This window comes from Pseudomonas sp. 203-8, assembly GCF_020708595.1.
GTDB lineage: Bacteria > Pseudomonadota > Gammaproteobacteria > Pseudomonadales > Pseudomonadaceae > Pseudomonas > Pseudomonas aeruginosa.
The window spans coordinates 163,789-221,459 of record NZ_JAJFDF010000011.1 but is presented as its reverse complement, the minus strand read 5'-3'; the positions used below and the strand labels follow the sequence as shown (position 1 = coordinate 221,459).

Here is a 57,671-nt window from a genome sequence, read left to right as displayed (position 1 = left end):
CCCTGGCCCCGAGTGAGATCAGCGAGCAGAAGGCCGAGCGCCTGAACGACCTGATGTCGAAGCTGGAAATGCTCTGATCGGATCCGGCCGCCGAGCCCTTCGCGGGGGGCGATGAAAATGGCCGGAAGGGAATGTTCCATACTCCCTTCCGGCCATTCTTCATATATGTGCGTATATATAAACGCCGATATACGGGTCGGCTTGATTCATTACAACGCGATATTCCCGACTTTCGCCGAAGCTGCGTTGTAACGCTGGTGCTGTTTACGCTTGACCGAAGAACTGCGCTTGAAACGCCGGGTCGCCGTAAAGATGTTCTTCAAGGTGATCGGGAATACCGTGATCAATCCGTTGCCCTTGTGATATTCCGGGTTCCGATCGAGGAAGAAACGCACATTCGGATTGCTGTGCGTAGCCCAGCGTGCCCGTTCGTGATCGGCCTCGGTGGTGGTCCAGCCGGTGTCGACCACCAGCGGATCGTTGCTGCTGCGCTTGAAGCTGAACTGGGCGATCAGGTGTTCGAGGAACTTCACGTGGTGGCTTTCCAGGTCGCAGTGGCAGGGCCAGACGTCATCCACGTACTTGGTCACCAGGGCGTAGCTGGAGGGATGGATCAGGGTGTCGAGGAACAGCAGGCGCTTGCCGGGGTTGAGCAACTTGTAGCGCAGCACCTGGCGGGTAAGGAAGGGAATGCTCTGGTTGCTCCCGCGGTACTCCGGGAGGATCCCCGACTCGGCGCGGATCACGCAGGCCTTGCTGTACTGGAAGACTTCCGAGTCGTGGAAATGCACGGCGCAGTAGCCGACGATCTCGTGCTGGCGGTTGCGGTAGATGGCGATGCGGGTGAGGCGGGCGGTGGAGTGGATGACCTCGCGAGCGAAGGATTCATACTGGACGCCATGAAAGATCCTGGCGTGAATCGCGTAGAGTTCGCTTGCGAGGTTTCCCCTCTGTGTTTCGTCGAGTTTTCCCGGGTTGACGACTTCCCGGTAGATCCTGGCAGTCATAATCTTCTCCGAAGGAATCATCCAATATTAATTTTCGAATTTTTTTCATGCCGATGACTTCTTGTTGTTGTGCGTGGAGGTGAGGCTAGGGAAAGTCTATTTCCATATTGTTAACTGGCGCCCCCATACGCCTTAAGCTGCCAGATCTGACAGGGTATTAACTTATATTCGGAACTCGTTTCGGCCCGCGGTGGTCGCTGGCCCGCCGGCCTTTATTCTTTCGCTGCTTTTCCGGGGATAGGCACATGATGCAGAACATCCACGGTCGCGACGACTTCTTCGCCGCCTGCCGGTCAACCTGCACGCCGTACCGCTGTCCGGCTGGCGGCTGGACAGGGAGGGATGGCGCACCTGCCGGACCGCTACTCGAACGAAGGGCCGCGTACCACCGACTGGCTGGCCAGCGGCGTGGTCAAGCGTCACCGCACGCTGGGCAGCCTGCTCAACCTGTTGATCGGGTTCGGGCTTTCGTCTCGAACGGGTGGAGGAGTGGAGCCCCGGCGACGAGCAAGTGGCCGCTCGCCTAGAGCGGCCGCAACTTGCGCAACCAGCGTCGCCAACCCAGTTGCACCATGGGCTCGCCCTGGCGTTCGAGGAGGTCGGGCATCTCGCTGAAATTCACCCAGAGCTTGCCCTGCCAGTCGAGCATGTGCACCACTTGGCGCTCCCAGCGCAACTTGACGTAGCGCGGCATGCCGCTGTCGTCGGTGGCGCTGCGCAACTCCGGCACCACCTCGCCACTGAGCCAGCGGCGCAATTCGCCGCCATCGCCGCGCTGCTGGTAGATCAGCGCGGCATACGCGCCGGACTCGCTGATCAGCCACTGCGCCTGGTCTTCGCCACGTTCGGAACGCAACGACTCGCGGCGCGCCTGGTCGTCGTCCAGGCGGGCGAGCATCTGTTCGGGCTGGCTGTGTTCGATGAGCCGGGCGAAGTCGTCGAGGACGAACCAGGCCTGGTCGTCGATCAGCAGCGCGCGCAGCAATCGCTGCTGTCGGAAGAAGTAGTGCGGGGCAAGCTGGGTATGGCCGTGCATAGGAGAAATCCTTCTCTGAGCTGTCCGCTGCCTGGCTTCTGCCGGCGCGGCAGGGAGACAGGCCGCTCGTGGGTGTTGGGCCAGCAGGCTGTGGCCTGCCGGGAACCGAAGTCGCCGGCGAAAAAAGCCTACTGACAGCGCCTGTAGGACGGCAATGGCTAAGCCTTGTACGAAGTCTCCGATGGCACAAGCCCGCTGAACAGCTAGGCCTATGAGGGGTAGGCTCTTGTCCACTGTCTATATGGCGGTGAACTGCTCGCAGCCGAACCCGTTCCCTGAGCATTTCCTGGTTATCTGCGTGGCACTGGGCTGGCCCGGAAAACCTATAGCCATTTGGCGGAAAACAGGAGCGGCGGGTTTTTCCCTGCCAGAAAACCTCTTTTTTCGAGGTCTCGTAACTTGCTGATTTATAAGGGCGTAAGAAATCGTCCGAAAAAAGGGTCGGAAGCTTCGGGCAATTGGCGGCCGTTTCGCGAGGACCGGGACGGCGATCAAGCGTGCCGTTCGGGCGCGAAAGGTCCTGTGATGGGCGATGCCACAAAGCCCCCGGCCAGGCCGGGGGCGTCGCGCCGGGGAGCGGCGCTACAGGCTCGGGTGGCCCGCCTCGATTTCGGACAAGGCATCGCTGAGCAGCGACAGCAACGCACCGTTGATGTAGGCCAGGGTGCCGCCGGGCTCTTCTTTCTCATCGAGCAAACGGGTCATGGCCAGGATGTTGATCGCCGACCTCAAGCGCACTTTCGCGTTGTCGAACAAGTGCGTGGGGAGTGCATGGGTGTCCACGTACAAGGTGGCGCTACGCGGACACATGTCGGCCTGGGAGGTGGGTAGCAGCGGGACGAAGCGGGGGGACGATTCTGTTACCTCGGGGTTGGACGTATCATTCGGCTTAGCCATGGGTCAGCTCCTATAAGCTGGTTTGTGGTTAGCGGGTCGTAGGTGTTCCCGCACCTGCGGCCCGCGTCTTTTTTGCCCTCAGAAAATAGAGGGCAGTGCCGTTCGGTCCTGTCCCTGCGGGATGGATTTGCCGGCCCCTCCATCATCCTCCTACTGGGTTTTTATCCAATTCCCGGGCTTCTGAGAGAGCCTGCGGAAATGTCCGGGGGAGCTGTCCGGCGTTTCCAGGGCCTGTAGGGCGAATACCGCCACAGGCGTTATCCGCCGATGTCGCGGCTAAGCGGCGGATAACCGCGAGCGGTTATTCGCCCTACGGAGTTGGGACGCTGTCCGGCGTTTCCGGGGTGCGTAGGGCGAATAACGCCATGGGCGTCATCCGCCGATATCGCGGATAAGCGGCGGATAACCGCGAGCGGTTATCCGCCCTACGGAGTTGGGACGCTGTCCGGCGTTTCCGGGGTGCGTAGGGCGAATAACGCCATGGGCGTTATCCGCCGATGTCGCGGATAAGCGGCGGATAACCGCGAGCGGTTATTCGCCCTACGGAGTTGGGACGCTGTCCGGCGTTTCCGGGGTGCGTAGGGCAAATAACGCCATGGGCGTTATCCGCCGATGTCGCGGATAAGCGGCGGATAACCGCGAGCGGTTATTCGCCCTACGGACCTGGACGCTTTCCGGTGTTTTCGGGGTGTGTAGGGCGAATAACGCCATGGGCGTTATCCGCCGATGTCGCGGATAAGCGGCGGATAACCGCGAGCGGTTATTCGCCCTACGGAGCTGGGGAGGTGTCGGCGTTTCCAGGGCGTTATCCGCCGATTCAGAACGCCAGCAGGTAGCGCAGGGTCAGTTGGTTGCCTTCGCTGCGGTTGCGCGCGCCGCTTTCGGCGTAGAGGTTGGCGAACAGCGTTTGCCTGCCCTGGCTGTACATCACCCCCGGGCCTATGCCGAAGACCTGCTCGCGCGAGTCGGCCTGCCGGTGGCCGTCGATGCGGTCGGCGCTGATCTGTTTCAACTGGTAGCCGGCCAGGCCGATCCGCCAGTGCGGGTCCAGCGCGTAGGAGATCGAGAAGTTCGCGTGCAGCGCTTGGCCCGGCTGTACGTCGTTTGCGCCCAGGCGCGGCGAGGGGTCGTCGTTGCGGCTGATCCAGGCGTAGTGCAGGCGGCCGCTGAGTTCCAGGCGCTCGCCCAGTTCCCAGGTGAAGGCGTAGTGCGGGTTGAAGATCCAGGTGTTGCTGCCGGTGTTGATCGCGGCGTCCTTGTCGTAGTCGCCGGTGGGCAGGGAGAAGACGAAGTTCAGGCGCTGCCAGTAGGGGCGGCCGAACAGCGTAGCGGGCCCCCATTGCAGCATCAGCGGGCTGACGATCAGGTCGCCCTGGCGGGTGCGCCGGCCGTCCGGGCCGCCGTCGATATCGAGGTCCAGGCGTACCAGCGGCAGCAGCACTTCGGCTCCGTAGTGGGCGCCGAGCAGGGTGTTCTGGCTGAGGTAGGCGAAGTGCGGCAACAGTGTGGTGCCACGAACCCGTTGCCGACCGGGAACCGAATGCCCGCCGGCGTCGCTGGCGTTGTTCGCCCGAACGTATTGCAGGGGCAGTTCGAAGAGCATGCCGGGACGGCTGACGCCGTCCATGAAGCTGGCGTTGCCGAGCGCCAGCGGCGGCAGCGCGACGGCGTCGGCGCGGGCCTCCAGGCAGAGTGCGGCGGAGAGGGCGCCGAAGGTGGGTAGCAGGGCTGCACGCATGAGGGAGTTTCTCTTTTTTCTGGTTCCGTGGGTTCAGAGCAACCTGATCGGGTAGTCGACCACCACCCGGTATTCGTCGGAGCTGGAGTTGCCGCGGGTGTTGCCGGGGGCGGTGTAGCCTTCGCCGGGGCGGTGGGTGGCCCAGCGCAGGGTCACGCTGAGGCCCTTGGCCGGGCCGGCGGGGAAGGCGTAGCGCAGCGACAGGTCGCGTTCCCAGTGCTGGGCGTTCTTGCCATTGGGATTGTAGAGGTAGCCGTAGCCCGCGCTGTCCGGGTCGACCCGGGTCAGGTCGGCCTGGCCACGGCCGTAGGCGGCGCCGAACTGCCAGTCCGGGGCGGCGAGGAAGGCCAGGCTGGCCTGGTACTGGATCTTCCACGAGCGCTCGCCGGGGCCGTTGAAGTCGGCGTACTGCATGGCGTTGCTTTCGTAGAGGAAGGTCCGGTCGTTCTGCGCGATGAAGTCGAATGGTGTGTCGCCATCGACCTTTTGCAGGCTGAGGCTCAGCGACTGGCCGCCGCCGGCCAGGGTCAGGCCGGCGTTGTAGAGGTCGTTGTCGATCCGGCCGAGCTGGCTGCGGCCCTGGTCGCGGGTCTTGTAGTAATGCAGCCAGGGCGTCAGGGTCAATTGGCTGGAAAGCCGCCACGGCTGGCTGAGGCCGAGGTAGTGCTGGTTCCAGATATCCGCCAGGCGCCCGCTGTAGAGCGTCGCCTGGCTGCCGCCGGGGGCGCTGTAGCTGGCGCCCAGCCAGGCGATGTGCGGGCTTTCGCGATCGGCGGCGATACCGCCCTTGGTGCCGTTGCCGTAGCCGCTGGTGAGATGACTGTGGCCGCTCTGGTTGCGCAGGCGGGTGGCTTCGACGAAGCCGGCGTCCAGTTCGAGCGCGCGGAAATGGTAGTTCTTCAGGGTCACGCCACGGTAGCTCTGCGGCACCATGCGACTGACGCCGCTGGCGATCACCGGGTTCTCCAGCAACTGGTCGCCGATCTTCAGCAGGCTGTCCAGGCCGCGCAGCTTGAGGGCCGCGCCGGCGGCGGAGAAGCTGTCGGCGGGGCGACCGGCGGAGTCCAGCGGCAACACGCCGGCGCCGCCGCTGCCGCCACCGCCGTCCAGGCGCAGGCCGTAGAAGGCGTGCGCATCCAGGCCGACCCCTATCGGCGTGTCGGTATAGCCGGAGCGGAACGACAGCATCAGGCCCTGGGCCCATTCGCGCTGGTCGCGGCGGGACGGGGTGTCGTGGTTGTCGCGGGCGAAATAGTAGTTGCGGAGGAAACCGTTCAGCGTCGAGCCTTCGACGAAGCCCGGCGGCACCTTCATTTCGGCTTTCTGCCGCTGGTTCAGGCCGGTGCTGATGTTGTCGCGATGGCCCAGGGAGTCGTCGGCCAGGCAGGCCTCGCCGCCGACCAGCAGGCCGAGCGACAGGACGGTGGGCCACGGCCGGGGAATGGCGCGTCGCATGCGGACCTCCGCTGTCGGGGGATCGGAAGCGGCCATCCGGCGCGGGCGCCTGGATGGCCGGGGCAGGGCGGGATTACTTGGCTGCGGTGAGCAGGCTGAAGCTGGTCATCAGGTTGCGATAGTCGGGAATGTGGTTGGAGAACAGCGCCCCCAGCCCTTCGATATCGTTGCGCCAGTCGCGGTGCAGTTCGCAGGCTACGCCAAACCAGTTCATCAATTGCGCGCCACCGGCGACCATGCGTGTCCAGGCGGCGTCGCGGGTGACTTCGTTGAAGGTACCGGAGGCATCGGTAACGACGAACACCTCGAAACCTTCCTCCAGCGCCGAGAGCGCGGGGAAGGCGACGCAGACCTCGGTGACCACGCCAGCGATGATCAGTTGCTTCTTGCCGGTGGCCTTGACCGCCTTGACGAAGTCTTCGTTGTCCCAGGCGTTGATGTTACCCGGACGAGCGATGTAGGGCGCCTGCGGGAACAATTCCTTCAACTCCGGTACCAGCGGCCCGTTCGGCCCGTTCTCGAAACTGGTGGTGAGGATGGTCGGCAGCTTGAAGTACTTGGCCAGGTCTGCCAGGGCCAGCACGTTGTTCTTGAACTTGTCCGGGTCCTGGTCGCGGACCAGCGAGAGCAGGCCGGTCTGGTGGTCGACCAGGAGGACGGCGGCATCGTTCTTGTCGAGACGCTTGTATTGGAAGGACATGGTTTTCTCCTTGCTATCGGGGGAAGGGTGCGCGGGTTGCTCCACGCGCGATGATCACTTGCGCTGCGAATCCAGTTGCTCGTGGTTGTTGACCACGGCCTGGGCCTTGGCGTAGCTCTCGATCAGCAGTTGGTAGTGCGGGAATACCGCGCTGTAGGCTTCGGCGAACTGCACGGCGTCGTCGCGGTTCCAGGTGCGCTGGATTTCCGAGCAGACCGCGGCGGTGTCCATCGGCACCACGCCGGCCTGGACCACCCGTGCCAGGGTGATTTCCTGGGCCATCTTGGAGTAGGTGCCGGAGGCGTCGATCACCGCGAACACCTGATAGCCGTCGTGTACCGCGGCGATGCTGGGGAAGGCCATGCACACGCTGGTGATGGTGCCGGCGATGATCAGTTGCTTCTTGCCGGTGGCCTTCACCGCGGCGACGAATTCCGGGTTGTCCCAGGCATTGATCTCACCCTTGCGTGCGACGTACTGGGCGTGCGGCGCGGCCTCGTGGATCTCCGGGATCAGCGGGCCGTTGGGGCCCTGCGGTACCGAGGCGGTGGTGATCACCGGGATCTTCGCCAGGGTGGCGACCTTGGCCAGGGTGGTGGCGTTGGCGCGCAGTTCGGTCATCGGCATGTCCTTGACCGTCTGGAACAGGCCGCTCTGGTGGTCGATCAGCAACATGGCGGCGTTGGCCGGATCGATCTTCGGGGTCTGGCCGTTGAAGTTGGCGGGAGCGCTCATTTCCATTTCCTCTTGCAGGGTGGTCGTCCGTGAATTTCGGGCAAAGCCCGGCCGGGTCCGCGCTTCCTGCGCGGGCCATGTCGTAGGGGGGCGGACTTCAGTGGGCGCGGATGAAGCGCCCGTTCTCGAAGTCCTCGATGGCCTGGTCGATTTCCTCGCGGCTGCTCATCACGAAGGGGCCATAGCCGATGATCGGCTCGTCCAGCGGCTCGCCGCTGAGGACCAGCAACTGCACGTCGTTGTTGGCTTCCAGTTCCAGCCGCGGGTCGTCGCGGTCGAGCAGGGCGACCTGGGCTTCGCGAACGATCTCGTCGCCGACCGCGAGGGTGCCGCGCAGGACCACCACGGCGCAGGTATGTCCCTTGGGCAGGTCGAGGGCGAGGTGCTTGCCGGCCTTCAGCTGCACGTCCCAGACCGCCAGCGGCGAGTGGGTCAGCGCCGGCCCCTGGTGGCGGCCGTAGCGTCCGGCGATCACCCGCAGTTCGCCGGCCCTGTCGGGCAGGCCGACGCGGGGAATGTCGGCATCCAGCAGGGTCTGGTAGCGCGGCGGGTTCATCTTGTCGCTGGAGGGCAGGTTGACCCATAGCTGGACCATTTCCAGCGTTCCACCTGTGCTACGGAAGCGTTCCGAGTGGTACTCCTCGTGGAGGATCCCGGAGGCCGCCGTCATCCACTGCACATCCCCCGGCCCGATGCGTCCGCCGGCGCCGGTGGAGTCGTGGTGCTCGACCTCGCCCTGGTAGACGATGGTCACCGTCTCGAAGCCGCGATGAGGATGCTGGCCTACGCCGCGGCGCTGCTGTGCGGGGGGGAAATCAGCAGGCCCGGCGTAGTCCAGCAAGAGGAACGGGCTGATATGCTGGCCCAGTGTGTTGTAGGAAAAGAGCGAACGAACGGGGAATCCGTCGCCCACCCAGTGGCGGTTGGCGTTGCCGTAGATTCCCAGGACCTTTTTCACGTCGGTGCTCCTCGATTGAGTCGATGGAGCGATACGCTAGTTCCCGGGAGTGGGAACCGGTAGTCCGCAAATCAAGTCTCAGAGTCTCGCAGGTGGAACGATGAGTGGTGAGCTGGTGTTCGATCTGAACGCGCTTTTCATCTATGCCAAGGTGGTCGAGCACGGTGGCTTCGCCCCCGCCGGGCGGGTGCTGGGGATTCCCAAGTCGACCATCAGCCGCAAGGTCGCGCAGCTCGAGGCGCGCCTGGGCGTACGCCTGGTGCAGCGCTCGACGCGGCAATTCCAGGTGACCGAGATCGGCCAGGCCTACTACCGTCATTGCGTGGCGATGACGGTGGAAGCGGAGGCTGCCGAGGACGTCATCGAACAGAACCGCTCGGAGCCGTGCGGAATGGTCCGCCTGACCTGCTCGACGCCGCTGCTGCACTTCGAACTGGCGCCGATGCTGGCGCGCTTCATGGCGCAGTATCCGAACGTCGAGCTGTACGTGAAGACCTTCAATCGCCGGGTCGACGTGATCGCCGAAGGCTACGACATCTCGCTGTCGCTGCGTTTCCCGCCGCTGGAGGACAGCGACCTGGTGATGAAGGTGCTGGCACGCAGTCCGCAGGTGCTGGTGGCCAGCCCGGAGCTGCTGGCCCGCTACCGCCCGCCGGAGCTGCCGGCCGACCTGTCGGCGATGCCCTACGTCGGCTGGGAGCGTTCGCGCCTGGACGGCAGCCTGCGGCTGGTCGGCGCGGATGGCAGCAGCGCGGCCCTCAACCTGCGCCCGCAACTGCTCAGCGACGACCTCGGCACCTTGCGCCAGGCGGTGCTGGAGGGCGTCGGGATCGGCGGCCTGCCGCTCTGCGTGGTCAGTCGCGACCTGGCCGAGCGCCGGCTGGTGCGGGTGCTGCCGGAGTGGACGCCGGTGGAAGGCATGGTGGTGGCAATGTTCCCCTCGCGGCGCGGGCTGTTGCCTTCGGTCCGCGCGCTGATCGACTTTCTCGCCGCAGGCTTCGCCGACGCCGCGCAGCGCCAGTACCCGGCGCCGGGCTGAGGCTCAGCGACCGGCGCCCGGGCCGTAGAGTCGGAGCAGTTGCAGGGTCACGCCGTTGGACCAGCCGAAGCCGTCCTGCAGCGGGTACTCGCCACCGCCGCCGCCGCCCTGGTTGCCGCTGATGTCGTATTTCTCCACCAGTTTTCCTTCGCGGTCGTAGACCTGCTGCACCTGGGCGAGGAATCGCCGGCCGATGTCTTCCGCCAGGGCGTCCCGGCCGTAGGCGCGCAGGCCCTGTACGGCGACCCACTGCAAGGGTGCCCAGCCGTTCGGCTCGTCCCATTGCTGGCCGCTGGCACGGGTGGTGGTGGCCAGTCCGCCCGGGCGCAGCAGTTGGGCGGCGACGCTGTCGGCGGTACGACCGGCGCGTTCGGTGGAGGCCAGCCCGGTGAATAGCGGGAAGAGGCTGGCGGCGTTGATCCGCTCGATGGGCCGCCGGCGTTGCCAGTCGTAGTCGGCGTAGTAGCCCGCCGGGTGCCAGAGGTGGTCTTCGATGGCCTGTCGTCGCTTCTCCGCGCGGGCTCCGTAGCCTTGCTCGCAGGCCTTCAGCGCGCTGCTGGCGCAGGCCTTGGCGATGGTTCGTTCGAGATGGTAGAGCAGGGCGTTGAGGTCCACCGGGACGATGGCGGTGGTGCGGATGCTGGCCAGTTCGCGGCCGTCGTCCAGCCAGCGGGAGGAGAAGTCCCAGCCGCTTTCCGCGCCGGCCCGCAGGTCGCGATAGACCTCGCCCGCGGGGCGCTGCGGGGCGCGCGCGGCGGTCGCCCGGTCCTCCAGGAAGGACTCCTGGCGCGGTGTGTCACGGTTGTCCCAGTAGCGGTTCAGCAGGCTTCCGTCGGCCAGTTTCACCACGTGCAGGCGCGCCTCGTTGGGGCGCAGCCCGGCGGAGCCTTCCATCCAGTAGGCGTATTCCTTCTGTAGCTGCGGCAGGTAGCGCCGGTAGGCGGCGTCGCCTTCGCGTCTTGCCTGGAGGTCCACCATGTAGGCGAAGAACGGCGGCTGCGAACGGCTCAGGTAGTAGCTGCGGTTACCGTTGGGAATGTGCCCGTAGGTATCGATCAGGTAGGCGAAGTTGTCGAGCATGTCGCGCACCCGCTGGTGCTGCCCGCTCTCCGCAAGGCCGAGCATGGTGAAGTAGGAGTCCCAGTAGTACACCTCGCGGAAGCGTCCGCCGGGGACCACGTAGGGTTTCGGCAGCGGCAGCAGGCTGCTGTGGGCCGGCACCTGCTCGTAGTGGCGGGTCAACGCCGGCCACAGGTCGCTGATGTGGCTGGCGAGATCGGCGCCCGCTTCCGGCGGGGCGGTCTCGACGCTGCCGGACTCCTCGAAGTTGCGGCCGACGAAGGCGCGCAGGTCGAAGCCGGGCCGCTCCCTCTCGCGCAGGTAGTCGGCGCGGATCCGTGCAGGCTCGCGCAGCGGGAGCGCATCGACGAAGTGCTTCTGGTCGCTGAACAGCCGGCTTTCCTGCACCGCCTGGAACAGCTCGGGATAGGCTTCGTCGGGGGCGATCGCGCGTTCGCCGCTGGCGTCCTGCCAACCCCAGGACGCGGGCGGGGTAGGCGCCGGGCCCTGGCTGCAGGCCGCCAGCAGGAGCAGGACCCAGGCCGCGAGCATGGCGCGGGGCAGAGCGGTTCGATCAGGCATCGGCTGTCTCCTCTTCGGCAAACGCCGGGCGCGGATCGGTCGCCGGCGGGGTGCGCCTGGGGCGGCGCGGCAACCCGGCGGAAGGGCCGGGAAGGGCGCTACCCCTGTTTCGGTGAGTCGCGGCGCACGAAGTTCCATCGGAAGGATCGCCAGCGTACCTATCGCTTCCGACAGGTCCTTGCAGATGAACTCCAGCGCTTCGCGCAGGTCCGTCGCAGAAGGGGCGCGAGCCCCCCAGTCGCCGTTTCGCCGTGCCGTTCCCCGCTGCCCGCGCCTTGCGCAGGGCCTCGGCGGTTCGAATCTCCTGCCCGTCCCTTCACGTCGGGAAGCCTGCGTTTCCCGAGAGGAGTGTTTCGCAATGGCCACCGCACTACGCTTCAGACCGCTGGACGCCTTCTACAACGTCCTCAACCCGGTTCCCTTCGGTTTCTTCGTCGCCGCCCTGGTCTTCGACGCCACCTATTTCGCCACGGCGGAGGTGATGTGGGGCAAGAGCGCGGCCTGGCTGATCAGTCTCGGCCTGCTGTTCGCCATCCTGCCCTGCCTCGTCGACCTGTGCCGCGTATGGCTGCTGCGGCGCGCGGCAGTCGTCGCGGCGGCCAGGGTTTCCTCCTTGCTGAAGTTCGCCGGCATCGTCCTGGCCATCTTCAATGCCTTCGTGCACAGCCGCGACGCCTATGCGGTGATGCCGGCCGGGCTATGGCTGTCGATCGCGACGGTGCTGCTGCTGGCGCTGGGAGAGGCGCTCCTGGCGGTATCCGCGGAGGAGGTGGCGCATGGCTAGCCTCCACTCGCTGCGCCCCGTCGCGCTTGCCCTCGGCCTGGTCCTGGCCGGCTGCAACCAGGGGTCGCAGAACGATCCGCAGCAGCAGACCGGCGCCAATCCGGCGCTTCCGGAACCGAAGCACTTCCTTCTGCCGCCGATGAAGGTACCGGAAGGCGTGGGCTGGTCGGGAGAGGCCAAGCCGACGGTGGCCCAGGGCCTGAAGATCGAGAAGATCGCCGATGGCCTGCAACACCCTCGCCAGTTGCTGGTCTTGCCCAACGGCGATGTGCTGGTGGTGGAGGCCAACTCGCCCGGCACCGCGCCGGTGACCACGCCGAAGCAACTCATCGCGGGGATGGTCAAGGGGAAGTCCGGCAAGGCCGGCAAGGGCGGCAACCGCATCACCCTGCTGCGCCGAGCCGGCGCCGGAGGCCAGTGGCAGAAGTACGTGTTCCTGGAAGGGCTGGACTCGCCGTTCGGCGTGCAGCGGGTGGGGGATTACCTGTATGTCGCCAATACCGGGAACATCATGCGCTACCGCTACGTGCCGGGTGAAACCCGGGTCGCCGACCCGGGGATGGAGTTCACCGACCTGCCGGACACCATCAACCACCACTGGACCAAGGCGCTGCTCGCCAGTCCCGACGGGCGCAAGCTCTACGTGGGCGTCGGTTCGAACAGCAACATCACCGAGAACGGCGCGGCGATCGAATACCGTCGTGCGGCGATTCTCGAGGTGGACGTCGCCAGCCGCGGCAGCCGCATCTACGCCTCCGGCCTGCGCAACCCGACCGGCCTGCAGTGGGAACCGGTCTCCGGCAAGCTGTGGACCATCGTCAACGAGCGCGACGAGATCGGCAACGACCTGGTCCCGGACTACCTGACCTCGGTACGGGAGGGCGGCTTCTACGGCTGGCCCTACAGCTACTTCGGCCAGCACCTGGATTCGCGGGTGAAGCCGCAGCGTCCCGACCTGGTGGCGAAGGCCATCGTCCCCGACTACGCGCTGGGTTCCCACGTGGCCGCGCTGGGCCTGTTCTTCTACACCGGCGACGAGTTGCCCGAGCGCTATCGCAACGGCGCCTTCGTCAGCGAGCACGGCAGTTGGAACCGCTCGCCGGTCAGCGGCTTCCAGGTGGTCCATGTGCCGTTCGCCGACGGCAAGCCCGCCGGTGCGCCGCAGCCGGTGGTGACCGGGTTCGTCTCCGCGGACGAGAAGCAGTTGTTCGGCGCGCCGGTGGGGTTGGCGCAGGCGGCCGACGGGGCGTTGCTGATCGCCGACGACGTCGGCAACGCGATCTGGCGGGTGAGCGCCGCGGGCGCCGACTAGCGGCCTGCTCGACGGTGTCCGGGCCGGAGCTGGCGGTCCGGGCTCGGTGCTGCGGTCCGGCGCAGTAAATCCGTGCGTCCCTCCTGCGTCTCCTGTGCATCCGATCCGCGAATGCCGCCCCTGGCGGCCGGATCGCCGGTTGCCAGTGGAACACCACCACGCCTTGAGGGTTGAAGACATGCACGTCGCCACCAGCGTCATCGAAGACCAGCCGCTCCGCGCCACCCCGGCGGAGGGCGAAACGCTCTACGAGTTCTCCCAGTCGCCCTTGCTGGAACGGCAAAGCCGCCAGGAGTCCAACGCGCGCAGCTATCCGCGGCGGATTCCGCTGGCGCTGAAGAAGGCCAGGGGGCTGCTGGTGGAGGACGTCGAGGGGCGTACCTTCATCGATTGCCTGGCCGGCGCAGGCACCCTGGCGCTGGGGCACAACCATCCGGTGGTGATCGAGGCGATCCGCCAGGTTCTGGCCGACGAGCTGCCGCTGCACACCCTCGACCTGACCACCCCGGTGAAGGACCAGTTCGTCCAGGACCTGTTCGGCCTGCTGCCGCCGGCGCTGGCCGCCGAGGCGAAGATCCAGTTCTGCGGCCCGACCGGCACCGACGCGGTGGAAGCCGCGCTGAAACTGGTACGCACCGCCACCGGGCGCAGCACCATCCTGTCGTTCCAGGGCGGCTACCACGGCATGAGCCAGGGCGCGCTGGGGCTGATGGGCAATCTCGGACCGAAGAAGCCGCTGGGCGCGGTGCTCAGCACGGGCGTGCAGTTCCTGCCGTATCCCTACGATTACCGTTGCCCGTTCGGTCTCGGCGGCGAGGCGGGGGTCAAGGCGAACCTGCACTACCTGGAGAACCTGCTGAACGATCCGGAAGGCGGCGTGCAGTTGCCGGCGGCGGTGATCGTCGAGGTGGTCCAGGGCGAGGGCGGCGTGGTCCCGGCCGATCTCGACTGGCTGCGCGGCTTGCGGCGGATCACCGAGCAGGCCGGGGTGGCGCTGATCGTCGACGAGATCCAGAGCGGCTTCGCCCGTACCGGCAGGATGTTCGCCTTCGAGCACGCCGGCATCGTCCCCGACGTGGTGGTGCTGTCCAAGGCCATCGGCGGCAGCCTGCCGCTGGCGGTGGTGGTCTACCGCGAATGGCTGGACAAATGGCAGCCCGGCGCCCACGCCGGCACCTTCCGTGGCAACCAGATGGCCATGGCCGCCGGTTCGGCGGTGATGCGCTACCTGAAGGAACACGACCTGGCGGCCCACGCGGCGGCCATGGGCGAGCGCCTGGCCGAGCACCTGCGCATCCTCCAGCGCGACTATCCGCAACTGGGCGATATCCGCGGTCGGGGGCTGATGCTCGGGGTCGAGATCGTCGACCCGCAGGGCGAGGCGGATGCCCTCGGTCATCCGCCGACCGACGGCGCCCTGGCCTCGCGGGTCCAGCGCGAGTGCCTGAGGCGCGGCCTGATCCTCGAACTGGGCGGCCGCCACGGCAGCGTGGTGCGCTTCCTGCCGCCGCTGATCATCGGCGCCGAACAGATCGACGAGGTGGCCCGGCGTTTCGCCCGCGCCCTCGGCGCGGCGCTGGCCGGCTAATTTTCCCGCCGGGCTTTTCGTTATCCAACGCAAGGGCCGTGCTGCGCGCGGCCGTTCGATCCCATCAGGAGCAAGCAATGACTTCAGTGTTCGACCGTGACGACATCCAGTTCCAGGTAGTGGTCAACCATGAGGAGCAGTATTCCATCTGGCCGGAATACAAGGAGATTCCCCAGGGCTGGCGGGCGGCCGGCAAGAGCGGCCTGAAGAAGGACTGCCTGGCCTACATCGAGGAAGTCTGGACCGACATGCGCCCGCTGAGCCTGCGCCAGCACATGGACAAGGCGGCCGGCTGAGTGGGCGGTACGCCCGTACGGCTGTTCTGCCTGCCGTATTCCGGCGCCAGCGCCATGACCTACAGCCGCTGGCGGCGCAAGCTGCCGGCCTGGCTGGCGGTGCGTCCGGTGGAGTTGCCGGGGCGCGGGGCGCGGATGGCCGAGCCGTTGCAGACCGACCTGGCGAGCCTGGCGCAGCAACTGGCGCGCGAGCTGCACGACGAGGTCCGCCAGGGCCCCTACGCGATGCTCGGCCACAGCCTCGGCGCCTTGCTCGCCTGCGAGGTGCTGTATGCCTTGCGCGAGCTGGGTTGCCCGACGCCGCTGGGGTTCTTCGCCTGCGGCACCGCGGCGCCGTCGCGACGCGCCGAGTATGACCGCGGTTTCGCCGAACCGAAGAGCGACGCCGAGCTGATCGCCGACCTGCGCGACCTGCAAGGTACGCCGGAAGAGGTGCTGGGCAACCGCGAGCTGATGAGCCTGACCCTGCCGATCCTGCGCGCCGATTTCCTGCTCTGCGGCAGCTATCGTCACCAGCGGCGCCCGCCGCTGGCCTGTCCGATCCGAACGCTTGGCGGCAGGGAGGACAAGGCCAGCGAGGAACAGTTGCTGGCCTGGGCCGAGGAAACCCGCAGCGGTTTCGAACTGGAACTGTTCGACGGCGGGCACTTCTTCATCCATCAGCGCGAGGCCGAGGTGCTGGCGGTCGTCGAGCGCCAGGTCGAGGCCTGGCGCGCGGGGCAGGGCGCCGCGGCGTTGGCGGTGGAGTCGGCGGCGATCTGCTGATGCCCGCGAGGGCGCCATAGGCCCTGCGGCGGGTCCGATGTCGACGAAAAAAAGGCCGGGGAGCAGCGCTCCCCGGCCTTTTTCGTTACGAGGCGCGGCTCAGCCTTGACCGGCCAGCAGCCCTTCGACTATCGCTTTCATGTCGCTTTCCAGGCCGGCCACCGGGTCCGCCGCCTCGGTGTCCACCACTACCAGGCGTGCGCCGCTGGCGGCGATGGCATCGGCGAGGGGCTTGGGTGGCTGGCGATGGTGCAGGACCAGGGCGATATCCTCGCTCTTCAGCTCCTCGGCGAAAGCCTGGATATTGGTCTCGGTCCAGCCGTCGTCGGCCTGGATCTCCACGTCCAGCGGGTCCAGGTTGAGCCCGGCGAGCAGGTAGCCGAGGCGTTCGGAGAGGCTGATCACGCTGAGGTTGTCGGCCTTCGCCAGGCGAGTCTCGTTACTGGCGGTCGCTTCCAGCAATTGCTTCTTCAGCGTCGCCAGGTTGGCCTGGATGGTCGCTGCGGCGCCGGGCGCCAGGCGTTCCAGGTCGCTGGCGAGGACATCGGCCATGCGCCCCAGGTTGGTCGGGTTGAGCCAGGGGTAGGCATGCAGGTCGCTGCCGGGGCGCAGGGCGATGCCGGGCAGGGCGCCGTCCACCGGACGCGCGGCGTCGATCTCGACGATACGGATATTGCTACGGCGGGCCAGCGGGTAGAGCGGGTCGTCGCTCCAGATCGAGCGCAGGTCGATCACCGCGTCGGCCTGCCCGGCGGCCTTGGCCAGGCCGCCGGCGCCGCGCCCGGCGAAGAACGAGGCCTGGCGGCTGGCCGGCAGGTTGGCCGGGGCGACCCGTTGCAGCTTGACCTCGGTGTCCCGCAGCAGGCGTTCGGCGAGGGCGTGGGTGACCGGCAGGCTGGCCAGTACCGTGACTGGCGCGGACTGGGCCGCGGCCGGCGTCGCGGCGAGGGCCGGGAGCGGGCCGGCGAGTCCGGCGCAAGCCAGGGCCAGGGCGAGGCAATGGGGTTTCAGGTTCATCCGGGGGTTCCTTTCAGGTGCGGCAGGCAGCCGCGAGCGATGGCGGCGAGGCCGAAGGCCAGGCCGGCGACCAGGATGATCGCGGCGCCGGAGGGAATCGGCAGGTCGAACATGATCGGCAACAGGATACCGGCCAGCGTGCTGACGGTGGCGATCAGCACCGCCAGCCAGAAGAACCCTTTCAGCGACTGGCTGACCAGGCGCGCCGCCGCCGCCGGGATCACCAGCAGGGCTCCGACCAGGATCGCGCCGATCACTTTCACCGCGGCGACGGTGACCAGGGTCACCAGGGCCACGAACAGGTAGTCCAGGCTCTTCACCGCGACCCCGCGCACCGCCGCCAGTTGCGGGTTGAAGCTGGCCAGCATGATGCGGTTGTACAGCGGCAGGGCCAGGCACGGCACCAGCATGGCGACCGCCGCCAGCACCGCGAGGTCATGGCCGTTCACGGTCAGCACCGAGCCGAACAGCACGTTCTCGAGGATATGCACGTTGATCTTGCCCGCCAGCACCAGCAACAGGCTGGCGCCGAGCGCCAGGGACACCGAGAGGAACACCCCGATCAGGGTGTCCGGGGCCAGGCCGGTGCGGTTGCGCAGGTAGTTGAGCAGGACGCCGAACAGCAGGCAGTAGCCGAACAGGCTGCCGTAGGGCCCGGTGTAGGGCTCGCCGAGAAGGATGCCGATGGCCACGCCGGTGAGCGCGGCGTGGCCGACCGCCTCGGAGAAGAAGGCGAAGCGCTTGACCACCACCAGGGTGCCGAGGCCGCCGAGCACCGGGCCGATCAGCAGGCCGGCGAGGAGCGCGTTGACGACGAAGCCGTAGGCCAGGGTCTCCGGCAGGTAGCCGGCGGCGGCCCAGGCCTGGACGGCCTGGCGCAGTTGTTCGTAGGCGTCGTTCATCGGCTGGCCTCCGCGTTCTTCCGGGGCTGGGTGGAGAACAGCGTGAGCAGGCGTTCCGGGGTCAGGCTGCTGGCCGCCGGACCGTCGAACAGCAGGTGGCGGTTGAGACCGCTGACCCGGTCGGCGAGGCGGCCGACGGCCTCCAGGTCGTGCTCGATCCAGAGCACGGTGACGCCGGCCTGGCGCCAGTCCAGCAGCAGCCGCTCGAAGACCTGGATGCCGCCCTCGTCGAGGGCCGACATCGGTTCGTCCAGCACCAGCAGTTGCGGCGGCGGTACCAGGCCCTGCGCCAGCAGCACGCGCTGGCGCTCGCCGCCGGAGAGGGCGCCCATGCGCCGACCGCGCTTGGCCAGCATGCCGACCCGTTCCAGGGCCGCGTCGATCGCCGGGCGCCGGCTGCGCGACAGGCCGAGGAAGGCCGGACGGCGCTGGCACATGGCGGCCATGAAATCGTCGACGGTGAGCGGCAGGCCGCGGTCGAACTCCAGCGCCTGCGGCACGTAGCCGATGCAGCCGGGCGCGCCGGGCCACTCCAGGCGCAGCTCGCCGCGATGCGGCATCTGCCCGAGCAGGGTCTTGACCAGCGAACTCTTGCCGCCGCCGTTCGGTCCGACCAGCGCGTGCACGCTACCGGCCTCGACGCGCAGGCGCACGCCATCGAGGATGCGGCTGCCGCCGAGACTCAGGTCGATCCCGGCGAACTCGATGGCCGGCCCGCAAGGCGTGGCGCAAAGCCGTTCGGCCACGGTCATGCGCCGGACTCCTGGATGGCGCGGACCACGGTGTCGAGGTTGCGCGCCATTTCTTCCTCGTACTTGCCGGCGCTGTAGTCGCCATAGGAAATGTGCGACAGCGAATAGAGCTTCACCCCGGACTCGCGCTGGATGGTCTCGACGTAGGTGGAGGGGAAGTCGATCTCGGAGAAGATCACCTTCACGTCCAGCGCCTTGAGCTGGTCGATGGTCTTCTTCAACTGGCTCGGACTCGGCTCGATGCCGTGGGCCGGCTCGACCACGGCGGTGACTTCCAGGCCGAATTCGCGCAGCAGGTAGTCGTAGGCGCCGTGGATGGTGGCGACGCGGAAGTCGGCGGCCGGGGCCTTGTTCAGCCGCGCCAGGGCGTCGGCGCGCAGGGCCCGCAGGCGCTTGGCGTAGGCCCGGGCGTTGCGGGTGTAGACCTTGGCGTTGGCCGGGTCGAGCTTGCCCAGTTCGCGGGCGATGGTGTTGACCTGGGTGATCGAGGCGCTGATGGACAGGAAGGTATGCGGGTTGACCACCTTGCCGGCGCCGCGCGCGGCCATGCCAGTGGCGGCCAGCAGCGGCACCTTGGCGTTGGCCTCGATCACCGGGATGCCGGGCTTTTCGCTGGAGGCGATCATGCGCTCGGCGAAATCGTCGTGGCCGACGCCGTTGAGCACCACCACGTCGAGCGTGCCGATGCGCTTGATGTCCTCGGCACGCGGCTCGTAGGCATGCGGGTTGAAACCGGCGGGGATCAGCGGCACCACCTCGGCCTTGTCGCCGACGATGTTGCTCACGTAGCTGTAGTAGGGATGCAGGGTGATGCCGATGCGCAGGCGCTTGCCGTCTTCGGCCTGGGCCAGCGGGGCGAGCAGGGCCAGCAGCAGGGCGGCCAGCAGGGCACGGCCCGGGAGGAGGGCGGCGAGGCCGCGCGGACGGGATGAACGACGGGAGAACAGCATGGAAAAACGCCTTCTGTGGAGTCGATGTGCGATCAATGGCGGTGCTGACGGGTCACGCCGGCGTCGAAGCGGCTGACCACCTGGCGCCAGCCGGCGTCGGCCAGGGCTCGGGCGTCGCCCGGTACGGCGCCGGCAGCGGCCGCGGCGGGCTTCAGCCAGACTTCGGCGGGGCCGAGCAGCAGGAGGAACGAGCCGGCCACCCCGGGCTTGCCGCTGACGCCCAGGTAGCTCGGACGCCCGGCGGTTTCGCCGTGGCTCCAGCGGTGCTCGCCGCGGCTGCTTGCGGCGACGTCGGCGACGAAGGGCGGGAAGCCCTCGGCGGCCAGTTCGTCGACGGAGGGCGCGGCTTCGCCGTCGTCCAGGCGCGCCTGGATGTCTTCGGCGGCGACCTGCAGGTCGGCATAGATGCCCTGTTCGGCGGCATTCAGGTCGAGCCGGGCGTCCACCTGGTGGGCGTCCAGGGCTTGCGCTTCATGGGACTGCTGGCGCAGCCCGACCACCGTGGCGGCGAGGGCCAGGATCAGCACGCTGCCGAGCAGTACGTAGAGGGTCTCGTGGCCGGCGCCGGCCGGGCGGACGGTTTCGACGCTCATGGCGCGGCGATGTCGGCGTGGTCGATTTCCACCACGTGGCCGGGGCCGGCGTCGAACAGCACGTAGAACTCGCCGTCGGGACGCTTGAAGGTCAGGGTCGAGTCGGCGCCGAGCTTGCCGGGAACCAGGATCTGCTCGTCGTAGCCGATCACGTCGAGGGTTACGCCGGGGGCGCCGCTGCCGTCGGAGAAACCGCCCTTGCAGCGGATCTCGCCGGCCTGCACTTCCTCGCATTCGCAGATCGGGTTGTGCGCCAGGGCCGCGCCGCTCAGGCCGAGCAACAGGGCGGCCAGGGGCAGGCGCCAGGGGCGGGTGTGGATGCTCATTGCTTACCTCGTTTGTTCAGCCAGGCCACGGTGGCGGGGGATGCCTCGGCCAGGGGAATGGAAGCCTGGTGCATGGAGCCGTCCCAGCCTTCCATGGTGATCCACAGCTCGGCGTCGGGCCGGGTGCGCGGCGGGATCGGCACGCTGGTGCCCATGCGGTAGGGGCTGCCGAAGAAGATCACCCCGGCGGCACGCAGGCTGCGCGGCTTGCCGATGCGCAGGTAGGTCGCCTTGACCTGGGGAATGCAGGCCTGGCAGAGGGCGGCATTGAAGTCCTTCATGAAGCCGGCGGGGCCTTCGTCGTGCGGCGGTTCGATACGCATTTCCGCCAGGCGCAGGCTCCAGGGGCCGACCTGGATCTCGCCCGCCTCTCGTTCGCCGAGGCCGCTGGTGCCGCGGAACAGTGCGACGTCGGCGAAATAACGCGGCATGAAACCGAGTGGGATCAGGATCAGCAGAACGTTCAGGTGGAAACGCCAGCGCAGCCAGAACTGGCGCAGCGGCGAAACGGGCTGGGCAACGGCGGCCTTGCTCATGGCTGTCCCTCCGCGGTCTGGTTGGCCATTACCGGCGCCGGCTTGGCCGGTTTTGGCTGGCGCGCCGGGCGCTTGCCGCGCTTGACCAGCGCGGCGGTGGCCTGTGCGGTGCGCTTGCTCCAGATCAGCAGGCCGCTGAGCACCATCATGCTCAGCAGCAGGCCGAAGACGAACCAGATCAGCTTGACCCAGATACCGCCGAAATCGCCGGTGTGCAGGGGACGCATGGATTCGGTGACGAACTCCAGCGGGGTGCGGTCGCCGAGCAGGCGGGAAGACTCGATCCTGCCGTTGTAGGGATTGATCGCTGCCGACTGGTACATCAGCGGGTACCAGCCGCGGCCATAGACATAGAGCGGGCTGTAGGCGTTGCCGGGGAGGAACAGCCCGCTGGCTTCCAAGCCGGAAATGTCCCGAGTGGCGATGCGCACGGCCTCGTCGAGGTCGATCTGCACAGCCGGCTGGCCGGAAGGCGAGAGCGGCACCTCGCTGCGGGCGATGACCGGCGGCGGGCCTTCGCTGGAGAGAGTGATGTGATTGTCGGCGAGGATCGCCTGGATCAGGAACCAGGTGCCGGTGATGGAGATCACGGCGATGAACCAGATCGACCAGATGCCGCTCAGGCGGTGGAAATCGCCCCAGAAGATGCGCGCGCCCTGGCTGATGCGCAGGCGTGGTCTGAAGAAACCCTTCCAGAATCGTTTATAGACCACCAGACCGGTGACCAGCGAGGCCAACATCGGCAGGCCGAGCAACGAAACCAGGTACCAGCCCCAACTGTAGCCATTGTTGAACGGAACCAGCCACCAGCCGTGCAAGGCACGGGTGAACTGGCGGAAATCGAAGTGGGGGCTCTTGCCCTGGATGGTACCTGTGTAGGGATTCACGTAGAGCGCAGCGCTGCTGCCGTCGGGATAGCTGACATCCACGGTCAGGGCGAAGTGGGATTCGTCGGGGCGTTCGATCGATTCGACCTTCAGCTCGGGCCGGGTCTGATTGATGCTGGCGAGGACCTGGCTGTAGCTCAGCGGTTCGGCGGAGTCGCTTGGCTTGCTGGCACGGATTTCCGGGTTGGCCAGCCAGACGATCTCCTGGCTGACCACCGCCAGGGTGCCGGTGACGCAGACGATCAGGACGAAGAACCAGATGGGCAGGGCCAGCCAGCTGTGGACGAGGAACCAGAGTCTGGAGCGGGACTTTTTCGACATGAGGCTAACGGTAGGTTAGGGGTCGTGGGCACCGACCATGGGTTGCGGGGACTGGATGCGCCCCGTTCATCCATATAGGACGAATGAGGCCGGTAGAACCTGAAGGGGAAGATGAAAGCAAATGTTTCGCAGTTGCTTTCAGCCTGGCGCCGGCGGCTTGTCCGAGGGCTTCCGTAAACGCCTGATGGCTATGCAAAAAAACCGATCGGCCAAGGTGCGACCGGAAGTCGCTGTCCGGTTAATTTTCACGATGTGTCGTCCGTTTCACATGAATGACCGAGCCCCGCGCTCGTTGCCCATGTGCACGGAAGAAGACCGATGAACGCAGAAGATTCCCTCAAGCTCGCCCGCCGCTTTATCGAATTACCCGTTGAGAAGCGTCGGGTCTTCCTCGAAACCCTGCGAGGGGAGGGAATCGATTTCTCGCTGTTCCCGATTCCGGCCGGCGTGTCTTCGGCCGAGCGCGACCGCCTGTCCTACGCCCAGCAGCGCATGTGGTTCCTCTGGCACCTGGAGCCACAGAGCGGCGCCTACAACCTGCCCAGCGCGGTGCGCCTGAACGGGCCGCTGGACCGCCAGGCGCTGGAGCGCGCCTTCGCCAGCCTGGTGCAGCGTCACGAAACCCTGCGCACGGTGTTCCCGCGCGGCGCCGACGACAGCCTGGCGCAGGCGCCCCTGCAACGCCCGCTGGAGGTTGCCTTCGAGGATTGCAGCGGCCTGCCCGAGGCCGAGCAGGAAGCCCGCCTGCGCGAGGAGGCGCAGCGCGAGTCGTTGCAGCCGTTCGACCTGTGCGAGGGGCCGTTGCTGCGGGTCCGCCTGATCCGCCTGGGCGAGGAGCGGCATGTGCTGCTGTTGACCCTGCATCACATCGTGTCCGACGGCTGGTCGATGAACGTGCTGATCGAAGAATTCAGTCGTTTCTACAGTGCCTATGCGACTGGCGCGGAGCCCGGCCTGTCGGCCTTGCCGATCCAGTACGCCGATTACGCCCTGTGGCAGCGCAGCTGGCTGGAGGCCGGTGAGCAGGAGCGCCAGCTGGAGTACTGGCGCGGCAAGCTCGGCGAGCGGCATCCGGTCCTGGAGTTGCCGACCGACCACCCGCGTCCGGCGGTTCCCAGCTACCGTGGCAGCCGTTACGAGTTCAGCATCGAGCCGGCCCTGGCCGAGGCCCTGCGCGGCACCGCCCGACGCCAGGGGCTGACCCTGTTCATGCTGTTGCTCGGCGGCTTCAATATCCTCCTGCAACGCTATAGCGGGCAGACCGACCTGCGGGTCGGCGTCCCCATCGCCAACCGCAACCGCGCCGAGGTGGAAGGGCTGATCGGCCTGTTCGTCAACACCCAGGTGCTGCGCTCGGTATTCGACGGCCGCACGTCGGTGGCGACCCTGCTGGCCGGGCTCAAGGACACCGTGCTTGGCGCCCAGGCCCATCAGGATCTGCCGTTCGAACGCCTGGTCGAGGCGTTCAAGGTCGAGCGCAGCCTGAGCCACAGCCCGCTGTTCCAGGTGATGTACAACCACCAGCCGCTGGTGGCCGACATCGAGGCGCTGGACAGCGTGGCCGGCCTGAGCTTCGGCCAGCTCGACTGGAAGAGCCGTACCACCCAGTTCGACCTGAGCCTGGATACCTACGAGAAGGGCGGCCGCCTGTACGCCGCGCTGACCTACGCGACCGACCTGTTCGAGGCGCGGACCGTCGAGCGCATGGCGCGGCATTGGCAGAACCTGCTGCGCGGCATGCTGGAAAACCCGCAGGCCAGCGTCGACTCGCTGCCGATGCTCGATGCCGAGGAGCGCTACCAGTTGCTGGAAGGCTGGAACGCCACTGCGGCCGAGTACCCGCTGCAACGCGGCGTGCACCGGTTGTTCGAGGAGCAGGTCGAGCGCACGCCGACGGCGCCGGCGCTGGCCTTCGGCGAGGAGCGCCTGGACTACGCCGAGCTGAACCGCCGGGCCAACCGCCTGGCGCATGCCCTGACCGAGCGCGGGGTCGGTGCGGACCGCCTGGTGGGCGTGGCCATGGAGCGCTCCATCGAGATGGTCGTGGCACTGATGGCGATCCTCAAGGCCGGGGGCGCCTACGTGCCGGTGGACCCGGAATATCCCGAGGAGCGCCAGGCCTACATGCTGGAGGACAGCGGTGTGGAGCTGCTGCTTAGCCAGTCGCACCTGAAGCTGCCGCTGGCGCAAGGTGTGCAACGGATCGACCTGGACCAGGCCGATGCCTGGCTGGAAAACCATGCCGAGAACAATCCAGGGATCGAGCTGAACGGCGAGAACCTCGCCTATGTCATCTACACCTCCGGTTCCACCGGCAAGCCCAAGGGTGCCGGCAACCGCCATTCGGCGCTGAGCAACCGCTTGTGCTGGATGCAGCAGGCCTACGGCCTGGGCGTCGGCGACACGGTGTTGCAGAAGACCCCGTTCAGCTTCGACGTGTCGGTCTGGGAGTTCTTCTGGCCGCTGATGAGCGGGGCGCGTTTGGTGGTGGCCGCGCCGGGCGACCATCGCGACCCGGCGAAGCTGGTGGAGCTGATCAACCGCGAAGGGATCGATACGCTGCACTTCGTGCCGTCGATGCTGCAGGCCTTCCTGCAGGATGAAGACGTCGCCTCCTGCACCAGCCTGAAACGCATCGTTTGCAGCGGCGAGGCGCTGCCGGCGGACGCCCAGCAGCAGGTGTTCGCCAAGCTGCCGCAGGCCGGCCTCTATAACCTCTATGGCCCGACCGAGGCGGCCATCGACGTCACCCACTGGACCTGCGTGGAGGAGGGCAAGGACGCGGTGCCGATCGGCCGGCCGATCGCCAACCTGGCCTGCTACATCCTCGATGGCAACCTGGAGCCGGTGCCGGTGGGCGTGCTCGGCGAGCTGTACCTGGCCGGGCAGGGCCTGGCCCGTGGCTACCACCAGCGTCCGGGGCTGACTGCCGAGCGTTTCGTCGCCAGCCCGTTCGTGGCTGGGGAGCGGATGTACCGCACCGGCGACCTGGCGCGCTACCGCGCCGATGGGGTGATCGAGTACTCCGGGCGGATCGACCATCAGGTGAAGCTGCGCGGCTTGCGCATCGAGCTGGGCGAGATCGAGGCGCGCCTGCTGGAGCATCCGTGGGTGCGCGAGGCGGCGGTGCTGGCGGTGGGCGGCAGGCAGTTGGTCGGCTACGTGGTGCTGGAGAGCGAGGGCGGCGACTGGCGCGAAGCGCTGGCCGCGCACCTGGCGGCGAGCCTGCCGGAATACATGGTGCCGGCGCAGTGGCTGGCGCTGGAGCGGATGCCGCTGAGTCCGAACGGCAAGCTGGATCGCAAGGCGCTACCGGCGCCTGAAGTAAGCGTGGCGCAGGCAGGCTACAGCGCACCGCGCAACGCAGTGGAGCGAACCCTGGCGGAAATCTGGCAGGACCTGCTGGGCGTTGAGCGGGTCGGCCTGGACGACAACTTCTTCAGCCTCGGCGGCGACTCGATCGTCTCGATCCAGGTAGTTAGCCGTGCGCGCCAGGCCGGATTGCAACTGAGCCCGCGCGACCTGTTCCAGCACCAGAACATCCGCAGCCTGGCCCTGGCGGCCAAGGCGGGTGCGGCGACGGCGGAACAGGGGCCGGCAAGCGGCGAGGTGGCGCTGGCGCCGGTACAGCGCTGGTTCTTCGAGCGGGCGATTCCCAACCGCCAGCACTGGAACCAGTCTCTCTTGTTGCAGGCGCGCCAGCCGCTCGACGGCGACCGGCTGGGGCGTGCCCTGGAACGCCTGCAGGCGCAGCACGATGCCCTGCGCCTGCGTTTCCGCGAAGAGCGCGGCGCCTGGCACCAGGCCTACGCCGAGCAGGCCGGCGAGCCGCTGTGGCGCCGGCAGGCGGGGTCCGAGGAGGCGTTGCTGGCGCTTTGCGAAGAAGCCCAGCGCAGCCTCGACCTCGAACAGGGGCCGCTGCTGCGTGCACTGCTGGTGGACATGGCCGACGGCAGCCAGCGCCTGCTGCTGGTCATCCACCACCTGGCGGTGGACGGGGTGTCCTGGCGCATCCTGCTGGAAGACCTGCAGCGTCTCTATGCCGACCTCGACGCCGATCTCGGGCCGCGTAGCAGTTCCTACCAGGCCTGGAGCCGGCACCTGCACGAACAGGCCGGCGCGCGCCTGGACGAACTCGACTACTGGCAGGCGCAACTGCACGACGCTCCGCATGCGCTGCCATGCGAAAACCCGCACGGAGCCCTGGAAAACCGCCATGAGCGCAAGCTCGTCCTGACCCTGGACGCCGAGCGTACCCGGCAGTTGCTGCAGGAAGCCCCGGCGGCCTACCGGACCCAGGTCAACGACCTGCTGCTGACCGCCCTGGCCCGTGCGACCTGCCGCTGGAGCGGCGACGCCAGCGTGCTGGTGCAGCTCGAAGGGCACGGCCGCGAGGACCTCGGCGAGGCCATCGACCTGAGCCGCACGGTGGGCTGGTTCACCAGCCTGTTCCCGCTGCGCCTGACCCCGGCCGCGGACCTCGGCGAGTCGCTGAAGGCGATCAAGGAGCAACTGCGCGGCGTGCCGGACAAGGGTGTCGGCTACGGCCTGCTGCGCTACCTGGCTGGAGAGGAGGCTGCGACCCGCCTGGCCGCACTGCCGCAGCCGCGGATCACCTTCAATTACCTGGGCCGGTTCGACCGTCAGTTCGATGGAGCGGCGCTGCTGGTACCGGCCACGGAAAGCGCCGGCGCCGCCCAGGATCCGTGCGCCCCGCTGGCCAACTGGTTGAGCATCGAAGGCCAGGTCTACGGCGGCGAGCTGAGCCTGCACTGGAGCTTCAGCCGGGAAATGTTCGCCGAGGCGACCGTCCAGCGCCTGGTCGATGACTACGCGCGGGAGCTGCACGCGCTGATCGAGCATTGCTGCCAGGAGGGCAACGTCGGCGCCACGCCGTCGGACTTCCCCCTCGCGACGTTGCGCCAGGAGCAGTTGGATCGCCTGCCTCTGGCGCGGATCGAGGACATCTACCCGCTGTCGCCGATGCAGCACGGCATGCTGTTCCACTCGCTCTACGAGCAGGCTTCCGGCGATTACCTGAACCAGCTCCGAGTCGACGTCCATGGACTCGATCCCGCGCGCTTCCGCGCCGCCTGGCAGGCGGCGCTGGACAGTCATGACATCCTGCGCGCCGGCTTCCTCTGGCAGGGCGATCTGGAGCAGCCGCTCCAGGTGATCCACAAACACCTCGAACTGCCGTTCGCCGAGCATGACTGGCGTGGTCGCGAAGCGCTCGCCGAGGCTCTCGACGAGCTGGCCGCGAGCGAACGCCGGCGGGGTTTCGAGCTGGAGCAGGCGCCCTTGCTGCGGCTGGTCCTGGTGCGTATGGACGAAGAGCGCTACCACCTGGTCTACACCCACCACCACATCCTGCTGGATGGCTGGAGCAGCGCGCAGCTGCTCGGCGAGGTGCTCGCTCGCTACACCGGCGAACAGGCCGAGCGCACGGGTGGGCGCTACCGCGACTACATCACCTGGCTGCAGGCACAGGACAAGCGCGTCAGCGAAGCATTCTGGAAAGAACAACTGGCGGAACTGCTGGAGCCGACACGCCTGGCCCAGGCGGTCGCCGCCGAGCGCGAGCAGGTCGGCAGCGGCCAGTTCCAGCGCAGCCTGCCGCCGGCACGCACCGCGCGCCTGAAGACGTTCGCCCAGCGGCACGCGGTGACCCTCAATACCCTGGTGCAGGCCGCCTGGTCGCTACTGCTGCAACGCTACACCGGGCAGGATACGGTGGTCTTCGGCGCCACCGTCGCCGGCCGTCCCGCCGAACTGGCCGGGATCGAAAGGCAGATCGGCCTGTTCATCAATACCCTGCCGGTGGTCGCCACACCGCAACCGGGCATGCGCCTCACCGACTGGTTGCAGGAGGTGCAGGCGCGCAGCCTGGCGCTGCGCGAGCAGGAGCACACGCCGCTGTTCGAGATCCAGCGTTGGGCCGGGCTCGGCGAGGCGCTGTTCGACAGCCTGCTGGTATTCGAGAACTACCCTGTGGCCGAAGCCCTGGAAAAGGGGTCGCCAGGCGGCGTGCGCTTCGGCCCGGTGAGCAATCATGAACAGACCAACTACCCGCTGACCGTCGCCCTGGGCGTCGGCGACAGTCTGTCGCTGCAATACAGCTATGACCGTCAGGCGTTTTCCGATGCCGCGGTCGAGCAGTTGGACCGGCACCTGCTGAACTTGCTCGAAGGCTTCGTCGACAACGCCGAACGGACTCTGGTCGAGCTGAGCCTGCTGGATGCCGAGGAGCGCGCGCTGATCGATTCGCTGTGGAACCGCAGCGAGTCGGGCTTCCCCGCTTCGCCGCTGATCCACCAGCGGGTGGCGGAGCGCGCACGCCTGGCCCCGGACGCGCCGGCGGTGCTGTTCGACGACCAGGTGCTGAGCTTCGCCGAGCTGGACAGCCGGGCCAATCGCCTGGCACATGCGCTGATCGCCCGCGGCGTCGGTCCCGAGGTGCGGGTGGCGATCGCCATGCAGCGCAGTGCGGAAATCATGATTGCCTTCCTCGCCGTGCTGAAGTCCGGCGGCGCCTACGTGCCCCTGGACATCGAGTACCCGCGCGAACGCCTGCTGTACATGATGCAGGACAGCCGCGCGCACCTGCTGCTGACCCAGAGCCACCTGCTCGACCGACTGCCGATTCCCGACGGGCTGTCCTGCCTGTGCCTGGACCGCGAACAGGAGTGGGCCGGTTTCCCCGCCCATGATCCAGAGGTGGCGCTGCATGGCGACAACCTGGCCTATGTGATCTACACCTCCGGCTCCACCGGCATGCCCAAGGGCGTGGCAGTGTCCCACGGCCCGCTGGCGGCGCACATCGTGGCTACCGGCGAGCGCTACGAGATGACCCCGGCGGACTGCGAGCTGCACTTCATGTCGTTCGCCTTCGACGGCTCCCATGAAGGCTGGATGCACCCGTTGATCAACGGTGCGCGGGTGCTGATCCGCGACGACAGCCTGTGGCTGCCGGAGCAGACCTACGCGCAGATGCATCGCCACGGCGTCACCGTCGCGGTGTTCCCGCCGGTCTATCTGCAGCAACTGGCCGAGCACGCCGAGCGCGACGGCAACCCGCCGGCGGCCCGGGTCTACTGCTTCGGCGGCGACGCGGTGGCGCAGGCCAGCTACGACCTGGCCTGGCGCGCGCTACGCCCGCAATACCTGTTCAACGGCTACGGACCGACCGAAACGGTGGTCACCCCGCTGCTCTGGAAAGCCCGCCCGGACGACCCCTGTGGCGCCGCCTACATGCCGATAGGTACGCTGCTGGGCAATCGCAGTGGCTACATCCTCGATGCCCAGTTGAACCTGCTGCCGGTCGGTGTGGCCGGTGAGCTGTACCTTGGCGGAGAAGGCGTGGCGCGCGGTTACCTGGAGCGTCCGGCACTGACCGCCGAACGTTTCGTGCCGGATCCCTTCGGCGCGCCCGGCAGCCGCCTGTATCGCAGCGGTGACCTGACCCGTGGGCGGGCGGATGGCGTGGTGGACTACCTGGGACGGGTAGACCACCAGGTGAAGATCCGCGGTTTCCGTATCGAGCTGGGCGAGATCGAGGCACGCCTGCGCGAGCAGGCGGCGGTGCGCGAGGCGGTGGTGGTCGCCCAGGCGGGTGCCAGCGGCCAGCAACTGGTCGGCTACGTGGTCCCGCAGGATCCGGCGCTGGTCGAGGATGCCGGTGCCCAGGCGGCCTGCCGCGACGCCTTGCGCAAGGCGCTGAAGGAACGCTTGCCCGAGTATATGTTGCCGGCGCATCTGCTGTTCCTGGCGTGCATGCCGCTGACCCCCAACGGCAAGCTGGATCGAAAGGCCCTGCCCAAGCCCAGTGCCGACCAGCAGCAACGCGACTACCAGGCACCGCGCAGCGAAGTGGAAAGACAACTGGCGACGATCTGGGCGGAGGTGCTGAAGCTGGAGCAGGTCGGCCTGGCCGACAACTTCTTCGAGATCGGCGGCGATTCCATCATTTCCCTGCAGGTGGTCAGCCGTGCGCGCCAGCTCGGCATCCATTTCACTCCGAAGATGCTCTTCGAGGCGCAGACCATCGGTGCCCTGGCTCCGCTGGCCGAGAGCGGTACGCAGGTGCTGGCGATCGACCAGGGACCGGTGACCGGCGTCACGCCGTTGCTGCCGATCCAGCAGGGTTTCTTCGCCGAAGAGGTCGCCGAGCGCCACTGGTGGAACCAGTCGGTACTCCTGGAAGCCCGCGAGCCGCTCGATGCCCGGCACCTTGAGCAGGCCCTGCGGGGCGTGCTGGCGCACCACGATGCGTTGCGCCTGTCCTTCACCCGCGAGGCGGCCGGCTGGACGGCGCGCCACCGGGGTGTGGAAGAGGGCGCTGCGGCGCTGCTCCGCGTCGCTCGGGTCGCCGACCTGGCGGCGCTGCGGGCGCTTGCCGACGAAGTCCAGCGCAGTCTCGACCTGGCCGATGGGCCGTTGTTGCGCGCCCTGCTGGCGACTTTCGACGACGGCAGCCAGCGCCTGCTGCTGGTTATCCACCATCTGGTAGTGGATGGCGTGTCCTGGCGTATTCTCTTCGAAGACCTGCAGACCGCCTACCGGCAGTTGCTGGCGGGTCAGGCCGTCGAGCTACCGGCCAAGACCAGCGCCTTCAGGGATTGGGCCGAGCGCCTGCGGGCGTTTGCCGGTGACGGCGGCCTGGATGGCGAACTGGCGTACTGGCAAGGGCAATTGCAGGGCGCCTCCAGCGACCTGCCGTGCCTCGACCCGCTGGGCGACCAGAGCAACCGCCATGCCCGTTCGGTCAGTTGCGGACTGGACGCCGAGGCGACCCGGCAATTGCTGCAGGAAGCGCCGGCCGCCTACCGCACCCAGGTCAACGACCTGCTGTTGGCCGCGCTGGCGCGGGTGATCTGCCGCTGGACCGGGCAGGTCGATGCGTTGATCCAGTTGGAAGGACATGGTCGCGAAGAACTCTTCGCCGAGATCGACCTGACGCGCACGGTGGGCTGGTTCACCAGCCTGTTCCCGCTACGCCTGACGCCGGCCGAGGGCATCGCCGCATCGATCAAGGGCATCAAGGAGCAACTGCGCGCGGTGCCGAACAAGGGCATCGGCTTCGGCGCCCTGCGCTACCTGGGCAGCGCGGCGAGCCAGGCAGCCCTGGCCGGGTTGCCGGTGCCGCGCATCACCTTCAACTACCTCGGCCAGTTCGACGGCAGTTTCGCCATGGAGGAGGGCGCATTGTTCGTTCCGGCCGGCGAGCGTGCCGGCGACGACCAGAGCCCGGACGCGCCGCTGGCCAATTGGCTGGCGCTGAACGGACGCATCTATGGCGGCGAACTACGCATCGACTGGAGCTTCAGCGGCGAGCGCTTCGAAATCGCCAGCATCCAGCGCCTGGCCGACGCCTATCGCGACGAACTGCTGGCGCTGATCGCCCACTGCCGCGTGGCCGAGGGCCAGGGTCTGACGCCCTCGGACTTCCCGCTGGCGCGCCTTGACCAGGCGCGTCTCGACCAATTGCCGCTGGCGCCCTGCGAAGTCGAGGACCTCTACCCGCTATCGCCGATGCAGCAGGGCATGCTGTTCCACAGTCTGTACCAGCAGGAGGCCGGCGATTACATCAATCAACTGCGGGTCGACGTCGACGGTCTGCATCCGGAGAGCTTCCGCGCGGCCTGGCAGGCGGCGCTGGACGAGCACGATGTGTTGCGCAGCGGGTTCCTCTGGCAGGGCGCCTTCGAGACGCCGCTGCAGGTGGTGCGCAAGCGTGTCGAGGTGCCGTTCAGCGTACTTGACTGGCGCGGTCGCGAGGACCTGGCGGCGGCCCTCGACGAGCTGGCTGCCGGCGAAGGCCGGCTGGGCTTCGACCTGAGCGAGGCGCCGCTGTTACGCCTGGTACTGGTGCGCACGGACGAAGAGCGCTACCACCTGATCTACACCAATCACCATATCCTGATGGACGGCTGGAGCAACTCGCAGCTGCTCGGCGAGGTACTGCAGCGCTACCGTGGCGAAACGCCGCCGCGCTCCGGCGGCCGCTATCGCGACTACATCGCCTGGTTGCAGCGCCAGGACGCCGCGCTCGCCGAGGCCTTCTGGCTGCCGCGCCTGCGCCAACTGGACGAGCCGACCCGCCTGGGGCAGTCGATCGCCCAGGCCAAGCAGCGCGGCAAGGGCTACGCGGAACGGTTGCGCGAGCTCGATGGCGAGCAGACCCGGCGCCTGGCCGAGCTGGCCCGCGAGCAGAAGATCACCGTCAATACCCTGGTCCAGGCCGCCTGGCTGATGTTGCTGCAACGCTATACCGGACAGGACAGCGTGGCCTTCGGCGCTACTGTCGCCGGTCGCCCGGCGGAACTGAACGGTATCGAGGAGCAGATCGGCCTGTTCATCAATACCCTGCCGGTCATCGCTACCCCGCTTCCGCAGCAGAGCCTGGCGTCGTGGCTGCAGGCGGTGCAGGGCGAGAACCTGGCCCTGCGCGAATTCGAACACACGCCGCTGTACGACATCCAGCGCTGGGCCGGGCAGGGCGGCGAGGCGCTGTTCGACAATATCCTGGTGTTCGAGAACTACCCCGTTTCGCAGATGCTCCAGCAGCAGGCCTCGCAAGGCCTGGCTTTCGGTGCCGTGGGCAACCACGAGCAGACCAACTACCCGTTGACCCTCAGCGTAAGCCTGGGGCAGCGCCTGGAACTGCAGTTCGCCTATGACCGCGAGCATTTCGACGACGCCAGCGTGGCGCGCCTGGATCGTCACCTGACGCACCTGCTGGCGCAGATGGTCGAGCGTCCGGCCAGCACCTGCCTGGCCGAGTTCCAGCTGCTGGAAGCAGCGGAGCGGCGCCAGGCGATCTTCGACTGGGGGCGCAACCCGGGACGCTATCCGGACGAGCGCAGCGTCGAGCAGCTGTTCGCCAGCCGCGCGGCGATGGAGCCCGAGCGGGTGGCATTGCTCTTCGAGGAGCGCCAGCTGAGCTACGGCGAGCTCAACGCCCAGGCCAACCGCCTGGCCCACCGCCTGATCGAGCTGGGCGTGGGGCCTGACGTGCTGGTTGGGATCGCCGTCGAGCGCGGGCTGGAAATGATCGTCAGCCTGCTGGCGGTGCTCAAGGCCGGCGGCGCCTACGTACCGCTGGACCCGGAATATCCGCAGGAGCGCCTCGGCTACATGATCGAGGACAGCGGCATCGCCCTGTTGCTCAGCCAGAGCCACCTGCTGCAACGCCTGCCAGCGGCCTCCGGGATCGCCTGCCTGGCGCTCGACCAGGCGCGGGACTGGCAGGACCGTCCGGCGAGCGACCCGCAGTTGCGGGCGCATCCGCAGAACCTCGCCTACGTGATGTTCACCTCCGGTTCCACCGGCCGTCCCAAGGGCGTCGGCATCAGCCGAGAGAGCCTGTCGCGGCATACCCACGTTTCGCTGGAGTTCTTCGGCATCGGGCCGGACGACCGGGTGCTGCAATTCTCCACCTTCAATTTCGACGGCTTCGTCGAGCAGCTCTACCCACCGCTCGCCTGTGGCGCCTCGGTGGTGCTGCGCGGCACCGAGATCTGGGACAGCGAGACGCTGTACCGGGAGATCGTCGAGCGACGCATCACCACGGTGGACCTGACTACCGCCTACTGGAACATGCTGGCCAAGGACTTCGCCAACCAGGGCGTGCGCGACTACGGCGCGCTCCGTCAGGTCCACGCCGGGGGCGAGGCGATGCCGCCGGAAAGCCTGGTGGCATGGAAGGCCGCCGGGCTGGAGCATGTGCGCCTGCTCAACACCTACGGCCCCACCGAGGCGACCGTCACGGTCACCACCCTGGATTGCGCGCCCTACGTCGACGGCAGCAAGGCGATCCCGGCGACCATGCCGATCGGCAAGGTGCTGCCGGGCCGCGCCATCTATCTGCTGGACGATGCCGGGCAACCGGCGCCGGTCGGGGCGGTCGGCGAGCTGGTGATCGGCGCCGAGCTGCTGGCGCGTGGCTATTTCAAGCGTCCCGACCTGACGGCCGCACGCTTCATTCCCGATCCGTTCGACGAGCAGGGCGGCGGCCGCCTGTACCGCACCGGCGATCTGGCACGCTACGGCGCCGACGGGGTGATCGAGTACGTCGGCCGGGTCGACCATCAAGTCAAGGTCCGTGGCTTCCGCATCGAACTGGGCGAGATCGAGGCCTGCCTCGGCGAGCACCCGGCGGTGCGCGAGGCCCTGGTCATCGCCGTCGAGGGTGCTGCCGGGGCGCAGCTGGTGGCCTATCTGGTGCCGCAAGCGGAAGCGCTGGCTAGCGCCACGCTGGAGGTACAGGCCGCGCTGCGCAACGAGCTGAAGGCCCTGCTGCGCGACAGCCTCCCCGAATACATGGTGCCGGCGCACCTGCTGTTCCTCGAACGCCTGCCGCTGAGCCCCAACGGCAAGGTCGACCGCAAGGCTCTGCCGGCGCCTGACGCCAGTCTCCTTCAGGAGGCCTACGTGGCGCCGCGCAGCGAGCTGGAATGCCAGGTCGCGGCGATCTGGCAGGAGGTGCTGAAACTCCAGCGGGTTGGCCTCGACGACCATTTCTTCGAACTCGGCGGGCACTCGCTGCTGGCCATCAACGTGATTTCGCGCATTCAACTGGAGCTGGGCATGAAGCTCACCCCCCAACTGTTGTTCCAATTCCCGACCCTGGGGCTTTTCGTCAGCAATCTGGAAAAGGCCGGTGGGCAGGTCGACACATCGAAACTGAACAAGCTGGAAGCCCTGCTTGATGAAATGGAGGAAGTTTGAATGGACATGAGCGTAGCTTTGCGGGTTGCCCGGCGCTTCATCACGCTTCCTCTCGACAAGCGCAAGCTGTACCTGGCGAAGATGCAGGAGGAGGGCGTGACGCCGGCCAACCTGCCGATTCCCGAGGTGGCCTCGGCCTTCGAGCGTATCCCGTTGTCCTATGCCCAGGAGCGCCAGTGGTTCCTCTGGCAGATGGACCCGCAGAGCGCCGCCTACAACATTCCCTCGGCGCTGCGCCTGCGTGGCGAACTGGACGTCGAGGCGCTGTCCGCCAGCCTGGGCGCCATCGTCGAACGCCACCAGAGCCTGCGCACCGTGTTCGTCGAGGACGAACAACTGGATGGCTTCCGCCAGCAGGTGCTGGCGTCGGTCGACGTACCCGTCCCGGTTACGCTGGCGGGCGACGACGACGCGCAGGCGCAGATTCGCGCTTTCGTTGAAAGCGAGACGCAACAGCCCTTCGATCTGCGTAACGGTCCGCTGCTTCGCGCGCGCCTGCTGCGCTTGGCGGCCGACGATCACGTGCTGACCCTGACCATCCACCATGTGGCAGCCGACGGCTGGTCCATGCGGGTACTGGTGGAGGAACTCATTGCCCTGTACGGCGCGCGCCGGCAAGGCGTCGAGGCGACGCTGCCCGATTTGCCGATCCAGTATGCGGACTATGCGATCTGGCAACGACACTGGCTGGAAGCCGGCGAACGCGAGCGCCAACTGGAGTACTGGATGGCGCGGCTGGGCGGAGGGCAGAGCGTGCTCGAACTGCCGACTGACCGCCAGCGCCCGGCGCTGCCGAGCTACCGTGGCGCGCGCCATGAACTGCAGTTGCCGCAGGCGTTGGGCCGACAGTTGCAGGCGCTGGCGCAGCGCGAAGGGACGACGTTGTTCATGCTCCTGCTGGCCTCGTTCCAGGCGCTCCTGCATCGCTACAGCGGCCAGGACGAGATCCGCGTCGGCGTGCCGGTGGCCAACCGCAACCGGGTCGAGACCGAGCGGCTCATCGGCTTCTTCGTCAACACCCAGGTGCTGCGCGCCGATCTCGATGCGCAGATGCCGTTCCTTGACCTTCTACAGCAGACCCGTGTCGCCGCGCTCGGCGCCCAGTCACATCAGGACCTGCCGTTCGAGCAACTGGTCGAGGCTTTGCAGCCGGAGCGCAGTCTCAGCCACAGCCCGCTGTTCCAGGCCATGTACAACCACCAGAACCTGGGTTCCGCAGGTCGCCAGTCGCTGGCGGCGCAGTTGCCGGGGCTGAGCGTCGAGGACCTCTCGTGGGGCGCGCACAGCGCGCAATTCGACCTGACCCTGGACACCTACGAATCGGAACAGGGCGTGCACGCCGAATTCACCTATGCCACCGACCTGTTCGAGGCTGCGACCGTGGAGCGCCTGGCACGTCACTGGCGCAACCTGCTAGAGGCCGTCGTCGCCGAGCCGCGGAGACGCCTCGGCGACCTACCGCTGCTCGACGCCGAGGAGCGCGCCACGCTGCTGCAACGCAGCCGTCTGCCGGCGAGCGAATATCCCGCCGGGCAGGGTGTGCATCGCCTGTTCGAGGCCCAGGCCGGGCTGACCCCGGACGCGCCGGCCTTGCTGTTCGGCGAGGAACGCCTGAGCTACGCCGAACTCAATGCGTTGGCCAACCGCCTCGCCTGGCGTCTGCGCGAGGAGGGTGTCGGCAGCGATGTACTGGTCGGTATCGCGCTGGAGCGCGGCGTACCCATGGTGGTGGCCCTGCTGGCGGTGCTCAAGGCCGGTGGCGCCTATGTGCCGCTGGATCCGCAGTATCCCGCGGACCGCTTGCAGTACATGATCGACGACAGCGGACTGCGCCTGTTGCTCAGCCAGCAAAGCGTGCTGGCGCGCCTGCCGCAGTCGGATGGGCTGCAAAGCCTGCTGCTCGACGACCTGGAGCGACTGGTGCACGGCTACCCGGCGGAAAACCCGGACCTGCCGGAGGCGCCCGACAGTCTCTGCTACGCGATCTACACCTCCGGTTCCACCGGCCAGCCGAAAGGCGTGATGGTCCGCCATCGAGCCTTGACCAACTTCGTCTGCAGCATCGCCCGGCAACCGGGCATGCTGGCGCGGGACCGTCTGCTGTCGGTGACCACCTTCTCCTTCGATATCTTCGGCCTGGAGCTATACGTACCGCTGGCGCGTGGCGCCAGCATGCTGCTCGCCAGCCGCGAGCAGGCCCAGGATCCCGAGGCCCTGCTCGATCTGGTCGAGCGGCAGGGCGTCACGGTATTGCAAGCGACCCCGGCGACCTGGCGGATGCTGTGCGACAGCGAGCGTGTCGACCTGCTGCGTGGCTGCACCCTGCTGTGCGGTGGCGAGGCGCTGGCGGAGGACCTGGCGGCGCGTATGCGCGGATTGTCGGCATCGACCTGGAATCTCTACGGGCCGACCGAGACGACGATCTGGTCGGCACGGTTCCGCCTCGGCGAAGAGGCCCGGCCGTTCCTCGGCGGGCCGCTGGAAAACACCGCTCTGTACATCCTCGACAGCGAAATGAACCCATGTCCGCCCGGCGTCGCCGGCGAACTGCTGATCGGCGGCGACGGCCTGGCGCGTGGCTACCATCGCCGTCCCGGCCTGACCGCCGAACGCTTCCTGCCCGACCCGTTCGCCGCCGACGGTTCGCGCCTGTACCGCACCGGCGACCTGGCTCGCTACCGCGCCGATGGGGTCATCGAATACCTTGGACGGATCGACCATCAGGTGAAGATCCGGGGATTCCGCATCGAACTCGGCGAAATCGAGACGCGCCTGCTGGAGCAGGACAGCGTGCGCGAGGCGGTGGTCGTCGCCCAGCCGGGGGTGGCCGGGCCGTCCCTGGTGGCCTACCTGGTGCCCACCGAGGCCGCGCTGGTCGACGCCGAGTCGGCGCGCCAGCAGGAACTGCGCAGTGCATTGAAGAACAGCCTGCTGGCGGTTCTCCCGGACTACATGGTGCCGGCGCACATGCTGTTGCTGGAGAACCTGCCGCTGACGCCGAACGGCAAGATCAACCGCAAGGCGCTGCCGCTGCCGGACGCGAGCGCGGTCCGGGACGCCCATGTCGCGCCCGAGGGCGAGCTGGAACGGGCCATGGCGGCGATCTGGAGCGAGGTCCTCAAGCTCGGCCACATCGGTCGGGACGACAACTTCTTCGAGCTGGGCGGCCACTCGCTGCTGGTGACCCAAGTGGTTTCCAGGGTACGCCGCCGCCTCGACCTGCAGGTGCCGCTGCGTACCCTGTTCGAGCACAGCACCCTGCGCGCCTATGCGCAGGCCGTGGCGCAGTTGGCGCCGGCCGCCCAGGGCGGGATCGTCCGATGCGCCAGGGACGCATCGCCGCAGCTGTCGTTCGCCCAGGAACGCCAGTGGTTCATCTGGCGCCTGGATCCGCACAGCGCGGCCTACAACATCCCGGTGGCGTTGCGTCTGAAGGGACCGCTGCGGCGCGATGCCCTGCAGGGTGCCCTGGACCTGCTGGTGCAGCGCCATGAAACGCTACGCACCACCTTCGTCGAACACGATGGCGCACCGCGGCAGGTCATCCACCCGACGCTGCCGATAGCCATCGAGGAGCGACGACCGCCGGTGGCCGGCGAAGACCTGAAGGGGCTGGTGGAAACCGAGGCCCATCGGCCGTTCGACCTGCAACGCGGACCGCTGCTGCGGGTCCTGCTGTTGCCGCTGGCGACGGACGAATGCGTGCTGGTGCTGACTCTTCACCACATCATCGCCGATGGCTGGTCGATGCAGGTCCTGGTGGACGAACTGATCCGCGTCTACGCCGCGCTTCGGCATGATGAGCCCCCCGCGCTGGCGGAGTTGCCGATCCAGTACGCCGACTTTGCGGCCTGGCAACGCCAATGGATGGATGGCGGCGAGCGTGAGCGTCAACTGGGCTACTGGGTTTCCCGCCTGGGCGGCGAGCAGCCGTTGCTGGAGTTGCCCAGCGACCGGCCGCGCCCGCAGCAGCAGAGCCATCGCGGCCGGCGCATCGGCATCCCGTTGCCGGCGGAACTCGCCGAAGCCCTGCGGCGGCTGGCCCAGGCCGAGCAGGGCACGCTGTTCATGCTGCTGCTGGCCTCGTTCCAGGCACTCCTGCATCGCTACAGCGGGCAGAATGACATTCGTGTCGGAGTACCCATCGCCAACCGCAATCGCGAGGAGACCGAGGGGCTCATCGGCTTCTTCGTCAACACCCAGGTGTTGCGCGCCGAACTCGACGGGCAACTGCCGTTCCGCGAGTTGCTACGGCAGGTCCGGCGGGCGGTGGTGGAGGCGCAGGGTCATCAGGACCTGCCGTTCGAGCAACTGGTGGATGCGTTGCAGCCGGAACGCAGCCTCAGCCATGCGCCGTTGTTCCAGGTGATGTACAACCACCAGCGCGACGATCATCGCGGTTCGCGTTTCGCCTCCCTGGGCGAACTCGAGGTCGAGGACCTGGCCTGGGACGTGCAGACCGCGCAGTTCGACCTGACCCTGGATACCTACGAATCCTCCAATGGCCTGCTTGCCGAACTGACCTATGCCACCGATCTCTTCGACGCGTCGAGCGCCGAGCGCATCGCCGGCCACTGGCTGAACCTGCTCCGGTCGATCGTGGCCCGGCCGGAGGCGCGCATCGCCGAGCTGAAACTTCTGGACGAGGCCGAAGCGCGTGCCGACCTGCTGCAATGGAACCCCCATCCGCAGGACTTCCCCCCGGCGTCCTGCCTGCACCGCCTGATCGAGCGCCAGGCCGCCGAGCGACCGCGGGCGACGGCAGTGGTCTACGGCGAACGCGCGCTCGACTACGGCGAATTGAACCTGCGGGCCAATCGCCTGGCGCACCGGCTGATCGAGCTCGGTGTCGGCCCCGACGTGCTGGTCGGCCTGGCGGCCGAGCGCAGCCTGGAGATGATCGTCGGTCTGCTGGCGATCCTCAAGGCCGGCGGCGCCTATGTCCCGCTCGATCCGCGCTACCCCAGCGACCGGCTGGGCTACATGATCGAGGACAGCGGCATCCGCCTGCTACTGACCCAGCGCGCGGCGCGCGAGCGCTTACCGCTCGGCGAGGGCCTGCCCTGCCTGCTGCTGGACGCGGAGCATGAGTGGGCCGGCTACCCGGAGAGCGATCCGCAGAGCGCCGTCGGCGTCGATAACCTGGCGTATGTGATCTATACCTCCGGCTCTACCGGAAAACCGAAGGGTACCCTGCTGCCGCATGGCAACGTGCTACGCCTGTTCGATGCCACCCGGCACTGGTTCGGTTTCTCCGCGGACGACGCCTGGAGCCTGTTCCACTCCTACGCGTTCGATTTCTCCGTCTGGGAGATCTTCGGCGCGTTGTTGCATGGCGGCAGGCTGGTCATCGTCCCGCACGAGACCAGTCGTTCGCCAGAGGACTTCCTGCGCCTGCTGTGCCGGGAACGGGTGACGGTGCTGAACCAGACGCCGTCGGCCTTCAAGCAACTGATGCAGGTCGCCTGCGCCGGCCAGGAGGTTCCGCCGCTGGCCCTGCGGCATGTGGTGTTCGGTGGCGAGGCGCTGGAAGTGCAGGCCCTGCGCCCATGGTTCGAGCGTTTCGGCGATCGAGCGCCGCGCCTGGTCAACATGTATGGGATCACCGAGACCACGGTCCACGTGACCTATCGTCCGCTGTCGCTGGCGGATCTCGACGGCGGGGCGGCCAGTCCGATCGGCGAACCGATCCCGGACCTGTCCTGGTATCTGCTCGACGCCGGGCTGAACCCTGTGCCCAGGGGCTGCATCGGCGAGCTGTATGTGGGGGGCGCGGGATTGGCGCGGGGCTATCTGAATCGCCCCGAGCTGAGTTGCACGCGCTTCGTGGCCGATCCGTTCTCCACGACTGGGGGACGTCTGTACCGGACCGGCGACCTGGCCCGCTATCGTTGCGACGGGGTGGTCGAGTACGTCGGTCGGATCGACCACCAGGTCAAGATTCGCGGCTTCCGCATCGAACTGGGCGAAATCGAGGCCCGCCTGCTCGCACAGCCGGGCGTGGCCGAGGCGGTCGTGCTGCCTCACGAGGGGCCGGGCGCTACGCAACTGGTCGGCTATGTCGTGACGCAGGCGGCGCCAAGCGACCCCGCCGCGTTGCGCGACACGCTGCGCCAGGCCTTGAAGGCGAGCCTGCCGGAGCACATGGTGCCCGCCCACTTGCTGTTCCTCGAGCGCCTGCCGCTGACGGCCAACGGCAAGCTGGACCGGCGCGCCTTGCCCGCCCCGGACGCCAGCCGCCTGCAGCGGGACTATACCGCGCCGCGCAGCGAGCTGGAGCAGCGCCTGGCGGCGATCTGGGCGGATGTGCTGAAGCTTGGCCGCGTCGGCCTGGACGACAACTTCTTCGAACTTGGCGGCGACTCGATCATTTCCATCCAGGTGGTCAGCCGCGCGCGCCAGGCCGGGATCCGGCTGGCGCCCAGGGACCTGTTCCTGCACCAGACGATCCGGGGCCTGGCCGGCGTGGCCGTCGAGGGCCGGGGCTTGGCCTGCGCCGAACAGGGGCCGATCAGCGGGAGCACGCCGCTGCTGCCGATCCAGCAGATGTTCTTCGAACTGGATATCCCGCGGCGCCAGCACTGGAACCAGTCGGTCCTGCTGGAGCCGGGGCAGGCACTCGACGGTACGCTTCTGGAAACGGCGCTGCAGGCGTTGCTGGCGCACCACGATGCGTTGCGCCTGGGCTTCCGCCTCGAAGACGGGACCTGGCGCGCCGAACACCGCGCGGTCGAGGCCGGCGAGGTGCTGCTGTGGCAGCAGTCGGTCGCCGACGGCCAAGCGCTGGAAGCCCTGGCGGAGCAGGTCCAGCGCAGTCTCGACCTGGGCAGCGGGCCACTGTTGCGCGCGCTGCTGGCGACGCTCGGAGACGGCAGCCAGCGGTTGTTGCTGGTGATCCACCATCTGGTGGTGGACGGGGTTTCCTGGCGGATCCTCCTCGAAGACCTGCAGACCGCCTACCGCCAGTTGCAGGCCGGCCAGGCCGTTGCGCTACCCGCCAAGACCAGCGCCTTCAAGGCGTGGGCCGAACGCTTGCAGGCGCATGCCCGCGACGGCGGCCTGGAGGGCGAGCGCGGCTACTGGCTGGCGCAGCTCGAAGGTGTATCCACCGAACTGCCCTGCGATGATCGCGAGGGTGCGCAATCGGTCCGGCATGTCCGTTCGGCACGTACCGAGCTGACCGAAGAGGCCACGCGCCGGTTGTTGCAGGAAGCGCCGGCGGCCTACCGGACCCAGGTCAACGATCTGCTGCTCACCGCCCTGGCGCGGGTCATCGGTCGCTGGACCGGCCAGGCGGATACCCTCATCCAGCTCGAAGGACACGGGCGCGAGGAGCTGTTCGAGGACATCGACCTGACCCGCACGGTAGGCTGGTTCACCAGCCTGTTCCCGCTGCGCCTGTCGCCGGTGGCGGAGCTGGGCGCTTCGATCAAACGGATCAAGGAGCAACTGCGCGCGATTCCGCACAAGGGGCTGGGTTTCGGCGCCCTGCGTTACCTCGGCAGCGCCGAGGATCGGGCGGCGCTGGCGGCCCTGCCGAGTCCGCGCATCACCTTCAACTACCTGGGACAGTTCGACGGCAGCTTCTCCGCCGATTCCTCCGCGCTGTTCCGTCCCAGCGCCGATGCGGCCGGCAGCGAGCGCGACAGCGACGCGCCGCTGGACAACTGGCTGAGTCTCAACGGCCAGGTCTATGCCGGCCGGCTCGGTATCGACTGGAGCTTCAGCGCCGCGCGTTTCAGCGAGGCGAGCATCCTTCGCCTGGCCGATGCCTATCGCGACGAGCTGCTGGCGCTGATCGAGCATTGTTGCGCCGCCGATGTCGAAGGCGTGACCCCTTCGGACTTCCCCCTGGCCGGGCTCGACCAGCGGCAACTGGACGCTTTGCCCCTGGCGGCGGGCGAGGTGGAGGATCTCTATCCGCTGTCGCCGATGCAGCAGGGTATGCTGTTCCACAGCCTGTACCAGCAGAACAGCGGCGACTACATCAACCAGATGCGTCTGGACGTGGAAGGCCTGGATCCCCAACGCTTCCGCGAGGCCTGGCAGGCGGCGCTGGATGCCCACGAAGTCCTGCGCAGCGGGTTCCTCTGGCAGGGCGCGCTGGAAAAACCGCTGCAACTGGTGCGCAAGCGCGTCGAGGTGCCGTTCAGCGTGCACGACTGGCGCGACCGCGCGGACCTCGCTGAGGCGCTCGATGCCCTCGCCGCCGGCGAGGCCGGGCTCGGCTTCGAACTCGCCGAGGCGCCGCTGCTGCGGCTGGTGCTGGTGCGTACCGGCGAACGCCGGCACCACCTGATCTACACCAATCACCACATTCTGATGGACGGCTGGAGCAACTCGCAGTTGCTCGGCGAAGTCTTGCAGCGCTACCGCGGCGAGACGCCGTCGCGCTCGGATGGGCGCTATCGCGACTACATCGCCTGGCTGCAACGCCAGGATGCGGGTCGCACCGAGGCGTTCTGGAAGCAGCGCCTTCAGCGGCTGGGCGAGCCGACCCTGCTGGTTCCGGCGTTCGCCCACGGGGTGCGGGGTGCCGAGGGCCATGCCGATCGCTATCGTCAGCTGGACGTCACCACGAGCCAGCGCCTGGCAGAGTTCGCCCGTGAGCAGAAGGTGACGCTCAATACCCTGGTCCAGGCGGCCTGGCTGATACTGCTGCAACGCTACACCGGGCAGGACACCGTGGCCTTCGGTGCCACCGTATCCGGTCGTCCGGCGGAGTTGCGCGGGATCGAGGAGCAGATCGGCCTGTTCATCAACACGCTGCCGGTGGTCGCCAGCCCGTGTCCGGAGCAGCCGCTCGGCGACTGGCTGCAGGCGGTGCAGGGCGAAAACCTGGCGCTGCGCGAGTTCGAGCACACGCCGTTGTATGACATCCAGCGTTGGGCCGGGCAGGTCGGCGAGGCCCTGTTCGACAACATCCTGGTATTCGAGAACTACCCGGTTTCCGCAGCGCTGGCGGAAGAGACACCGACGGACATGCGGATCGACGCGCTTAGCAACCAGGAGCAGACGCACTATCCGCTGACGCTGCTGGTGAGCGCCGGAGAGACCCTCGAACTGCACTACAGCTATTCCCGCCAGGCTTTCGACGAGGCGGCGATCGAGTGCCTGGCGGAACGCCTCGAACGCTTGTTGCTGGGGATGTGCGAAAACCCGGGGGCGTCGTTGGGCGAGCTGGACAGTCTGGCTGCCGCCGAGCGCTACCAGTTGCTGGAAGGCTGGAACGCCACTGCGGCCGAGTACCCGCTGCAACGCGGCGTGCACCGATTGTTCGAGGAGCAGGTCGAGCGCACACCGACGGCGCCGGCGCTGGCCTTCGGCGAGGAGCGCCTGGACTACGCCGAGCTGAACCGCCGGGCCAACCGCCTGGCGCATGCCCTGATCGAGCGCGGGGTCGGTGCGGACCGCCTGGTGGGCGTGGCCATGGAGCGCTCCATCGAGATGGTCGTGGCCCTGATGGCGATCCTCAAGGCCGGCGGCGCCTACGTGCCGGTGGACCCGGAGTATCCCGAGGAGCGCCAGGCCTACATGCTGGAGGACAGCGGCGTGCAACTGCTGCTCAGCCAGTCGCACCTGAAGCTGCCGCTGGCGCAAGGCGTGCAGTGGATCGACCTGGATCGCGGTGCGCCCTGGTTCGAGGATTACAGTGAGGCGAACCCGGATATTCATCTCGATGGCGAGAACCTCGCCTATGTCATCTACACCTCCGGTTCCACCGGTAAGCCCAAGGGCGCCGGCAACCGCCATTCGGCGCTGAGCAACCGCTTGTGCTGGATGCAGCAGGCCTATGGGCTGGGCGTCGGCGACACGGTGTTGCAGAAGACCCCGTTCAGCTTCGACGTGTCGGTCTGGGAGTTCTTCTGGCCGCTGATGAGCGGGGCGCGTTTGGTGGTGGCCGCGCCGGGCGACCATCGCGATCCGGCGAAGCTGGTGGCGCTGATCAATCGCGAAGGGGTCGACACGCTGCACTTCGTGCCGTCGATGCTGCAGGCCTTCCTGCAGGATGAAGACGTCGCCTCCTGCACCAGCCTGAAACGCATCGTTTGCAGCGGCGAGGCGCTGCCGGCGGACGCCCAGCAGCAGGTGTTCGCCAAGCTGCCGCAGGCCGGCCTCTATAACCTCTATGGCCCGACCGAGGCGGCCATCGACGTCACCCACTGGACCTGCATGGAGGAGGGCAAGGACGCGGTGCCGATCGGCCGGCCGATCGCCAACCTGGCCTGCTACATCCTCGATGGCAACCTGGAGCCGGTACCGGTGGGCGTGCTCGGCGAGCTGTACCTGGCCGGTCGGGGCCTGGCCCGTGGCTACCACCAGCGTCCGGGGCTGACTGCCGAGCGTTTCGTCGCCAGCCCGTTCGTGGCTGGGGAGCGGATGTACCGCACCGGCGACCTGGCGCGCTACCGCGCCGACGGGGTGATCGAGTACGCCGGGCGGATCGACCACCAGGTGAAGCTGCGCGGCCTGCGCATCGAGCTGGGCGAGATCGAGGCGCGCCTGCTGGAGCATCCGTGGGTGCGCGAGGCGGCGGTGCTGGCGGTGGACGGCAAGCAGTTGGTCGGCTACGTGGTGCTGGAGAGCGAGGGCGGCGACTGGCGCGAAGCGCTGGCCGCGCACCTGGCGGCGAGCCTGCCGGAATACATGGTGCCGGCGCAGTGGCTGGCGCTGGAGCGGATGCCGCTGAGTCCGAACGGCAAGCTGGATCGCAAGGCGTTGCCGAAGATCGAGGCGGAAGACGGACTCGGCGAATACGTGGCACCGGCCAGCGAACCGGAGCGGCAACTGGCGGCGATCTGGGCGGATGTCCTGGGACGCGAGCGGGTTGGCGTGACCGACAACTTCTTCGCCCTCGGCGGCGACTCGATCGTCTCGATCCAGGTGGTCAGTCGAGCGCGCCAGGCCGGATTGCAACTGAGCCCGCGCGACCTGTTCCAGTTGCAGAACATTCGCAAGCTGGCCGAGCGCTGCAGCGCGGCGGCGCCCGTCGCAGAGCCGGCGAGCGTGCCCGACGGCGCCGTCCTGCACAATCTGCTGCCGCAGCAAGTGCAGGCGCTGCCGTTGCCCCACGAACGGCTGGAACACCTCTACAGCCTTTCGCCGATGCAGCAGGGCATGCTGTTCCTCGGGCTGAACAGCCCGGACGCCGAGTTGTACATCAACCAATTGAGCATCGCGGTCGACGGACTCGATCCGCAGCGCCTGCAACGCGCCTGGTCGGCGGTGGCGCAGCGCCATGAAGTGTTGCGCAGCGGCTTCCTCTGGCTGGACCAGGAAGAGCCCCTGCAATTTGTCCTGGCCGATCCCGGGCTTCCGTTCGAGGTCCTCGACTGGCGTGGGCGGGCGATAAGCGACGAAGCGCTGGAACAGGTCGCGCAACAGGAGCGGCGCAAGGGCTTCGACCTGGGCCAGCCGCCGCTGCAACGGATACGCCTGCTGCGCCTGGGCGAGGATCGCTACCAGTTGATCTGGACCTACCACCACATTCTCATCGATGGCTGGAGCACTTCGCAGCTGTTCGGCGAGATACTCGAACTCTATTCCGGCGGCAGCCTGCCGCCCGCCGTCCCTTACCGGCACTACATCGCCTGGCTGCGGGCGCGCGATGGCAAGGCCAGCGAGGCCTTCTGGCGCCGCCAACTGGCACGCATGGACGAGCCGACCTATCTGGCCGACGCCTTCAACGCTGCCCGCGAAGGATATGGGCACCAGGCGTTGTACACGCGCCTGGACAGCGATGCCACCGAGCACCTGAAACGTTTCGCCCAATCCCAGCGAGTGACGCTCAATACCCTGGTACAGGGCGCCTGGCTGCTCCTGCTGAGTCGCTACAGCGGCCAGCGCTGCGTGTCCTTCGGCGCCACCGTTGCCGGTCGGCCGGCCAGCCTGGAGGCGTCGGAACGGATCCTCGGGCTGTTCATCAATACCTTGCCGGTGGTCTGCGAAGTGGCGCCGGAACAGTGCGTCGGCGATTGGCTGAGAGCCTTGCAGGACTACAACCTGGAGATGCGCGAGCAGGAGTACACCCCGCTCAGCGACATCCAGCGCTGGGCCGGGCGCAGTGGTCAATCGCTGTTCGACAGCATCATCGTGTTCGAGAACCATCCGGTTGACCGGACGCTGCGTGACTGGCGCGACGATTCGCTGCGCTTCGGCGAGATGCGCAGCGCAGGCCTGACCAACTTCCCCATGGACCTGATGGTGACCAGCGACGATTCCGGCCTGGCGATCGAATACATGTTCCTGCGCGAGCACTTCGCCGTGGCTTCGGTCGAGCGCCTGCGCACGGATATGGAAGGGCTGCTCGCAGCCTTGAGCGGCGACGCCGAGTGCCGCCTGGGCAACATCGGCTTGCCGAGTGCCCGGGTGCCGTTGGCGGATGGCGCGTGTCCGGATCGGTATCCGCTGGTACACCAGCGCATCGGCGAGTGGAGCCGGCGCACGCCGGACGCCACCGCGCTGGTGTTCGACGAGCGCAGCCACTCGTTCGCCGAGCTGGACGCGCGGGCCAACCGCCTGGCGCATGCGCTGGTCGAGCGCGGCGTGGCGGCCGATGTGCGGGTCGGTGTGGCGCTGCCGCGCGGCACCGAACTGGTCGTTGCGCTGCTCGCCGTGCTCAAGGCCGGTGGCGCCTATGTGCCGCTGGACCTGGCGTATCCGCGTGAGCGACTGGCTTACCTGATGCAGGACTCCGGCATCGCCCTGCTGCTGAGCGAAAGCCAGGCGCTGGTGCAATTGCCGGTGCCCGCCGGCGTGCCCGCCCTGGCCCTGGACCGCCTGGATCTGCTGGAGCATCCGGCGCAGGCGCCGCAGGTCGAGGTCCATCCCGCCAACCTCGCCTACGTCATCTATACCTCCGGCTCCACCGGCCTGCCCAAGGGCGTCGCGGTGAGCCATGGTCCTCTGGCGATGCACATCGACGCGGTCGGCGAGCGCTACGAGATGTCCCCGGCCGATCGCGAGCTGCACTTCATGTCGTTCGCTTTCGACGGCGCTCATGAGCGCTGGCTGACCGCCCTGGGCCACGGCGGCAGCCTGCTGCTGCGCGACGATGCGCTGTGGACGCCGGAGCAGACCTACGCGGCGATGCAACGCCACGGCGTGACGGTTGCCGCGTTCCCGCCGGTCTATCTGCAACAGCTGGCCGAGCATGCCGAGCGTGACGGCAACCCGCCGCCGGTACGTATCTACTGCTTCGGCGGCGACGCGGTGCCGGTGGCCGGTTTCGAACTGGCCAAGCGCGCGCTGAAACCGCGCTACATCATCAACGGCTATGGCCCGACGGAAACCGTGGTCACGCCGCTGATCTGGAAGGCTGCCATGGACACCGAATGCGGCGCTGCCTATGCGCCCATCGGCAGCTTCGTCGGCGAGCGCTGCGGCTATGTCCTGGACGCTGACCTGAACCCGTTGCCGGCGGGCGTGGCCGGGGAGCTGTACCTCGGTGGCGTCGGCCTGGCGCGAGGCTATTTGCAGCGGCCGGGGTTGAGCGCCGAGCGCTTCGTCGCCAACCCGTTCAGCCGTGCCGGCGAGCGTCTCTATCGCACCGGCGACCTGGTTCGTCAGCGCGAGGATGGCACCTTCGACTACCTCGGGCGCATCGACAACCAGGTCAAGGTGCGGGGCTTCCGCATCGAACTGGGCGAGATCGAGGCGCGCCTGCAGGATGCCGGCGAGGTCCGCGAAGCGGTGGTGGTTGCCCGCGACGCGGCGAGTGGCAAGCAACTGCTCGGCTATGTGGTCGCGGAAGATGGCGCGGACGCCTCGGGCCTGCTCGAGCGCTTGCGCGAGCGCCTCAAGCGCGATCTGCCGGAGTACATGGTGCCGGCGCACCTGGCCCTGCTGCCGGCGATGCCGCTGACGCCGAACGGCAAGATCGACCGCAAGGCGCTGCCGGACATCGACGTCACCGCCAGCGAGGCCTACGTGGCGCCGCGCAATGAGCTGGAGCTGGCCCTGGCTGGTATCTGGCAGGAAGTGCTCGGTATCGCAAGGATCGGTGTGCACGACAACTTCTTCGAACTGGGTGGCGACTCTATCCTCAGCATGCAGGTGGTGGCCAAGGCCCGTGCCCTGAAGAAGCTGGGCTTCAGCCTGAAGCTGCGCGACCTGATCCAGAAGCCGAGCATCGCCGCCTTGTCCGGGTACGACGACAGCGCTGCGCCGCCGTCGCCGATCCTGGCGCTGAACGCGGCGGTGGACGGATGCCCGCCGCTGTTCTGCGTGCATGCCGGCTTCGGCACGGTGTTCGACTATGAACCGCTGGCCCGGCGCCTGAATGGCCGCCGTAGCGTACTGGCGATCCAGGCCCGCTCGCTGCTGGATCCGAACTGGCGGGACGCTTCCCTGCAACGGATGGCCGAGGATTACGTCGCGCTGATCCGCCAGCGCCAGTCCGAGGGTCCCTATCACCTGCTCGGCTGGTCGCTGGGAGGGACCCTGGGCATGCTGATGGCCGCCGAGCTCGAGCGGCAGGGACAGCAGGTGGCCTTCCTCGGTCTGCTGGACAGCTATGTGCCGGGAACCGAGGCGCCCGCCGCCGATGACTGGCGCGAGGATCTGCTGGACTTCCTCAGCGTCAGCGCCGGCCTGGAAACCCGTCCGCCACTGGCCGCCGGGTTGGAGCAGCGCGACAACGTCAGCGCCGCCATCGCCGAGTGCCTTGGCGTCGGCCAGACCGGGAAGGGAGGGCTGGGCTGCGACGAACTGGCCCAGGTATTCCTGGTCGCCCGGCAGCTCAAGCAACTCTCCGGGCAACTGGATAGTTGCTCGCCGATCCAGGTCCGGCCGCTGTGCTGGTGGACGCGCGGGCGTGGTGAAGAGGTGCGGGCGCTGTCGCGGCAATTGGGTGGTCAGCCTCTGGCCGGTCGGGTCGCCGCGTGCGGGCATTTCCAGATACCCCATGCGCAGGAGGTGCTCGACTCCCTGGTGGAGGCGCTTGAAGAAATCCACGGCAGCCTCGTCTATTCATGACGAAGCTTTGGCCGGCCCCGCCGGGGCCGGCCCGTTGGAGACTATGAAATGGCCTTGAACCCCGATATCGCGGCATACCTGGAACTGGTCGGCAACGGCCGCAGCAGTGGCAAGAGCCTGCCCATGCACCAGTTGACGGTGCAACAGGCACGCGAGCAGTTCGACCAGTCGTCGGCGTTGATGGACCCAGGCCTCGACGAGCCGCTGCCGCGCGTCGAGACGCTGTTCGTCCCGGCGCGGGACGGTACGCCGTTGCCGGCGCGCCTCTACAGTCCCCAGGGGCTGTCCGCGTCGCCGCCGTTGCCGGGCGTGCTCTACCTGCATGGCGGCGGCTACGTCGTCGGCAGCCTGGACTCCCACGACGCGCTGTGCGCCAGCCTGGCCGAGCGCGCCGGTTGCGTGGTGCTTTCTCTGGCCTACCGGTTGGCGCCGGAGTGGCGTTTTCCGACCGCCGCCGAGGACGCCGAGGATGCCTGGTGCTGGTTGGCTGCCGAAGCCGCACGGCTAGGCATCGATCCGCAACGCCTGGCGGTTGCCGGCGACAGCGTCGGCGGCAGTCTGTGCGCGGTGTTGTCGCATCGCTTGGCGCTGCGGGGAGAAGCCTCGCAACCGCGTCTGCAGGTACTGATCTACCCGGTCACCGATGCCAGCCGCACGCACCAATCGATCGAGCGTTACGCCGTTGGCCACCTGTTGGAGAAGGACAGCCTGGAGTGGTTCTACCAGCACTACCAGCGTAGCCCCGAGGACCGTCAGGACCCGCGTTTCTCGCCGCTGCTCGGCGTGGTGCCGGCTGACCTGGCGCCGACGTTGCTGCTGGTCGCGGAGTGCGACCCGCTGCATGACGAGGGCATCGCCTATGCCGAGCACCTGCGCCAGGGCGGCGCCCGGGTGGAGTTGTGTGTCTATCCGGGGATGACCCACGATTTCCTGCGCATGGGTGCGATCGTCGACGAGGCGGACGACGCCAAGGACATGATCGCCGACGCGCTGGTGGCGGCCTTGGCGACCTGAGCACCGCCATCCCTCGTGAAAAAGCCCCGTCAGACGATCTGGCGGGGCTTTTTCGTAGAGCGTTCGCACTGATGAAGAGGGAAGGCCGCTGGCCTTCCCCCGGATGCCTTACCAGTTGTAGGTCAAGTCGGAGGTGATGGTGCGGCCCTGGCCGTAGTAGCAGTCCCAGATGCCGGCGCAGCGGCTGACGTACTTCTTGTCCTCGATGTTTTCCAGGTTGACCTGGAGTTTCAGGCCTTTCAGGCGCAGCGGGGATTTCTCGAAGTCGTAGGACAGCTTGCCGTCGTACAGGGTATAGGAGGGGATGGTGAAGTGGTTGTCGGCGGTATCGGTGCCGTCGCTGCCGCGGGTGTAGCGCGCGCCGATCCCCGCGCCGAGGCCGGCGAGCACGGTATCCCCGCCGAGGGTGTAGTCCAGCCAGACGGCGGCGGTCATCGGCGGAGTGCCCGCGGGATGACGTCCTTCGCGACCATCGTTGTCCTTGGTGTACTTGACGTCGTTTCGCGAGAATGACGCGATGATGCCCAGGTTGTTGGTCAGACTCGCCTTGCCTTCCAGTTCGAAGCCCTTGGAGCGCATGGCGGCCGATTGATTGTAGAAGTTCGGGTTCTCGAGATTGGTGGTCAGGACGTTTTTCTGATCGATCTGGTAGACCGATGCCTGGATGAAGCTGTCTTGTCCCGGCGGCTGGTACTTGATCCCCGCCTCGTACTGCTTGCCGGTGGTCGGCTTGAAGGCTTTCGAGTTCTGGTCCAGGTTATAGCCGCTTACGGGCTGGAACGACTCGGAATAGCTCACGTACGGGGTGATGCCGTTGGAGAATTCATAACCGAAGCCGGCGCGGCCGCTGAACTTCTCATCCTTGGCGTTCGAATGTCCGGCCGTCTCCTTGCTGTCGGTTTCCGCCCAGTCGTAGCGGCCGCCGAGCGTCAGGAACCATTGGTTCCACTTCATCTGGTCCTGCAGATAGACGCCGGTCTGCCTGATGGTCCGATCCCAGCGATATGGGCTGCCGAAGGTGAATGGCTTGCCGTAGACCGGTTTGTATAGATCGATGATCGGCGATGCTGCTTCGTAGGAGTACAGTCCGAGAAATTTCGAATTGGAGTGGTAGTAGTCCAGGCCGATCAGCGAGGTGTGTTCGATATCGGCGGTTTTGTACTTGGCCTGGAGAATGTTGTCCATGCCGAACACTTTGTTGGTCTGGGACCAGTCGACACCATAGCGGGTGGTATAGCGCTGGTCGTTGGCGCCGGTGTTCGGGTTGGGAACGAAGCGGTAGCCGTGCAGAGGGGCCACGTACTGGTCGTCGACATAGGCGTAGCGGGTGTTCTGCTTGAAGGTCCAGACATCGTTGAACTCGTGGCTGAACTCGTAGCCGACGACGAACTGGTCGCGGTCGTAGGAGTTCAGCCCCGGCTCGCCGATGAAGGTGCTGCGCTTGATCCGCCCGTTGGGCGTGCTGAACACCGTGCCGTAGGCCGGCAGGCCCTGGGCTTCGGGTACGTCGTTGTCCTTCTGGTACTGGCCGTAGAAGGTCAGGCTGGTCTGCTCGTTGGGGTTCCAGGTAAAGCTCGGTGCCAGCATGAAGCGTTTTTGCTCGGCATAGTCGATCTCCGAGTTGATGTCCCGGCCTACGCCGGTTATGCGGTAGAGATAAGTGCCCTGTTCGTCGAGCGCGCCGGCGACGTCGAAAGCGCCGTAGCGGCGGTCCTGGCTGCCGCCGCCGAGCACCACCTCATGGATCGGTTCGGCCGTTGGGCGTTTGGATACCATGTTGACGATGCCGCCAGGCTGGTTCTGGCCGAAGAGCACGGAGGCCGGCCCCTTCAGCACCTCGATGCGTTCCAGGGTATAGGGGTCGATCTGCAGGGCACCGCCGGTACTGCCGCCGCCGTAGGGCATGTGCAGGCCGTCGAGGTACATCGGCGCCGGGCTGAAGCCGCGCGAGGTCGGCTCGTCGAAGATCTTCACCCGGTCGGCGAAGCCGCCGCCGGTGATCCCCGGAGTGTAGCGCAGGGCCTCGGTGACGGTCTGCGAACCGCGCGCCTTGATCTCGTCCTGGGTGACCACGTTGATGGTCTGGGGGATTTCCTTGAGCGGGGTGTCGGTCTTGGTGCCGGTACCGCTGCGCTTGGCCACGTAGCCGTTGACGTGGCCCCAGGCCGACTCCTGGCTGGTGACGGTAATGTCGCCGAGGTCCACCGAGTCCGCCGAGCGCTGGGCGCTGATGGTAACGCTGGAGCCTTGCAGGCTGTAGCTGGCGCCGGTACCGCGGAGAAGTTCGGCGAGAGCCGCCTCGACGCTCAGTTGGCCGCGGACCGGGTTGCTGCGCAGGCCTTGCACTTCATCGGCGCTGTAAAGCACCTGCAACTGGCTCTGCTGGCCGAACTGGCGCAGGGCGCTGGGCAGGGACTGGGCGCCGATGTCGAACTGGATCTTCTGCGCTTCGGCCTGGCTGGCGATCGGCGCCAACAGGGCCATGGCCAGGGCGGCGGTGCTCAGGCGCGGATGCAGCGTCAGGGTGTTGCGCATCACTAGAGCCTTGGTGAAACGGGGGAGTGTGCGGAGTGCTGGCATGCTCTCTAGTACTCTTATGGATGTCATGATTGGGAATAATTGTTATTTGGTTTCCCATTGAGACGTTTGGTCGGCGCGAAACCGGAAAACAAAAATCGTTTTTTCCGTGTTCGCAGGCAGAGCACTTCAGGCCGGTTGCAGCTCCTCGACCACTCGACCGCCGGCCAGACGCAGCAGTTGGTCGGCGCTGTCGAAGTAGCGGTCGTCATGGGAGATCACGATGATGGTCTTGCCCATTCGCTTCAGCTCGGGAAGCAGCTCGGTATAGAAGATCCGGCGGAAGGTGGGATCCTGGTCGGCGGCCCATTCGTCGAAGACCAGCACCGGGCGCTTCTCGATCCAGGCATTGACCAGCGCCAGGCGCTTGCGCTGGCCGGTGGAGAGGTCGGTGGTGGTGAAGCTGCCGTCGCTGACGCTGACCTTGTGGGCGATTTCCAGGCGCTTCAGGTAGCGCCCGGCTTCTTCCGGCAACTGTTGCTCGCCGTCGACGAGGTCGTCGAACAGGTAGTAGTCGGCGAACACGGTGGTGAACAGCTGACGATAGTCGTCGCGCGCCTGTGCCGTCACTTCCTCTCCGTTGAGCAGCAGCGAGCCCTCGTGGGGCGTGTACAGCCCGAGCAACAGCTTGATCAGGGTGGTCTTGCCGCAGCCGTTCTCGCCGACGATGAAGAGGATCTCTCCCGGGCGGATCGTCAGGTTGACCGGGCCGAAGCGGAAGGGCGTCGAGCCCGGCACGCCCGGATAGCTGTAGCCGACATCGCGCAACTCGATGCTGCGCACCTCTTGAGCCGGTCTGGAGGCGTCGTTCTCGAGCAGCAGGTAGGGTTCGGGATTGGAGAACTGCTCGTTGAGTTCGGCGATCCGGCGCAGGGCGATACGGTTGCGACTGATCAGCGGCAACAGGCTGAGTACGCTTTCCAGCGGCCCCTTCATGAACAGCAGGGTCATGACGAAGCCGCTGAGCACGCTGCGGTCGGAGGTCGGCCACCAGGTCTGGACCGCCAGGGCGGTGCCGATGACCACGAAGAACAGCAGCGAACCGAAGGTGCTGGCAGTGAGGAATATATTCACCGAACGCACCTGCAGGCGGCAGATGCGCTCCACGGTCTCGTCCAGCAGACGCCCGTGCAGGCGCTGCCGGCGCGGGCGGTTGATGCGCAGCTCCTTGGCTCCCTCGGCCATGCCGCGGTAGTGCTTCTGCAGCAGGTCTTCCTCTTCGCGCGCCGCTTCGAAACCGGCCATTCCATAGCCGCGGGCGATGTACTGGGCGATGGTGCCGAGCACCACGGCGCTGGCGGCGACCAGGAACATCGGCAGCGACAGGGTGGCCAGGTAGCCCAGGCAGCCAAGGGTCACGGTCAGGGAGATCACCAGTTGCGGCAGGCCGAAGGCAAGATCGCTGACCGTATCGATGTCGTGGGTGAGCACCGGGATCAGGCGGTGCGTGCGATAGCGTTCGAGTTGTTCGATCGGGGCGGACAACACCCGGCCACCGAGGGTCTTGCGCAGCCGGGCGATGACCTTCTGGCCGACGTAGTTGGTGCCGATGTTGGACAGGATCGAACTGAGCAGGGCCAGCGCGCAGATCGCGCTGAAAGCCAGCATCATGCCGCTGGTCATGCCGCCCTCGGCGTTCAGTACGCGGTTGATCGAGGTGAGCAGCGCGGTGATGGCCAGGCCGCCGACGATACCCAGTCCGATCGACAGGCTGAGCGCTGGCCAGAAGGGTTTGAGAATGCTCAGGAGTTCGCGAGTGGCGCTACGGGGTGTTGCGGACATGGGGTTTCCTCGGCGCGGCCGACTGGACGCAAGGGCAGAGAGGCGAATGGCGGAGTGGCGCACGCTCGCGCCTGCCCTGAAGACGAGGCCGGGGAGGGGAAATTTAGCCTGTGGCGCTGCTTCGCCGAGGCGTCCGGCAAAAGCGCAGGGGACGATAAATTCGGCGGCCGGCCGTTCGTTGCGTTTAAGTGAGAGCGACGCTCGAGCGGGTTCCCCGGGAAGCCCTTGTCGAGTCCAACACTGTGCCGGAGCACGCGCTCAAGTCCGACCCATTCCCTGAGAAAGACGAGATGACGAAAAGGAAATTAGCCTATATCTGGTCCCTGAGAAACGCCGCCGCCGACAAGGCCGGACAACAGGTGGCCTACAAGGGCGAGCTGCGCTACATGAAGTCCCCGCTGGAGTTTCTCGCCGAATCGCTGAACCGGACGGCGCTGGGGGACGCCTACGAATTGGTCGGGGTGATCTACGACGACGACCCGGAACTGCCCCGCGACCAGCAGAAGATCGAGGACTACGGATTCGCCTACCGGCCTGGACAGCAGTGGTTCTACCCGGCGGAACTGGAGGTACAGGGGCGGCGCATGAACGATCTGCTGCTGAACGTGCCTTCCACCTACCGTCGCCACCCGCGCGGGAGCGCGGAGCATGTGGCCGGCAAGCGCGACTTCGAACGACGCCTGTACGAGACGCTGGTCGAGCTGCGCGCCGAGGTCGTCGTCCTCGACGGCCTGCTGGTCATCCTCGATGAGCTGGTGCGGCCCGGGGCGCCATTCGCCCGACGGATCATGAATATCCATCCCGGGGTCACGCGCGCCGACTCGCCCTACCAACGGCGCGGCGCCTGGGCGACCCTGGATGCATTGCATGGTGCGCGGGGTGAGAAGATCGTCGACTGGGCGACGATGGAAAGCGTACCGGTCGAACCCTTGTACCTGACCGGCGCCTCGTTCCACTACGTGGACAACGGCATCGATTCCGGCGAGGTCTTCCACGACGTGCTGAAAACGAAGATATCTCCCGACGACACCATCCTCGAGCTGCGTTGGAACAACTTCAACGACAGTCTGTTCCCGGCCTTGCACGAAGGCCTGGCGCTGCTGGCCGAGAAGGACTGAAAACGCCTGGTCGCGGATGCGCAAAGGCCGGAGCGACCCGCGTCGCTCCGGCCTTTCTTCGTCCGCCTCAGAGTTCGCGGGCCACGCGGAAACCTATCCAGTCGCCACGGGCGTCGGGGTAGGCATTGTTGCGATTGCCCGAGCGCGAGAAGATCGGTGCTTCTCCCCAGTCGTTGCCGCGGATCTGCACCAGCTCGCACTTGTCCTCCATCCACGCGCTGCCGTCGCTCGGCGCGCCGTTGTAGTGGTCGTGCCAGCAATCGGCGACCCACTCGTAGACGTTGCCGTGCATGTCGTAGACGCCGAAGGCGTTGGGCGGGAAGCTGCCCACCGGCGAGGTGAAGTTGTAGCCATCGCTGGCGCCGTAGGTGTTGGCGTGCTTGGCGATGCTGTATTCCTTGCCTTCGTCGAACGGGAAGGGGAAGGGGCCGGCGCTGCCGGCGCGGGCGCCGTATTCGCGCTCGGCCTCGCTGAGCATGCGGTAGTGCTTGCCGGTCTTCTTCGACAGCCAGGCGGCGTAGTTCTTCACGTCGTTGTAGTCGACGCACACCGCCGGCTGGCGAGGGCCTTGCTGGTAGCGCGGCTTGCCGGCGATGCATTCGCGGCCGGGGCGGGTATCGCCGTCGGCCAGCTTGACGCCGGTGGCTTTCAGGTAGGCGTCCAGTTCGCCGGCGGTGACCTGGTAGCGGCTGATGGCGAACGGCTTGGCGAAGGTCACGTCGTGCAGCGGGCCCTCGTCGGGCTGGCGGCCGACCTCGTCGTCCGGGGTGCCCATGGTGAAGCTGCCGGCGGGCAGTACGACCATCTCCGGGCAGTCCTTGCAATCCTTGAACACCGTGCCGGGTTTCTTCGCTTCGTCGGCGAAGGCGGGGGCGGTGGCGACGATCAGTGCGGCCAGGGCCAGGGGCGATAATGCGTGCATGGCGGTTCTCGTTGAGTGGCGAAAGGGGTCAGGCGAGTTGCGGGGCGAGGATTTCCAGCACCCGGTCGATCTCCGCCTCGTCGTTCAGCAGGCTCGGCGCCAGGCGCACCACCGGGCCGACATCGCGATCCACGGCGTCGCTGATTACCCGGTGCGCCATCAGGTGTTTGGCGACCGCCTCGCAATCGCGGCCTTCGACGCGGAAGAAGGTGAAGCCCGAAGACAGCTCGGGGCTGGTCGGCGTGACCAGGCGGACCTTGGGATGCTCGCCCAGGCGCTGCTTGAGGTAGGCGTTGAGCTGGTGGATACGCGCCTGGA

32 protein-coding genes (2 of these 32 only partly in view) are annotated in these 57,671 nt (G+C 67.3%); 11 read left to right on the top strand and 21 right to left on the bottom strand.

The window, feature by feature from the left end; translation table 11 throughout:
• A protein-coding gene (gene pvdL, locus LJF27_RS25485; protein ID WP_023116893.1) for a pyoverdine non-ribosomal peptide synthetase/polyketide synthase PvdL crosses the window boundary here: on the top strand, nt 1-77 show its 3' portion. 12,952 nt of this gene lie to the left of the window's left edge; 77 of the gene's 13,029 nt are visible here — the last part of the coding sequence; the start codon falls outside the window, past its left edge; the stop codon is at nt 75-77.
• Between the two features lie 132 nt (nt 78-209).
• Here pvdL and LJF27_RS25480 read toward each other — a convergent pair whose 3' ends face one another.
• From LJF27_RS25480 to LJF27_RS25445, 8 genes are all read right to left on the bottom strand, one after another.
• Nucleotides 210-1,007, bottom strand: a complete 798-nt coding sequence (locus LJF27_RS25480) for a hypothetical protein (protein ID WP_003102987.1) — start codon at nt 1,005-1,007, stop codon at nt 210-212.
• A gap of 523 nt (nt 1,008-1,530) precedes the next feature.
• Entirely contained in the window at nt 1,531-2,043 is a 513-nt protein-coding gene (locus LJF27_RS25475) for a BRO-N domain-containing protein (protein ID WP_003089651.1), read from the bottom strand.
• Nucleotides 2,044-2,625: 582 nt separating this feature from the next.
• Nucleotides 2,626-2,940, bottom strand: coding sequence for a hypothetical protein (locus tag LJF27_RS25470; protein ID WP_003113065.1), 315 nt, complete (start codon nt 2,938-2,940; stop codon nt 2,626-2,628).
• 817 nt (nt 2,941-3,757) lie between these two features.
• Nucleotides 3,758-4,678, bottom strand: a complete 921-nt coding sequence (locus tag LJF27_RS25465; RefSeq protein WP_003111281.1) for a SphA family protein — start codon at nt 4,676-4,678, stop codon at nt 3,758-3,760.
• A 33-nt stretch (nt 4,679-4,711) separates the two neighbouring features.
• Nucleotides 4,712-6,133: an OprD family porin gene (locus tag LJF27_RS25460; RefSeq protein ID WP_023116892.1), complete on the bottom strand. Its 1,422-nt coding sequence runs from the start codon at nt 6,131-6,133 to the stop codon at nt 4,712-4,714.
• Nucleotides 6,134-6,206: 73 nt separating this feature from the next.
• The gene (gene ycaC, locus LJF27_RS25455; protein WP_003162910.1) at nt 6,207-6,833 is read right to left on the bottom strand and encodes an isochorismate family cysteine hydrolase YcaC; all 627 of its coding nucleotides are present in this window, start codon (nt 6,831-6,833) and stop codon (nt 6,207-6,209) included.
• Between the two features lie 54 nt (nt 6,834-6,887).
• Nucleotides 6,888-7,568, bottom strand: coding sequence for a hydrolase (locus LJF27_RS25450; protein ID WP_003111283.1), 681 nt, complete (start codon nt 7,566-7,568; stop codon nt 6,888-6,890).
• 97 nt (nt 7,569-7,665) lie between these two features.
• Nucleotides 7,666-8,526, bottom strand: a complete 861-nt coding sequence (locus LJF27_RS25445) for a pirin family protein (protein WP_003089646.1) — start codon at nt 8,524-8,526, stop codon at nt 7,666-7,668.
• A gap of 100 nt (nt 8,527-8,626) precedes the next feature.
• Between LJF27_RS25445 and LJF27_RS25440 the strand changes: the two genes are divergently transcribed.
• Complete coding sequence (locus LJF27_RS25440; protein WP_003105956.1) at nt 8,627-9,565, top strand: LysR substrate-binding domain-containing protein; 939 nt, start codon at nt 8,627-8,629, stop codon at nt 9,563-9,565.
• Between the two features lie 3 nt (nt 9,566-9,568).
• Here LJF27_RS25440 and treA read toward each other — a convergent pair whose 3' ends face one another.
• Entirely contained in the window at nt 9,569-11,206 is a 1,638-nt protein-coding gene (treA, locus tag LJF27_RS25435) for an alpha,alpha-trehalase TreA (protein WP_003451063.1), read from the bottom strand.
• A gap of 358 nt (nt 11,207-11,564) precedes the next feature.
• Here treA and LJF27_RS25430 point away from each other — a divergent pair, with 358 nt between their 5' ends.
• The 5 genes from LJF27_RS25430 (at nt 11,565) to LJF27_RS25410 (ending at nt 15,951) form a co-directional block, all read left to right on the top strand.
• Nucleotides 11,565-11,990 (top strand): hypothetical protein, encoded by a 426-nt coding sequence (locus tag LJF27_RS25430; protein WP_003105952.1) that lies wholly within the window; start codon nt 11,565-11,567, stop codon nt 11,988-11,990.
• Nucleotides 11,983-13,302 (top strand): PQQ-dependent sugar dehydrogenase, encoded by a 1,320-nt coding sequence (locus LJF27_RS25425; RefSeq protein ID WP_003451062.1) that lies wholly within the window; start codon nt 11,983-11,985, stop codon nt 13,300-13,302. The genes LJF27_RS25430 and LJF27_RS25425 overlap by 8 nt, the downstream gene beginning before the upstream one ends.
• Before the next feature lie 178 nt (nt 13,303-13,480).
• Nucleotides 13,481-14,890, top strand: coding sequence for an aspartate aminotransferase family protein (locus LJF27_RS25420; protein WP_003089638.1), 1,410 nt, complete (start codon nt 13,481-13,483; stop codon nt 14,888-14,890).
• A gap of 77 nt (nt 14,891-14,967) precedes the next feature.
• Nucleotides 14,968-15,186, top strand: a complete 219-nt coding sequence (locus LJF27_RS25415) for an MbtH family protein (protein ID WP_003089636.1) — start codon at nt 14,968-14,970, stop codon at nt 15,184-15,186.
• The gene (locus tag LJF27_RS25410; RefSeq protein ID WP_003105945.1) at nt 15,187-15,951 is read left to right on the top strand and encodes a thioesterase II family protein; all 765 of its coding nucleotides are present in this window, start codon (nt 15,187-15,189) and stop codon (nt 15,949-15,951) included.
• Between the two features lie 99 nt (nt 15,952-16,050).
• Here the strand turns inward: LJF27_RS25410 and LJF27_RS25405 are convergent, their stop codons facing one another.
• From LJF27_RS25405 to LJF27_RS25370, 8 genes are read right to left on the bottom strand one after another with little or no spacing between them, the layout of a single operon-like run.
• Nucleotides 16,051-16,968 carry a metal ABC transporter solute-binding protein, Zn/Mn family gene (locus LJF27_RS25405; protein WP_003116922.1) on the bottom strand — a complete coding sequence of 306 codons (918 nt, stop codon included), beginning with the start codon at nt 16,966-16,968 and terminating at the stop codon, nt 16,051-16,053.
• Nucleotides 16,965-17,870, bottom strand: a complete 906-nt coding sequence (locus tag LJF27_RS25400) for a metal ABC transporter permease (RefSeq protein ID WP_003143978.1) — start codon at nt 17,868-17,870, stop codon at nt 16,965-16,967. Before LJF27_RS25400 ends, LJF27_RS25405 begins: the two co-directional genes overlap by 4 nt.
• On the bottom strand, nt 17,867-18,622 hold the full coding sequence (locus LJF27_RS25395) for a metal ABC transporter ATP-binding protein (RefSeq protein ID WP_003106905.1): 756 nt from the start codon (nt 18,620-18,622) through the stop codon (nt 17,867-17,869). Before LJF27_RS25395 ends, LJF27_RS25400 begins: the two co-directional genes overlap by 4 nt.
• Nucleotides 18,619-19,572 (bottom strand): metal ABC transporter substrate-binding protein, encoded by a 954-nt coding sequence (locus LJF27_RS25390; RefSeq protein ID WP_023116891.1) that lies wholly within the window; start codon nt 19,570-19,572, stop codon nt 18,619-18,621. Before LJF27_RS25390 ends, LJF27_RS25395 begins: the two co-directional genes overlap by 4 nt.
• Nucleotides 19,573-19,604: 32 nt before the next feature.
• Entirely contained in the window at nt 19,605-20,165 is a 561-nt protein-coding gene (locus tag LJF27_RS25385; protein WP_019371751.1) for a DUF6162 family protein, read from the bottom strand.
• Nucleotides 20,162-20,491 (bottom strand): hypothetical protein, encoded by a 330-nt coding sequence (locus LJF27_RS25380; RefSeq protein ID WP_003089624.1) that lies wholly within the window; start codon nt 20,489-20,491, stop codon nt 20,162-20,164. Before LJF27_RS25380 ends, LJF27_RS25385 begins: the two co-directional genes overlap by 4 nt.
• The gene (locus LJF27_RS25375; RefSeq protein ID WP_003089621.1) at nt 20,488-21,027 is read right to left on the bottom strand and encodes a hypothetical protein; all 540 of its coding nucleotides are present in this window, start codon (nt 21,025-21,027) and stop codon (nt 20,488-20,490) included. The genes LJF27_RS25380 and LJF27_RS25375 overlap by 4 nt, the downstream gene beginning before the upstream one ends.
• Nucleotides 21,024-22,235 (bottom strand): PepSY-associated TM helix domain-containing protein, encoded by a 1,212-nt coding sequence (locus LJF27_RS25370; protein WP_003143985.1) that lies wholly within the window; start codon nt 22,233-22,235, stop codon nt 21,024-21,026. Before LJF27_RS25370 ends, LJF27_RS25375 begins: the two co-directional genes overlap by 4 nt.
• A gap of 318 nt (nt 22,236-22,553) precedes the next feature.
• Between LJF27_RS25370 and LJF27_RS25365 the strand changes: the two genes are divergently transcribed.
• The 3 genes from LJF27_RS25365 to LJF27_RS25355 are packed head-to-tail and all read left to right on the top strand — an operon-like array spanning nt 22,554 to nt 50,954.
• Nucleotides 22,554-34,964, top strand: coding sequence for a non-ribosomal peptide synthase/polyketide synthase (locus LJF27_RS25365; protein ID WP_025921229.1), 12,411 nt, complete (start codon nt 22,554-22,556; stop codon nt 34,962-34,964).
• Between the two features lie 6 nt (nt 34,965-34,970).
• Nucleotides 34,971-49,940, top strand: a complete 14,970-nt coding sequence (locus LJF27_RS25360; protein ID WP_162802378.1) for a non-ribosomal peptide synthase/polyketide synthase — start codon at nt 34,971-34,973, stop codon at nt 49,938-49,940.
• Between the two features lie 48 nt (nt 49,941-49,988).
• Nucleotides 49,989-50,954, top strand: coding sequence for an alpha/beta hydrolase (locus LJF27_RS25355; RefSeq protein WP_009876481.1), 966 nt, complete (start codon nt 49,989-49,991; stop codon nt 50,952-50,954).
• 108 nt (nt 50,955-51,062) lie between these two features.
• Here LJF27_RS25355 and LJF27_RS25350 read toward each other — a convergent pair whose 3' ends face one another.
• Nucleotides 51,063-53,489, bottom strand: a complete 2,427-nt coding sequence (locus LJF27_RS25350) for a TonB-dependent siderophore receptor (RefSeq protein ID WP_003116931.1) — start codon at nt 53,487-53,489, stop codon at nt 51,063-51,065.
• 171 nt (nt 53,490-53,660) lie between these two features.
• Complete coding sequence (locus LJF27_RS25345) at nt 53,661-55,313, bottom strand: cyclic peptide export ABC transporter (protein ID WP_003116932.1); 1,653 nt, start codon at nt 55,311-55,313, stop codon at nt 53,661-53,663.
• 290 nt (nt 55,314-55,603) lie between these two features.
• Between LJF27_RS25345 and LJF27_RS25340 the strand changes: the two genes are divergently transcribed.
• Nucleotides 55,604-56,431: a N(5)-hydroxyornithine transformylase PvdF gene (locus tag LJF27_RS25340; protein WP_025921231.1), complete on the top strand. Its 828-nt coding sequence runs from the start codon at nt 55,604-55,606 to the stop codon at nt 56,429-56,431.
• 67 nt (nt 56,432-56,498) lie between these two features.
• Here the strand turns inward: LJF27_RS25340 and LJF27_RS25335 are convergent, their stop codons facing one another.
• Entirely contained in the window at nt 56,499-57,353 is an 855-nt protein-coding gene (locus tag LJF27_RS25335; protein ID WP_009876479.1) for a formylglycine-generating enzyme family protein, read from the bottom strand.
• A gap of 28 nt (nt 57,354-57,381) precedes the next feature.
• Nucleotides 57,382-57,671: the 3' portion of a pyoverdine-tailoring periplasmic protein PvdN gene (pvdN, locus tag LJF27_RS25330; RefSeq protein WP_003122677.1), read on the bottom strand. It continues 994 nt past the right edge of the window; 290 of the gene's 1,284 nt are visible here — the last part of the coding sequence; its start codon lies off the right edge, out of view; the stop codon is at nt 57,382-57,384.

Coding starts and splice junctions, on each gene's coding strand:
- LJF27_RS25480 (WP_003102987.1), bottom strand. CDS start 1,007: ATGACTGCCAGGATCTACCGGGAAGTCGTCAACCCGGGAAAACTCGAC.
- LJF27_RS25475 (WP_003089651.1), bottom strand. CDS start 2,043: ATGCACGGCCATACCCAGCTTGCCCCGCACTACTTCTTCCGACAGCAG.
- LJF27_RS25470 (WP_003113065.1), bottom strand. CDS start 2,940: ATGGCTAAGCCGAATGATACGTCCAACCCCGAGGTAACAGAATCGTCC.
- LJF27_RS25465 (WP_003111281.1), bottom strand. CDS start 4,678: ATGCGTGCAGCCCTGCTACCCACCTTCGGCGCCCTCTCCGCCGCACTC.
- LJF27_RS25460 (WP_023116892.1), bottom strand. CDS start 6,133: ATGCGACGCGCCATTCCCCGGCCGTGGCCCACCGTCCTGTCGCTCGGC.
- ycaC (WP_003162910.1), bottom strand. CDS start 6,833: ATGTCCTTCCAATACAAGCGTCTCGACAAGAACGATGCCGCCGTCCTC.
- LJF27_RS25450 (WP_003111283.1), bottom strand. CDS start 7,568: ATGAGCGCTCCCGCCAACTTCAACGGCCAGACCCCGAAGATCGATCCG.
- LJF27_RS25440 (WP_003105956.1), top strand. CDS start 8,627: ATGAGTGGTGAGCTGGTGTTCGATCTGAACGCGCTTTTCATCTATGCC.
- treA (WP_003451063.1), bottom strand. CDS start 11,206: ATGCCTGATCGAACCGCTCTGCCCCGCGCCATGCTCGCGGCCTGGGTC.
- LJF27_RS25430 (WP_003105952.1), top strand. CDS start 11,565: ATGGCCACCGCACTACGCTTCAGACCGCTGGACGCCTTCTACAACGTC.
- LJF27_RS25425 (WP_003451062.1), top strand. CDS start 11,983: ATGGCTAGCCTCCACTCGCTGCGCCCCGTCGCGCTTGCCCTCGGCCTG.
- LJF27_RS25420 (WP_003089638.1), top strand. CDS start 13,481: ATGCACGTCGCCACCAGCGTCATCGAAGACCAGCCGCTCCGCGCCACC.
- LJF27_RS25415 (WP_003089636.1), top strand. CDS start 14,968: ATGACTTCAGTGTTCGACCGTGACGACATCCAGTTCCAGGTAGTGGTC.
- LJF27_RS25405 (WP_003116922.1), bottom strand. CDS start 16,968: ATGAACCTGAAACCCCATTGCCTCGCCCTGGCCCTGGCTTGCGCCGGA.
- LJF27_RS25400 (WP_003143978.1), bottom strand. CDS start 17,870: ATGAACGACGCCTACGAACAACTGCGCCAGGCCGTCCAGGCCTGGGCC.
- LJF27_RS25395 (WP_003106905.1), bottom strand. CDS start 18,622: ATGACCGTGGCCGAACGGCTTTGCGCCACGCCTTGCGGGCCGGCCATC.
- LJF27_RS25390 (WP_023116891.1), bottom strand. CDS start 19,572: ATGCTGTTCTCCCGTCGTTCATCCCGTCCGCGCGGCCTCGCCGCCCTC.
- LJF27_RS25385 (WP_019371751.1), bottom strand. CDS start 20,165: ATGAGCGTCGAAACCGTCCGCCCGGCCGGCGCCGGCCACGAGACCCTC.
- LJF27_RS25380 (WP_003089624.1), bottom strand. CDS start 20,491: ATGAGCATCCACACCCGCCCCTGGCGCCTGCCCCTGGCCGCCCTGTTG.
- LJF27_RS25375 (WP_003089621.1), bottom strand. CDS start 21,027: ATGAGCAAGGCCGCCGTTGCCCAGCCCGTTTCGCCGCTGCGCCAGTTC.
- LJF27_RS25370 (WP_003143985.1), bottom strand. CDS start 22,235: ATGTCGAAAAAGTCCCGCTCCAGACTCTGGTTCCTCGTCCACAGCTGG.
- LJF27_RS25365 (WP_025921229.1), top strand. CDS start 22,554: ATGAACGCAGAAGATTCCCTCAAGCTCGCCCGCCGCTTTATCGAATTA.
- LJF27_RS25360 (WP_162802378.1), top strand. CDS start 34,971: ATGAGCGTAGCTTTGCGGGTTGCCCGGCGCTTCATCACGCTTCCTCTC.
- LJF27_RS25355 (WP_009876481.1), top strand. CDS start 49,989: ATGGCCTTGAACCCCGATATCGCGGCATACCTGGAACTGGTCGGCAAC.
- LJF27_RS25350 (WP_003116931.1), bottom strand. CDS start 53,489: ATGCGCAACACCCTGACGCTGCATCCGCGCCTGAGCACCGCCGCCCTG.
- LJF27_RS25345 (WP_003116932.1), bottom strand. CDS start 55,313: ATGTCCGCAACACCCCGTAGCGCCACTCGCGAACTCCTGAGCATTCTC.
- LJF27_RS25340 (WP_025921231.1), top strand. CDS start 55,604: ATGACGAAAAGGAAATTAGCCTATATCTGGTCCCTGAGAAACGCCGCC.
- LJF27_RS25335 (WP_009876479.1), bottom strand. CDS start 57,353: ATGCACGCATTATCGCCCCTGGCCCTGGCCGCACTGATCGTCGCCACC.